At 42.2% G+C, this 43639-nt stretch carries 37 protein-coding genes; 26 read left to right on the top strand and 11 right to left on the bottom strand.

The annotated features are described in order from the left end of the window. Positions 1–270: 270 nt before the first annotated feature. Positions 271–960, bottom strand: coding sequence for a DUF4294 domain-containing protein (locus G564_RS18740; protein ID WP_037373605.1), 690 nt, complete (start codon positions 958–960; stop codon positions 271–273). Positions 961–1063: 103 nt separating this feature from the next. Here G564_RS18740 and G564_RS0106730 point away from each other — a divergent pair, with 103 nt between their 5' ends. After that, positions 1064–2152 carry a M42 family metallopeptidase gene (locus tag G564_RS0106730; protein WP_029036988.1) on the top strand — a complete coding sequence of 363 codons (1089 nt, stop codon included), beginning with the start codon at positions 1064–1066 and terminating at the stop codon, positions 2150–2152. Between the two features lie 118 nt (positions 2153–2270). Then, positions 2271–3362 carry a DNA topoisomerase IB gene (locus tag G564_RS0106725; protein WP_029036987.1) on the top strand — a complete coding sequence of 364 codons (1092 nt, stop codon included), beginning with the start codon at positions 2271–2273 and terminating at the stop codon, positions 3360–3362. 2 nt (positions 3363–3364) lie between these two features. Here G564_RS0106725 and G564_RS0106720 read toward each other — a convergent pair whose 3' ends face one another. The 3 genes from G564_RS0106720 to acs are packed head-to-tail and all read right to left on the bottom strand — an operon-like array spanning position 3365 to position 6711. Then, positions 3365–4021: a hypothetical protein gene (locus G564_RS0106720; protein WP_029036986.1), complete on the bottom strand. Its 657-nt coding sequence runs from the start codon at positions 4019–4021 to the stop codon at positions 3365–3367. A gap of 26 nt (positions 4022–4047) precedes the next feature. Continuing rightward, a complete protein-coding gene (locus tag G564_RS0106715) occupies positions 4048–4758 on the bottom strand; it encodes a hypothetical protein (protein WP_029036985.1) in 711 nt (236 codons plus the stop codon). 45 nt (positions 4759–4803) lie between these two features. Continuing rightward, positions 4804–6711, bottom strand: a complete 1908-nt coding sequence (gene acs, locus G564_RS0106710; protein WP_029036984.1) for an acetate--CoA ligase — start codon at positions 6709–6711, stop codon at positions 4804–4806. A gap of 186 nt (positions 6712–6897) precedes the next feature. Between acs and G564_RS0106705 the strand changes: the two genes are divergently transcribed. Together G564_RS0106705 and G564_RS0106700 are read left to right on the top strand one after the other, a co-directional pair. Then, complete coding sequence (locus G564_RS0106705) at positions 6898–7839, top strand: DnaJ C-terminal domain-containing protein (RefSeq protein ID WP_029036983.1); 942 nt, start codon at positions 6898–6900, stop codon at positions 7837–7839. After that, the gene (locus tag G564_RS0106700) at positions 7832–8122 is read left to right on the top strand and encodes a chaperone modulator CbpM (RefSeq protein WP_029036982.1); all 291 of its coding nucleotides are present in this window, start codon (positions 7832–7834) and stop codon (positions 8120–8122) included. The genes G564_RS0106705 and G564_RS0106700 overlap by 8 nt, the downstream gene beginning before the upstream one ends. A 738-nt stretch (positions 8123–8860) precedes the next feature. On the opposite strand, the gene G564_RS0106690 is transcribed toward G564_RS0106700, so the two are convergent. After that, the gene (locus G564_RS0106690; RefSeq protein WP_029036981.1) at positions 8861–11623 is read right to left on the bottom strand and encodes a TonB-dependent receptor; all 2763 of its coding nucleotides are present in this window, start codon (positions 11621–11623) and stop codon (positions 8861–8863) included. A 173-nt stretch (positions 11624–11796) separates the two neighbouring features. Here G564_RS0106690 and G564_RS0106685 point away from each other — a divergent pair, with 173 nt between their 5' ends. Continuing rightward, positions 11797–12129, top strand: a complete 333-nt coding sequence (locus tag G564_RS0106685; RefSeq protein WP_029036980.1) for a hypothetical protein — start codon at positions 11797–11799, stop codon at positions 12127–12129. Between the two features lie 937 nt (positions 12130–13066). Here the strand turns inward: G564_RS0106685 and G564_RS0106675 are convergent. Together G564_RS0106675 and G564_RS0106670 are read right to left on the bottom strand one after the other, a co-directional pair. After that, positions 13067–14014 carry a phosphoribosylaminoimidazolesuccinocarboxamide synthase gene (locus G564_RS0106675; RefSeq protein WP_029036978.1) on the bottom strand — a complete coding sequence of 316 codons (948 nt, stop codon included), beginning with the start codon at positions 14012–14014 and terminating at the stop codon, positions 13067–13069. A gap of 58 nt (positions 14015–14072) precedes the next feature. Then, entirely contained in the window at positions 14073–15026 is a 954-nt protein-coding gene (locus G564_RS0106670) for a PhoH family protein (RefSeq protein ID WP_029036977.1), read from the bottom strand. A 107-nt stretch (positions 15027–15133) separates the two neighbouring features. On the opposite strand from G564_RS0106670, the gene G564_RS0106665 reads away from it, so the two are divergent. The 6 genes from G564_RS0106665 (at position 15134) to G564_RS0106615 (ending at position 23026) form a co-directional block, all read left to right on the top strand. Further along, positions 15134–15961, top strand: coding sequence for an SAM hydrolase/SAM-dependent halogenase family protein (locus G564_RS0106665; protein WP_029036976.1), 828 nt, complete (start codon positions 15134–15136; stop codon positions 15959–15961). Positions 15962–16651: 690 nt separating this feature from the next. Further along, complete coding sequence (locus G564_RS0106655; protein WP_029036975.1) at positions 16652–16948, top strand: putative quinol monooxygenase; 297 nt, start codon at positions 16652–16654, stop codon at positions 16946–16948. Positions 16949–17838: 890 nt separating this feature from the next. After that, complete coding sequence (gldF, locus tag G564_RS0106640) at positions 17839–18573, top strand: gliding motility-associated ABC transporter permease subunit GldF (RefSeq protein WP_029036973.1); 735 nt, start codon at positions 17839–17841, stop codon at positions 18571–18573. Position 18574: 1 nt separating this feature from the next. Beyond that, a complete protein-coding gene (gene gldG / locus G564_RS0106635; protein ID WP_029036972.1) occupies positions 18575–20251 on the top strand; it encodes a gliding motility-associated ABC transporter substrate-binding protein GldG in 1677 nt (558 codons plus the stop codon). Positions 20252–20446: 195 nt separating this feature from the next. Next, positions 20447–21565 carry a DNA polymerase III subunit beta gene (dnaN, locus tag G564_RS0106625; RefSeq protein ID WP_029036971.1) on the top strand — a complete coding sequence of 373 codons (1119 nt, stop codon included), beginning with the start codon at positions 20447–20449 and terminating at the stop codon, positions 21563–21565. A 1047-nt stretch (positions 21566–22612) separates the two neighbouring features. After that, entirely contained in the window at positions 22613–23026 is a 414-nt protein-coding gene (locus tag G564_RS0106615; RefSeq protein ID WP_029036969.1) for a hypothetical protein, read from the top strand. Between the two features lie 150 nt (positions 23027–23176). Here G564_RS0106615 and G564_RS0106610 read toward each other — a convergent pair whose 3' ends face one another. Beyond that, positions 23177–23515 carry a DUF4870 domain-containing protein gene (locus tag G564_RS0106610; protein WP_029036968.1) on the bottom strand — a complete coding sequence of 113 codons (339 nt, stop codon included), beginning with the start codon at positions 23513–23515 and terminating at the stop codon, positions 23177–23179. Between the two features lie 345 nt (positions 23516–23860). On the opposite strand from G564_RS0106610, the gene mnmE reads away from it, so the two are divergent. The 6 genes from mnmE to G564_RS0106580 all read left to right on the top strand — a co-directional run bounded on the left by mnmE (position 23861) and on the right by G564_RS0106580 (position 28993). Then, the gene (mnmE, locus tag G564_RS0106605) at positions 23861–25273 is read left to right on the top strand and encodes a tRNA uridine-5-carboxymethylaminomethyl(34) synthesis GTPase MnmE (RefSeq protein ID WP_029036967.1); all 1413 of its coding nucleotides are present in this window, start codon (positions 23861–23863) and stop codon (positions 25271–25273) included. Between the two features lie 243 nt (positions 25274–25516). Beyond that, positions 25517–25708, top strand: a complete 192-nt coding sequence (locus G564_RS0106600) for a helix-turn-helix domain-containing protein (RefSeq protein ID WP_245583667.1) — start codon at positions 25517–25519, stop codon at positions 25706–25708. Then, positions 25705–26025, top strand: coding sequence for a HipA N-terminal domain-containing protein (locus G564_RS0106595; RefSeq protein WP_029036965.1), 321 nt, complete (start codon positions 25705–25707; stop codon positions 26023–26025). The genes G564_RS0106600 and G564_RS0106595 overlap by 4 nt, the downstream gene beginning before the upstream one ends. 7 nt (positions 26026–26032) lie before the next feature. Continuing rightward, complete coding sequence (locus G564_RS0106590; protein WP_029036964.1) at positions 26033–27016, top strand: type II toxin-antitoxin system HipA family toxin; 984 nt, start codon at positions 26033–26035, stop codon at positions 27014–27016. A 382-nt stretch (positions 27017–27398) separates the two neighbouring features. Next, positions 27399–27875, top strand: coding sequence for a hypothetical protein (locus G564_RS0106585; protein ID WP_029036963.1), 477 nt, complete (start codon positions 27399–27401; stop codon positions 27873–27875). Continuing rightward, positions 27872–28993, top strand: a complete 1122-nt coding sequence (locus G564_RS0106580; protein WP_029036962.1) for a type I restriction enzyme endonuclease domain-containing protein — start codon at positions 27872–27874, stop codon at positions 28991–28993. The genes G564_RS0106585 and G564_RS0106580 overlap by 4 nt, the downstream gene beginning before the upstream one ends. Before the next feature lie 278 nt (positions 28994–29271). Here the strand turns inward: G564_RS0106580 and G564_RS0106575 are convergent, their stop codons facing one another. After that, positions 29272–30357, bottom strand: coding sequence for a Fic family protein (locus G564_RS0106575; protein WP_029036961.1), 1086 nt, complete (start codon positions 30355–30357; stop codon positions 29272–29274). A 225-nt stretch (positions 30358–30582) separates the two neighbouring features. Between G564_RS0106575 and G564_RS18735 the strand changes: the two genes are divergently transcribed. The 9 genes from G564_RS18735 (at position 30583) to G564_RS0106520 (ending at position 39565) form a co-directional block, all read left to right on the top strand. Next, positions 30583–30738, top strand: a complete 156-nt coding sequence (locus G564_RS18735; protein ID WP_211224616.1) for a hypothetical protein — start codon at positions 30583–30585, stop codon at positions 30736–30738. A gap of 269 nt (positions 30739–31007) precedes the next feature. Then, entirely contained in the window at positions 31008–31328 is a 321-nt protein-coding gene (locus G564_RS0106565) for a helix-turn-helix domain-containing protein (protein WP_037373602.1), read from the top strand. Continuing rightward, positions 31315–32724, top strand: a complete 1410-nt coding sequence (locus G564_RS0106560; RefSeq protein WP_245583666.1) for an ATP-dependent DNA helicase — start codon at positions 31315–31317, stop codon at positions 32722–32724. The genes G564_RS0106565 and G564_RS0106560 overlap by 14 nt, the downstream gene beginning before the upstream one ends. Before the next feature lie 19 nt (positions 32725–32743). Then, entirely contained in the window at positions 32744–33166 is a 423-nt protein-coding gene (locus G564_RS18730) for a hypothetical protein (protein ID WP_051205343.1), read from the top strand. Positions 33167–33328: 162 nt separating this feature from the next. After that, a complete protein-coding gene (locus tag G564_RS0106550; protein ID WP_029036958.1) occupies positions 33329–33697 on the top strand; it encodes a hypothetical protein in 369 nt (122 codons plus the stop codon). Next, on the top strand, positions 33675–33926 hold the full coding sequence (locus G564_RS0106545; RefSeq protein WP_029036957.1) for a hypothetical protein: 252 nt from the start codon (positions 33675–33677) through the stop codon (positions 33924–33926). The genes G564_RS0106550 and G564_RS0106545 overlap by 23 nt, the downstream gene beginning before the upstream one ends. 72 nt (positions 33927–33998) lie before the next feature. Then, positions 33999–35108: an MBL fold metallo-hydrolase gene (locus G564_RS0106540; RefSeq protein WP_029036956.1), complete on the top strand. Its 1110-nt coding sequence runs from the start codon at positions 33999–34001 to the stop codon at positions 35106–35108. A 587-nt stretch (positions 35109–35695) separates the two neighbouring features. Then, positions 35696–37525 (top strand): IPT/TIG domain-containing protein, encoded by a 1830-nt coding sequence (locus tag G564_RS0106525; RefSeq protein WP_084625592.1) that lies wholly within the window; start codon positions 35696–35698, stop codon positions 37523–37525. Next, the gene (locus tag G564_RS0106520) at positions 37526–39565 is read left to right on the top strand and encodes an IPT/TIG domain-containing protein (RefSeq protein ID WP_029036953.1); all 2040 of its coding nucleotides are present in this window, start codon (positions 37526–37528) and stop codon (positions 39563–39565) included. A 134-nt stretch (positions 39566–39699) separates the two neighbouring features. Here the strand turns inward: G564_RS0106520 and G564_RS19850 are convergent, their stop codons facing one another. After that, positions 39700–40404 carry a fibronectin type III domain-containing protein gene (locus tag G564_RS19850; protein ID WP_029036952.1) on the bottom strand — a complete coding sequence of 235 codons (705 nt, stop codon included), beginning with the start codon at positions 40402–40404 and terminating at the stop codon, positions 39700–39702. Then, entirely contained in the window at positions 40401–43442 is a 3042-nt protein-coding gene (locus tag G564_RS0106510; RefSeq protein ID WP_029036951.1) for a T9SS type A sorting domain-containing protein, read from the bottom strand. The genes G564_RS19850 and G564_RS0106510 overlap by 4 nt, the downstream gene beginning before the upstream one ends. Positions 43443–43639 lie beyond the last annotated feature (197 nt).

Raw genomic sequence — 43639 nt, 5'->3', positions numbered from 1 at the left:
CCCCTCTCCTGTCACTCGCTCTCAAAGCGGCTGCAAATATACAACCGAATTCCACTTCCGCAAGCTTCCTCTAAAAATAATTTAAGCTTTTTTTGACATTTTTGAAACTCCGGGAAATAAGGTGCTGAAAATGACATTTTTGAGAAGTTCAACCCTTTCAGGGTTCCAAACCCTGAAAGGGTTAATTTGAAACATTTCCTCAACCGCTGTCAGGGCCTGGAGCCGCTGACAGGGTTATAGTCTCGAAGGAATACATTTAGTATAGTAGACCTAAGACTTCCTGTCACTTTTTTTGGGAGAAGACCACTTATTAGTCAGTTCCAAAAAATTATAATCAAGCGCAGATGGTTGTTTTTCCAGTTGTTTACTTTGAAATGCCCTTTGAAGTATATCTTCTATCAGATAATCTTCCTGATTTTTTGCAGGGTTAAACTCCTCCTTTAAAGAGATATCGAACATACTGGCTGTTGTATTATACCAAAACGCCCGCCAGCCACTCTTCAATTCTCTTACCAGTTCAAAAGTGGTCACTCCTGTTTGACGATGAATCAACTTCACCAGGATCTGGCCTTCTGTACGGGTGAGCTTTTTTAATTCGGCTGAAAACTCATTTTCAATATAATCCTGGACAATCTTCGTATACCGCTTCCTGTCACGTTTGGATTTTATCTGGTCAAGTCTGCTGTTCAACTCCACTAATCTGTCTGATGCCAGCTTTGCATAGGGATAAACCTTTATGGTCTTTCTTCGTAAGATCAGATATTTTCTGCGCTCCAGTTCACTGTCGAACTTCAATCTGCCTAATACCAGCACCTCGTCAAGATCTATATGCTGTCGCGCGACAGTATCTCCCTCTATAATATAGTATTCATAAACAATAGTGTCTTCAACAGGAGATCTTTCCTGCGCAATAACGGGAATCGACACAAATATGAATAAAATTAAAAGTACCCTCTTCAATGTGATGTTTTTTTCTTTACTGCGCTAAAATCATTCCAAATTTACATTATAGGAAATTGTCAGCTCTTTAATTCTTATTAAATTCGTGCAAAAGTTTAATTACATGAGCCAGGAAAAAATCCTCACCGACAAATCAATAAATTTCTTAGAAAAATATTTAAACAACGCGGCCCCCACCGGTTATGAATGGGAGGGACAAAAGCTATGGATGAACTACATGAAGCCGTATGTAGATGAATTCATCACCGATACTTACGGTACTGCTGTAGGCGTGATTAATCCCAAAGCAAAATATAAGGTAGTAATAGAAGGGCATGCCGATGAGATCTCGTGGTACGTGAATTATATCACAGACGACGGACTCATTTATGTGATCCGTAACGGTGGAAGCGACCACCAGATAGCTGCTTCAAAACGGGTAAATATCCATACCCGAAACGGGATCGTAAAAGGTGTTTTTGGATGGCCCGCTATCCATACCCGTGACAAGGAAAAAGAACAAGCTCCCAAGCTTGATAATATCTCTATAGATGTAGGTTGTTCTTCAAGAGAAGAAGTAGAAGCCCTGGGAGTGCATGTAGGTTGCGTGATCACCTATCCAGATGAATTTTTTATTCTGAATAACGACAAATTCGTAAGCCGCGCCCTTGACAACCGGATTGGTGGTTTTATGATCGCCGAAGTAGCCCGCCTGCTGAAGGAAAATAAGAAAAAATTACCTTTCGGATTGTACATTACCAATTCCGTACAGGAAGAAATCGGCCTTAGGGGAGCAGAAATGATCACTCACCGCATTAAGCCTAATGTTGCCATTGTTACAGATGTTACCCATGACACCACTACCCCAATGATCGAGAAGAAGACCAACGGGTACGCTAAAATTGGTAAAGGTCCGGTGATCACGTATGCACCTGCCGTGCAAAATAAGCTTCGCAACCTGTTGATCGACACCGCCGAAGACAAAAAGATCCCGTTCCAACGTGCTGCCTCTTCCAGAATGACAGGAACAGATACAGACGCTTTTGCATACAGTAATGGCGGAGTGGCTTCAGCATTGATCTCCCTTCCCCTGCGCTATATGCATACCACAGTAGAAATGGTACACCGGGATGATGTTGAGAATGTGATAAGACTTATTTATGAAAGCATTCTTCAGCTTAAAGATGGAGATACTTTCAGCTATTTTGAATAGCATCCAAATATGACATTTTTGAGCCTCCTTAATAAGGGAGGCTTTTTTTTGTGAGTTAACTTTCACATTTCTTTAGAACCAGATGCGATTCCCGTAGGTTATATTTAGAAAAAAAATTATGGTGCTCACTTCTGAAGAAGTTACTTCCCTCCTATCCAATCCCGATCTGGCTGCAGAAAAAGCCAATCTTCAGTATGTTTCCGAAGAGGACCTCTGTATTATTCGCAGGAAAAGAGGAAAAGGTTTTCAATATCTTAAAGAAGGAGAACCGGTAAATGGTGAGGCGCTACAGCGCATTAAAAAACTCGTTATTCCCCCGGCCTGGGAGAAAGTGAAGATCTGTCCCTATGATAACGGACACCTCCAGGTAGTAGGAATGGACGCCAAGAACCGGAAACAATATATGTACCATCCCGATTGGACAAAACTGCGAAATCTTACGAAGTTCTATAAAATGACCGCCTTTGGTAAAGTTTTACCTAAAATAAGAGCCCAGGTTGATGAGGATCTTGATAAACGAGGAATGCCGCAGGAAAAAGTTTTGGCTCTGGTCATTCGTTTGATGGAAGAAACGCACATACGTATAGGAAATGAAGCTTATGCAAAAGAAAACAAATCCTACGGTCTTTCAACCCTTAGAAGCCGGCATGTCCAGATTTCCAGGGGAGAGTTAATGATAAATTTCGTCGGAAAAAGAGGAATTGAACACAGTGTTTCTGTGCGCGATAGGAAATTGATCAAACTTGTAAATAAATGTGAGGAAATTCCCGGATGGGAGGTGTTTAAGTATTATGATGATGAAGGTAAAAAACGTGGCATTGACAGCGGAATGGTCAATAGTTATATTCAGAATATTAGTGGCCAATTGTTCTCGGCCAAGGATTTTAGAACCTGGAGTGCTACCAAGATCTTTTTTGAAAAATTAAAGGAAACAGGATTTGTTCCGGAAGAGAAGCAAAATAAAAAAAACATCCTGGAGGCTTATGATACTGCTGCCGAAGCTCTCAATAATACAAGAAGTGTTTGCCGCAGTTACTACGTGCATCCGCATGTGGTTCAATTATATGAAACCGGCGGAATTGTTCCGTATTTTAAAAAAGTAGACAGAAAACGTACCTCAAAACCCAACCTGTCTCAGACTGAGGAAGTACTATTGGAACTACTTAAGGATTTTGAGATCGAGTTGGAAGAAAAGAAATCAGAAAAATGATACTACTCTTCCTCAAGAAATTTCATAAGCCCCGCCAGATCTTCTATATCTTTTATTTTGTTTTTTGAAAGATAATTTTTCGCCTCTGCTGAAGTAAAAAATTTCTTCACGTCCTTATGCTTAAGTTTTATTTCGTGAACATCCTTCTCCTTATCCCGGATATACAGGGAAGAAGTCTTTTTCATTCGGGCAGGTTTATCGTCTGAGTAGCCGGAGTCTGTTCTTACCGCCCGGGTCACCCTTATTTCAGGTTTTTCAAGAAGCTGGAAACGATCTCCTTCATAATGAACTATAAAAAATCCCCAGATCTTTCTGTCGTCATAGTAGAATTGATCTGATATCATCTTTAGCCCATCGAGTTCGTATGTCGCTTTTTCCCGATCGCTGACTTTAAATATCTCTTCCGAAGAAGGATCAGGTCTAACTTCTATGGTTTCATTATAGACATTGTACCTTAAAAGTACAGGCAAAGGAGCCTTATCCTCAAAGAAAATTTTGCCGCTGGTAAAATTCTCGTTCAGATAAGGAGATCCTGTTGCTTTAAAAATATCCGGATTGTCTTTGCCTATTAATTCATATCGGCCATCATCGGTAAAGATCTGGGCGTTCAATTCTGCAAAACCAAGTATGCTGATAAGTGCTAAAAATATTTTTTTCATGCTGTCAAAGCCATCTACCGGGCTTATTAGATGTTAGAACGTTGCTCCTCAAAAGACCTTAGAAGTTTTACTACATCTTCAACGGTCTCAATTTTATGATTTAAAAAATAATCATTGAGGAAGGAAGAAGCCGGGAGTGCTTTTCGAATCTGCTTTTCTTCCAGCTTTATTTCTTTGAAAGGCCCTTCTCCTATTGATAAAAGATAAACGGATTTCACGCTCATATTTGCAGGCTTATAACGATCATATCCTGTACGTGGTAAAACTTCAGGTTGTAAAATCGCAATGGGTTTTGCTAAAAATTTTGCCTCTTCCCCATTGAAATGGCTTATTACAAAACCGCTTATCTCCTTTCCATCCTCTATTTTAAAAGTTTTCCAGATATAGTCATAAGCAGGAGTTCTGTAAGAAATAGTCTTAATAGTCGGAAGTAAACGTGCCTCATTTTCTTCCCTGTTCAGTTTATATTCTACCTGATCCTTTAGAGCGTTGTACCTTAAGAAAACATTCAGCTGCTCTTCCTTTCCCTCTACTACAATAACACCCGGAATAAAATCTTCCTCAAAATAAAAGGATCCGGTATAGTCAGCCGGAACCGGAAGCCCGGGACGGTAGGCTTTGCCATATTCTTCTAAGGGACTCACAGGAAATTCTCCACCCCAGGAATCAATTACAGACTGTGCGTTTGCAGAAAAAATGAAAAGAAATGAAAAGATTGGGAGTAATACTGTTTTCATAATGGGAAGTTTTAAAAATTAACGGTTGTTTTGCAACATCAACAACTATGCCTTAAAATCAGCCATAATTTCATCAACAATTTCTGGATTTAGAAGCGTAGAAGTGTCTCCCAGATTTTCTGTGTCTTTTGAAGCGATCTTCCGAAGAATTCTTCTCATGATCTTTCCGCTGCGCGTCTTAGGTAATCCGCTCACGAACTGGATCTTTTCGGGTTTAGCGATGGGACCAACTGTATTGGCTACTATTTCCCTGATCTCCTTTATAAGCTCTTCTGAAGGTTCGATGTCATTGTACAAAATAACGTATGCGTAGAGGGCATTCCCCTTAACCTCATGAGGATAGCCTACCACAGCACTTTCTACAACAGCTTCATGTTCATCAATAGCATTTTCAATAGCCGCAGTTCCCAGGTTATGTCCCGAAACGATCACTATATCATCTACCCTACCCGTGATCCTGTAATTCCCGGAAGCATCTCTATAGGCCCCGTCACCGGTAAAATATTTACCCTTAAAAGTTGAAAAATAAACCTCTTTATACCTGTCGTGATCACCATAGATGGTCCTTGCAATAGAAGGCCAGGGAAATTTAATAGCAAGTCTTCCTTCGACAGGTTCATTGGTATGTGGAATTTCCTCTCCCTGCTCATCCATGAGCACCGGTTGGACTCCCGGTAGCGGCAAAGTTGCAAAAGTGGGTCGTGTAGGTGTTATCCCGGCAAGAGGTGAGATCATGATCCCCCCAGTTTCCGTTTGCCACCAGGTATCAACAACAGGGCAATTTCCTTTTCCGATGTTGTCGTTATACCAGTGCCAGGCTTCTTCATTAATAGGCTCCCCTACGCTTCCCAGAACTTTGAGCGAAGAGAGGTCATGCCTCTCTACGAACTTCAGGGGTTGTTTGGCCAGGGAGCGAATCGCTGTAGGCGCCGTATAGAAGTGGGTCACTTTAAGTTTTTCACAGATCTCCCAGAATCTGCCATAATCCGGATAGCTGGGAACTCCTTCAAACATGACTGTAGTTGCTCCCGATGCCAGCGGACCATATATAATATAAGAATGGCCGGTGATCCAGCCAATATCTGCCGTACACCAGTACACGTCATCCTTTTCCAGCTGAAAAACATTCTGAAAAGTATAGGTTGTTCCTACCATATATCCACCTACGGTGTGGACCATACCTTTGGGCTTTCCGGTGGAGCCGGAGGTATAGAGAATAAAAAGCATGTCTTCGGCATCCATTTCTTCAGCAGGACAATCTTTTTCAGCTTTTTGAAGCTCATCAAACCAGAACTTGTCCCGGCCATCTTTCATGGCAGTAGGCTCTACAGTCCTGCGGTAAACGATCACAGATTCTATAGAAGGTGTCTCCTCCAGTGCTTTGTCACAGATCTCTTTCAAATTCACCTTTTTGGCACCCCTGTAAACTTCATTGGCGGTGATGAGCATCTTACATTCCGAATCATTGATGCGGCGGGCAATGGCCGCACTGGAAAATCCGGCGAAGACGATGGAATGTACCGCACCTATCCGCGCACATGCCAGCATTGCGATGGCAAGCTCAGGGATCATGGGCATATAAAGACAAACCCTGTCTCCTTTTTTGATGCCATTGTTCTTTAAGACATTCGCAAATCGGGAAACCTTCACGAACAACTGCCGGTATGAAATATACCGGGATTCCTCATCGGGATCATTAGGTTCCCAGATGATCGCAGTTTTATTCCCCAGTTTTTCCAGGTGCCGGTCCAGGCAATTTTCTGTGATATTAAGTTTTCCTCCCTGGAACCACTTTACTTCGGGCTTTTCAAAATCCCACTCCAGGGTTTTATCCCATTTTTTTTGCCAGGTGAAGGTGTCGGCGATCCCTTCCCAAAAAGCTTCAGGATCTTTTGTGCTCTTTTTATAAGCTTTTTTATAATCTGCGAAGGTGCGTAGCTGTAGATTTTCCATATTCTAAAATTAGGAAAAGCCTTTTCAAAAACAAATAATTTAATTTAACTGATTTTCAAAAGGATACTTAAAAATGACATTTTAGAGAAGCATTTTTCCGAAGCAATAAAATGGACAAGGCTTCTATTTATTTTTTCTGAAATATGTATCTTTAAGAAAGCAGAGACTTAAACCTGAGTATAAACTATGGAATTTATCGACTACTATAAGGTTTTGGAACTGGACAAGAACGCTACTAAAAGCGACATCAAGAAGGCTTACCGAAAACTGGCCAGAAAATATCATCCCGATCTTAATCCAAATGATACTGCAGCCCAGAAAAAATTTCAGCAGATCAATGAAGCACACGAGGTCCTCATAGATCCCGAGAAGCGGAAAAAATACGACCAGTATGGAAAGGACTGGCAGCATGCTGAAGAATTTGAAAAGCAAAGAGCCCAACAGCAACAATATCAGCGGCAGTATTCCGGCGGCGGATTTGGAGGCAGGACTGGCGGCTTTGGAGGCGCGGAAGGCTTTAGCGGCGGCGGATTTGAAAGTGGGGATTTTTCAGAATTCTTTGAATCCATGTTTGGAGGTGCCGCCGGTGGCAGGCAAAGAACCACACGGTTTCGCGGACAGGACTACAATGCAGAGCTGCATTTAAATCTTACAGATGTCTACAAAACACAAAAACATACTATAACCGTAGACGGTAAAAATATCAGACTCACCATTCCTGCAGGTGTGGAAGACGGGCAAACGATCAAGATCAAAGGCTACGGTGGGGAAGGCGTGAACGGCGGACCGGCAGGTGACCTTTTTATCACTTTTGCTATTAAGAATAATACACAGTTCAAGCGCGAAGCCGAAAATCTTTATAAGGATGTAGATCTCGACATATTTACTGCCATGCTCGGAGGAGATCTCACCGTGGAGACTTTTAATGGGAAAGTAAAACTCAGCGTAAAACCCGAAACCCAGAACGATACAACTGTAAAGTTAAAAGGAAAAGGATTTCCTGTCTACAAAAAAGAAGGACAGTTTGGAGATCTTTATATTACCTACAAAATAAAGACTCCAACGAATTTAACCGCCCGGGAAAAAGAGCTGATTCAGGAATTAAAAAAATTGAGAAGCAATGGATGATCAGTATATTTCAATAATAGAATTCTGTAAATGTCATCATGTAGACTACTCATTCATCAATTCCCTAAATGAACACGGTCTTATTCAAATTGTTGTCATTGAAGATGATGAATATATTGAGCAGGAAAGGATAAGGGACCTGGAAAGAATGATGCGTCTGCACTACGAACTGGAAATAAATATGCAGGGAATTGATGCAATAAATCATTTACTGGACCGGGTATCACAGCTTCAGGATGAAGTTAGAATGCTTCATAACCGGCTGAGGAGATTTGAAGATTAGTTTGTATCGTTTACTAATAACCAGGACCGCTACCCTACTAGAGCCAGGATTTATTTTTTTTTATAATATTCAAATCCGCTATTTTGACCCTGAAAGGGTCCATTATTTATAGATCCGAAATAACCCGAGAATACGACCCCGTCGGGGTCAAATATTTCCAAACATCAAATTTTCTATAAATATTTAATCCCTTCGGGATAACAGGGTAAGATTTATTAAAAACCAAGATCAGAATTTGACAAGAATAGCCTTTTATTCAAGGACATTTTCCTTTGATCATCAAAGAATCACAGACCTGTAAAATTTTGACACCCTTGTAGGTCTTATCCTATCATGTTCAGGAAAAACCTTACGAGGTTTGATCCTTTCTCTTTTTGAACCTGCATTCTGGAACTGAAAAATTTCTTCAGAAGAATATAGTAAGACATGACTGTTTCGACGCTGAAAGGGTTTCATATTAATAGGCTATACCCATTTTATAAGTACGATCCCATCGGGGTCGAATATTTCCGCTATATGGATTCTGTAATTATGTGATCCCTTAGCGATCTAAGAGGTGATACGTATAAATTTTTCATCCAGTCCCCACAGGAACCAGCAGATAAACAGATTAGAATATTCTGAAAACCGTGAATTTAAATGTCTTAATAGCTGTCAAAATTTTTGTCTTTAAAAGAGAAAATAAAAAAAATAAAAAAAGGGAGCCGAAACTCCCTTTAGTTTTTAGGCGCGTACCTATTAAAATCCCTGAAGTGTTAGAGAAAGATAGTACTGCTGTCCAATATAACCTGTACCATATGCAGTATAATATTCATCACCTCCAATATTAGTTGCCCCGGCCTTTATTAGGGAATTAATAGCCGGTACGGCATAATTCACCTGTGCATCCACAACCGAATAGGCAGGAACTTTTCCATTGGCAAAACTTGCCTCCCAATTAAAAGCATCACTCCATCTATAGTTTACCAGGAATCCAAAGTTGTCAAACAGGTCGGTATTCCCAAAGGAAACCTTTACCTTATGTTCCGGAGTGTTGAAATTTGTTTGAAAATCTGGTGCGCTGGATTGGTCAAAATCTTCTTTAGCATAAGTATAGTTGGCGCCAAAGTCAAAGTCATTAAAGATCTTGGTATTAAGACCTATCGAAGTACCATAGGATTTCACGTCTGCCGGAGAATTAGTATACGTTTGAAAAACCCTGAAATCACCCTGCTGCAGTGCTAGTAAGGATAGTTGGTTATCCCCTACCTGCCCATAGAAAGGTACGATTACGGTTTCTGTTGAAATGAAATCCTTATAAGTATTATAATAGGCATTTAGATCCAGAATAACCCTGCCAAGCTTTCCGCGGTAACCAACTTCATAGGCTGTTACCTGTTCGGGTTTTACCAGCTCGTTCTCTGCCGCTGCCGGGGCACCTGCCTGGACAGATGATACAGAGAATGCATTTTCATAAGCGTTTCTTCCTGAAATCCGGGCTGTAGGACTTCCGGTTACGGCAGCTCCTGTGGTGCTAAGATTGAATGTTCTTACGTACCTGTCCAGATTCTCTTCTGCTGAACCAACCAGAATTGCTCTTCCCACGTCAAGGCCTATAAAAAGATCCTGAGTAGTAGGATATCTGAAACCTGTTTGCACTGATGCCCTGAAGTTATGTTGTCTCATTTCACCCGCAGTATAACCTACGGATAGTCTGGGAGAAAAATTACCTTCAAATAGTTCGGAATCATCGTATCGAATGGAACCGGTTAATTTCAGGCGATCATCAATGAATTTTTTCTGAACCTGGGTATATATCCCATATTCTTTATAGCTGATCGGCTCATCGTAGTCAGTAAAAATAGTTCCCTCGGAATTCAAACGGTATTCCCTGAACGATCCCCCCACCTGGATCTCAGCAATATCTGAAGTAAGATGGGTAAGATTGTAATTCGCATCTACATGCCGAAGTTGAGAGGCATCCCGAAACTGGGAGCCGGTTAACAGATCTGAGTCTGAAGTTACTTCGTCAAAAGCCTGTTGAAATTCGGCTGTACCGGGTTCAAACCTTCCCGCTTCTGCAAACTGCCTTGCAAACATGTGGGCCTGATCTTCGGGGGCACCCTGGCTTCTCGCCTGTACAAAAGCACCGGCGTACTGCCCAAACCACTGCTGATCTGATTTCCACCTTCTGTTGACGTTGATCCCGGTAAACCTGATATCATAGGAATCGCCTGCATCCTCATCGGTAATATAGCCTCTCACGAAGAAGTTGTTGTTTTGAACTTCCAGTTTATGCTGCTGCAGGAAAAAGTCCTTTATTGCATACCGGTTTCCTCCCTGGTAGATGGTACTCCCAAAGCCTGCTTTTCCGAGGTAGCTGATTTCGAAATCATCGGCAAAAGGACGAAAATGAAGGGCAGCATCAAATTTTACACTTTTTGCCTCATAATCGGTAAGATCTTCCTCTGCATAACCTGTTCGGCTTACAGACTCATTAGGTAATAAGGCAACGGCAGCTTCAGGAATAAGTCCGCCAGCGGCCAGTGCCTGCCCCACTACTCTAATGTTGGTGCTTACTTCATCTCCATAAATGTTAAGTCCATCATAGTTATGATGGGCTCTGGTACGCCCGGGATTTAGGACATCTTCTTCATTCACCGCATGCCAGTCAGTCCCTTCCAGATAGGAGAAATTTACCTTTGCAGCCCACTTATCAGAAAATTTATGCGCCAGTCTCACGCCAAAATCATAGAATGGATTTGTGCCTGCAGCATCCTGAGAGGTGAATCCCTGCTTATAATATGCACTTACTCCCGGAAATTCAAACGGATTTTTACTGGTCATAAAAAGGATTCCGTTGAAAGCATTGGCTCCGTAAAGCGCTGAAGAAGCCCCCGGTAAGAGTTCAACGCTGTAGACATCAAGTTCGGTCATTCCCAGAAGGTTCCCCAGAACAAAATTGAGAGCCGGAGAAGAATTGTCCATTCCGTCTACCAGCTGGACAAATCTCGTGTTGTTAAAGGTGGCGAAACCTCTTGTGTTAACAGACTGGAAGGTAAGACTGTTGGTATTTACGTCTACGCCTTTAAGATTTTCGAGTCCTCCATAAAAGGAAGCAGAAGGTGTATTCTGAATTTCCTTCAAACCAAAATGCTCAATGGTAACGGGAGATTCAAAGATCCGCTCCGGCGTACGCGAGGCAGAGACTACAATCTCGTCCAGAGAAGTTCCTTCATTTAAAATAATTTCCAGATCAGTAGTATTATTTCTGGTCACCTGCACTCTTTTTTCTTCGTATCCCATACTGGAAACCGCGAGGGTAAAAGGTGGATCTTGAGTAACTGTAAGAGAAAATCTTCCGTCAAGGTCTGTGGCCGTACCCTGGGTAGTTCCAAAAACAACAATATTCACGCCCGGAATGGGGGAATTTTTTCCGTCAACTACCTTCCCGGAAACTGTGGTCTGGGAGAAAGAGCTAAGGCAGCAAAAAATGAAAAATAATGAAAATAGTGCTTTCATATTTATGAATTAATAAGTTTAGGTACAGTGAATATAGCATAAATATTGATTGTTAACATTTTTTAACATAGATCCGTTAATTTTTTTTCCATTCCTTTATTTTATTGGTGCCAGCTGCCCCTATTTGATCTTTTTCTTTTAGATTTACTGAAATACAACCACAACCATTTATTATGAAAACGCTTATTTCATTCTTTTTCGGCAGTTTTTTAATTCTTTTTACAGCCACCTGTGGTACTGTTACTGAGGAAGACAGATCTGCTTCGGCTGTTATAAATGAAAAATCTATGGAAATTACCGGAACCATTCAGAAACAGGGAATCACCTCCTATCAGTACGGCACCCATACCATAACCACTGCCAACGATGAATTTTATGCACTTAAAAGTGAAACTGTAGATCTGGATGATTATTTAGATGAAGAAGTCACCATTGTAGCCGAAAAGATCGAAGGCTATCCACTCAGCGGCGGACCGGTGTATTTGTTGGTGCATGAGGTTAAATAAGTGGTCAGTGATCAGTGGTCAGTGTCAGTAATTCCTCCGCTGAACAGCGGGATTACCGCGGAATATAGATGTAGAAGATTTTATGCGGACTGGAAAAAAGCCCCGGAGGGGGGAAATATGGGTAGCCCGGTGTTTTAACACCGGGATCAAAAAATGCCCCTGCCACAAAGAGCCCCGGAGGGGCGACACATCTGCGATTGCAATTACATAGTTAATTTTGGTCATATGATAGTGGTCTGTGGTCAGTGATCAGGAAAAAGTAGGCAGTGCGCAGTGCTTAGTAGGCAGTTGCGGGTTGAGAGCTCAAAATTAACCTGCAAGGTCTTTTTTTGACCTTGTAGGTTTTTATAGTTATGATCAGGTATCCCAAACTAATATTTCGACCAAAATTTTCGTCGGAAACGTCCCCTGCTTCGGAGACCCGCCGGCCGGCCAGCAGGGGTGACTGCAAGGCGGGGTGGGCAGTTGGGAAAAAATAGAATCAAGAGCCAGGAAATTAGAGGCAAACTTTTGATCTGAAAAGTAGGCAGTAGGCAGTGTAAAGTAGGCAGTTGTGGGTTCCGGGTTGCGAGGTGAGGGTTGCTGGTTGCGGGTTCTTAAGAGTTCAGTTATATCTGCGCAGATCGGCGAGATCTGCAGGAAACCTTTGATGTCAGAATTCGATGTCTCGCTGAGGCAGCGACGGCTGAAGAATTTATTAGCACCTCAGACCCATCTCTTCCAAAAATTCTTTGTTCAAACCCGGCTTCGACCATATTTTCCCGTCCTCCCGGACGTGAAAACAGCTCAGCCTGATAATTAGTTAAGGTCGCGCAGAAAAGATAAAGTTTGAGGAATCCTGTTACTGGAATATCTCACTACTCAATACTAACTACTCAATACCAACTACTCAATACTAACTACTCAATACTAACTACTCAATACTAACTACTCAATACTACCTCCCAAGAAACTCCAAAACATTCCGCTGGATCCTTTCCTCAATATTGGTAATATCAGCTTTAATAAAAGTTTCTCCTGTGATCTGTTCGTAGAGTTCTATATAACGTTCGGAAACTGAATTGATGTACTCATCTGTCATTTCCGGAATTTGCTGGCCTTCCTTTCCCTGGAATCCGTTTTGGATCAACCACTGTCTCACAAACTCCTTGGAAAGCTGCTTCTGCGGTTCTCCCGATGCCAATCTGTCCAGGTAACCTTCCGCATAAAAATAGCGGGAAGAATCGGGCGTGTGTATTTCGTCTATGAGAACTATTTCCCCTTCCGCAGTTTTTCCGAATTCATATTTGGTATCGACCAGGATGAGTCCGTTTTTCTTTGCCAGTTCGCTGCCGCGGAGGAACAGCTGTCGGGTGTACAGTTCCAGGGTGTTATAATCTTCTTCAGAAACAATTCCTTTTTTCAGGATCTCTTCTCTGGAGATATCCATGTCGTGTTCGCCCGATTCTGCTTTGGTAGTCGGAGTAATGATTGGGGCGGCAAAAGCTTCATTTTCCTTCATGCCTTCGGGCAGGTGTACTCCGCAAAGGCTGCGTTTTCCACCGGCATATTCCCGGGCTGCGTGTCCCACGAGATAGCCGCGAATGACCATCTCCACCTTGAAAGGTTCGCACCTCTGCCCTATTGCCACATTAGGATCGGGAGTTGCTTCCAGCCAGTTAGGCACCAGATCTTCTGTGGCTTTCATCATTTTAGTTGCGAGCTGATTCAGGATCTGGCCTTTATAGGGAATTCCCCTAGGCATCACCACGTCAAATGCTGAAAGTCTGTCTGTCACTATCATCAGCAGCCGGTCGTCTTCAAGGGTATATACATCGCGGACTTTTCCTTTATAAACAGATTTCTGGCCGGGAAATTCAAAATTGGTACTGGTAATCGTATTCATGGAAATGTTTATCTAAAGTAAAAGACCCCACGGCAGTGAGGTCCCAAAAATGTTATTTTTATTCAGCGTTTTCTATGCGTTTATAAGCGGCGATGATCTTCTTAACCAGCTTATGGCGGATTACATCTTTGTCATCCAGATGAATTATTCCAACCCCGTCAACGTCCTGCAAAACGAGGATAGCTTCCTTGAGTCCCGAAATTACCCTTTTTGGAAGGTCGATCTGTCCGGGATCACCCGTCACCATGAATTTTGCACTCTTCCCCATCCGGGTAAGGAACATCTTCATTTGTGCATGAGTGGTATTCTGCGCCTCATCAAGGATCACAAAAGCATGATCAAGGGTTCTACCGCGCATAAATGCAAGAGGAGCGATCTGTATCACTCCTTTCTCGATATAACTTTCCAGCTTTTCGTGAGGGATCATATCCCGCAGCGCATCATATAAGGGCTGCATGTAAGGATCCAGTTTTTCTTTAAGGTCCCCGGGTAAAAATCCTAGGTTCTCCCCTGCTTCCACGGCCGGCCTGGTAAGAATGATCCTTTTTACCTGTTTCTCTTTTAAGGCTTTTACCGCAAGAGCAACCCCGGTATAGGTTTTTCCGGTACCGGCGGGACCAATAGCAAAGACCATATCATTCTTGCGCATCAGCTCCACGAGGCGGCGCTGGTTAGCGGTCTGTGCCTTGATCATCCTGCCGCTTACCCCATGCACAAGCACCTCACCACTTTCGTTTGAGGTGTCGTACTCTTCTTTGCTCTGGCTGGTAAGCACTCGCTCAATTGCATTCTCATCCAGCCGATTGAACTTACCGTAGTGGTCGATCAACATATTGAACCTTTTATCGAATTCTTCCAGCATTTCCTCGTCTCCGTAGATGCGAAGTTTATTGCCTCTTGCCACAATTTTAAGCTTCGGAAAGTACCTTTTCAGCAGCTCAATATGTGAATTCTGTTCTCCAAAAAAATCCCTCGGACTTATTTCGGAAAGTTCAATGATAAGTTCGTTCAAAAGCGCCTGGATTAAATTTAAAAATTGAGTTTATTATAATTAGATTTGCAATACAAACTTAAATAAATAAAGGTTTAAGTTAGGAAAAATATTATTAGAAATTGCCCATGGCCATCATTACGTTAACAACAGATTTTGGGGAAAAAGATCATTTTGCAGGGGCAGTTAAAGGAGCAATTTACACCGAATTACCTACGGCAAAAATCGTAGATATCTCCCACTCCATTGCTCCCTTCCATATTACAGAAGCATCCTACATCATAAAAAACGCCTATAAGAGTTTTCCGGAAGGAAGTATACATATCATAGGTGTGGATTCTGAACTTACTCCGGAAAATAAACATATCGCCTTAAAACTCGACGGACATTATTTCATCTGTGCCAACAACGGAATTCTTTCGCTGATCGCTTCGGAATTTGTTCCTGAAAAGATCGTGGAAATTAATATTCACGACAAGGTGCAAAGCAATTTTCCCGTACTGGATGTATTCGTGAAGGTAGCAGGACATCTCTCCCGCGGCGGCACTCTGGAAGTAATTGGAAAAAGTATTCCGGAAATAAGGCAGATCAAGGAAATGGAGCCGATTATAAATGCAGAAAAGAACCAGATCAAAGGCAGTGTGATCTATATTGACAACTATGGTAATGTGGTCACCAATATTTCAAAAAAATTATTTGATAAGGTGGGTAAAGGCCGAAGCTTTAATATGAGAGCGAGAACAGCTTCCTTTAATGAGATCTATAGCACCTATAGCGAAGCCATTAATTTTGATGCCGAAATGATTAGTCGGGAAGATGGAAAGAAACTGGCTATCTTCAATTCCGGCGGATATATTGAACTGGCAATTTATAAGAGTAATCCGAGTACGGTAGGCAGCGCCTCCACCCTCTTCGGACTCGAATACAGGGATACGGTGACGGTGAATTTTGAATAGATAGTATTGAGTAGTGAGTATTGAGTAGTGAGATTGTTCAGAGTTATGAGTTTGGACCGTTGTCAGTTGTCGGTTGTGAGTTGTCAGTTGTGAGTTGTCAGTTGTGAGTTGTCGGTTGTGAGTTGTCGGTTGTGAGTTGTCGGTTGTGAGTTGTCGGTTGTGAGTTGTCGGTTGTCAGTTGCTATTGGATAATTGGGGATTGGTGAATGGAGATTGGGGATTGGTGATTGGTGATTAGTGATTGGTGAATTGGTGATTGGTGATTGGTGATTGGTGAATTGGTGATTGGTGATTGGTTAATTAAATTGTTTCAATAAATGTGGTGCCTGGGATTTTTGGATAATGAACATTATAATGAATTTTCTGTCCACTCTCCTCTGTCCTCTGTCCACTTTTTGGAATTTGGAGATTGGTGAATTGGAGATTGGGGATTGGGGATTAGTGATTGGACCTCTGTTCTCTGTCCACTTTATAGAATTGGTGAATTGGTGAATTGGTGATTGGTGAATTGGTGATTGGTGAATTGGTGATTGGTGAATTGGTGATTAGTGATTGGTGAATTGGTGAATTGGTGATTGGTGATTGGTGATTGGTGATTGGTGATTGGTGAATTGGTGATTGGTGAAATGGAGATTGGGGATTGGTGATTGGTGATTAGGGATTGGAATTTGGAATTTGGAATTTATTTATATGTTGATACGAATAGTAAAAATGACTTTTGAACCTTCAGAAACTGAAGCTTTTCAGGAGTTGTTTCAAAGAAATAAAGAAAAGATAAGAGGTTTTGAGGGTTGTGAGTTCCTGGAGCTTTACAATGATAAGAACAATAAAAATATATTTTTTACGTACAGTTACTGGCAGGATGAGGAGGCGCTGGAAAATTACCGCACTTCTTCCCTTTTTAAAGAGGTATGGAGCGAGACGAAGCAAATGTTTGCTGGTAAACCTGAAGCCTGGAGTGTGGATAAGGTCTGGAGCAGCGCTTAGCGCTGGTTCAAAGTGTAAAGTTCAAGGTTCAAGGTTAGGAGAATTCAAAATAAAAAATTCAGAATTCAAAATTTTGAGATAAGTGATTGGTGACTGGTGATTGGTAATTTTTGAATTAAATTGTTTCAATAAATGTGTTGCACGGGATTTTTGGATAATGAACATTATAATGAATTTTCTGTCCACTCTCCTCTGTCCTCCGTCCACTTTTTGGAATTTGGAATTTGGAATTTGGTGCTTTTGAAGTTTGTCATTCCGACCGAGCAATTTCATTCGGAGAATGAGGTTGCGACGAGGAATCTTTTTTGTGGTTGTGAGTTAGGAGCTGTTTAATTGGGGATTAGTGATTGGTGATTGGTGATTGGTGAATTGGTGATTGGTGATTGGTGATTGGTGATTGGTGATTGGTGATTGGTTAATTAAATTGTTTCAATAAATGTGGTGCCTGGGATTTTTGGATAATGAACATTATAATGAATTTTCTGTCCTCTGTCCTCTGTCCTCTGTCCACTTTTTGGAATTTGGAATTTGGTGCTTTTGAAATTTGTCATTCCGACAGAGCAATTTCATTCGGAGAATGAGGTTGCGACGAGGAATCTTTTTGGTGGTTGTGAGTTAGGAGCTGGTTAATTGGGGATTGGTGATTGGTGATTGGTGATTGGTGATTGGTGATTGGTGATTGGTGAGTTAAAATTTTGTATTTGCTTCTGAGTAAGCCATTATACAATATTCAATATACATTATACAATGACAGAGGGAGCCGGAAAAATGTATGGATTGGAATTTGGAATTTGGCCCACCTCCGCTAGAAGCTTCGGCGGGTAAAAATTGGAATTTACGTGTAAGTAAGCCATATACAATAATCAATATTAAATAATCAATATTCAATTTTGATCGCAGTTTTAAAGAAAGAAATTAATTCATTTTTTGCCTCGCCTATAGGCTATCTGGTGATCGGGTTGTTCCTGGTGATCAACGGCTTGTTCCTTTGGGTCTTTAAGGGAGAATACAACATCCTGGACAGCGGCTTTGCAAGCCTGGAACCTTTTTTCATGCTGGCGCCATGGATCTTTCTTTTTCTGATTCCCGCCATTACCATGAAAAGCTTTTCTGAAGAAATAAGGCAGGGAACGCTGGAGCTGTTGCTTACCAAACCTCTTACCACCATTCAGCTGGTGTTAGGAAAATACTTTGGAGCGCTGCTCCTTGTCGTGCTCGCATTAATTCCGACGCTACTTTATGTGGTAGCCATATGGAATTTAGGAAATCCTGAAGGTAATCTGGACGGCGGAGTGATCATCGGCTCCTATTTCGGACTCCTGTTCCTGGGAGCCTGCTATACCGCAATTGGAATTTTTGCTTCCATACTTTCTCCCAACCAGATCGTCTCTTTTATCCTGGCTATCTTCCTTTGCTTCATCGCATATTTCGCCTTTGAAGCCCTTGCCATATTGAACCTGTTTAGCAGCGGCGCATTCGGAATAGAAGAGCTGGGAATTCACGCTCATTACGAAAGCATCAGCCGGGGCGTGATCGATACCCGCGATATCATCTACTTCCTCAGCTTTATTACTTTTTTCCTGGCGCTTACCAATCTAAGTCTCATCAATAAAAAGTTAATTTAGGATGAGGCTTCAAAAATCACATTTTACGCAGGTATTAATTTTACTGGTGGCCCTCATCATCATCAACGTTCTGGCCCATTTTTTCTACGGAAGATTTGACCTGACAGCCGATAAACGTTATACGCTCTCCCCTGCTTCGGAAAATATTGTTGAACTTGCCGAAGCTCCCCTGATCATAGATGTCTTCCTGGAAGGAGAATTTCCGCCCGAATTCCGGAAGCTACAGACGGAAACGCGGCAGTTACTTGAAGAGTTTGCAGCAGTGAATCCGCAGATCACCTACAGGTTTACAGATCCCCTGGAAGACGGTGGCAATGCAAATGAGATTGCGACCCAATTCTACGAAATGGGAATGACTCCTGCACGGATCAATGTTGTGGAGAATGGCCGTACCAGCGAAGCGATCATATTTCCATGGGCAATGGCAAATTACGGCAACAGGTCGGTCGCCATTCCGTTGCTGAAGAATCAGCTGGGAGCAACCACCGAGGATCGGGTTGCCGCATCTGTACAACAGCTGGAATATGCGTTTGCAGATGCCTTTAGTAAGCTGCTTCAGCCAAAGCGAAAGAAGGTCGCTGTCATGCGCGGCAACGGCGAACTGGAAGACAGATATATTGCCGATTTTGTAAGGAGCATTCAGGAGTATTATTTTATCGCTCCTTTCACGCTCGATTCCGTAGCAGTAGATCCCCAAGGCACCCTGGAGCAGCTTAAGGAATACGATCTTGTTATCGAGGCAAAACCCACCCAGCCTTATACTGAAGCTGAAAAACTGGTTTTGGACCAACACCTGATGCATGGCGGCAAACAATTGTGGCTGGTAGAACACGCGGCCATGGAAACCGACAGCCTGTTCACCCCCGCAGGAAGTGCCTTTGCCCTTCCCCGCGACCTGAACCTGGGAGACTATTTCTTTAAATACGGCCTAAGGATCAACCCGGCACTGGCAAAAGATCTTTATTCGGCTCCCATCATCCTTGCCAGCGGCAGTGGAAACAACACAGAGTTTAATCCCTATCCCTGGTTCTATTATCCGCTGTCTTCCTCGCCTTCAGATCATCCTGTGGTGAATAATCTGGAGGCAGTAAAATTTCAATATGCAAGCCCGATCGATACTCTAAAAAATGGCATAAACAAAACAGTCTTACTGGCTACTTCCCCACGTTCAGCCGTGGAAGGGCTTCCGCGGGAAATTAGCCTGGAACAGATCACTTCACAGCCAGATCCTGCCGAATTCACTTCAGGCGAATTGGCGTTGGCAGTAATGCTGGAAGGAGAATTCAGTTCGGTATATGAGAACAGACTTCTGCCTTTTGACCTGAAAGACTTCCGAAGCAAAGCTGAAGAAACCAAAATGCTGGTGATAAGTGACGGGGACGTGGTAAAGAATCAGCTGCAACGGGGAGAGCCGCTATCACTGGGTTTTGACCGATTTACAGGCACCACTTACGGCAACCGCGAATTCATGCTCAATGCAGTAAATTACCTGCTCGATGATACCGGTTTGATCAACATTAGAAGCAAGGAAGTGAAGATCGCCTTTTTGGATATTGAAAAAGCAGAAGCACAAAGAGGCTTATGGCAGGTGATGAATATACTGCTTCCGCTGTTGGTGCTCGGGGTTTTTGCAGTAGTTTTCCGCGTTTACAGAAAAAGAAAATATATCAGAAAATAACTGGAAGGCTTTTCCGAAGAAAAAGGAATATGCCGTTTATTAACAATTCCGAAGTAATAAAAACATAAGGTGCTGAAAATGACATTTTTGAAGACCTTTTCAGCGAATTTGATGTTAATAAAAATCATGAAGCTCCTCCTTACTTTTTAAAGGATTAGGATATATTTGTATCAAGATTAACTTATTACGAAGCCAATGAAATTTATTGTATCAAGCACTTATTTGCTGAAACAGCTACAAATACTCGGGGGAGTGATCAACAACAATAACACACTGCCCATCCTGGATAACTTCCTTTTCGAATTAAATCAAGATCAACTTACCGTTTCTGCTTCAGATTTGGAGACAACCATGTCTGCAAAACTTACCGTGGAATCTGATTCTGAAGGTAAGATCGCAGTTCCTGCCCGTCTTTTACTGGAAACATTAAAAACTTTTCCCGAGCAGCCGCTAACTTTTGTTGTTGAGGACAATAATACCATTGAACTTAGCTCAAATCACGGAAAATATGCCCTGGCTTATGCGAGTGGCGAGGAATTCCCTAAGGCTGTAAGTCTTGAAGAGCCAAGCAGCACTACCATACAGGGAGATGTCCTGGCAACTGCAATAAGTAAGACGATCTTTGCTTCAGGAAATGATGATCTTAGGCCGGTAATGAGCGGGGTGTTCTTCCAGTTCACTCCGGACCATCTGACTTTTGTGGCTACAGATGCACATAAACTGGTAAAATATTCCAGAAATGATATTTCGGCTTCACAATCGGCAGAATTTATCATGCCTAAAAAACCTTTGAATCTTTTGAAAGGTATCCTTTCGGGATCAGATTCTGAAGTGCTTATCGAATACAATGACTCCAACGCCCGCTTCACTTTTGAAGATACTACGCTGGTTTGCCGACTTATTGACGGAAAATATCCGAACTATGAGGCGGTAATTCCGAAGGAGAATCCGAATAAACTGGTAATCGACCGCGGACAGTTTCTAAGCTCTGTAAAAAGGGTTTCGATCTTCTCAAACAAGACCACACACCAGGTACGTTTGAAGATCGCCGGAGCAGAACTCAACATTTCTGCCGAAGATGTGGATTACAGCAATAAGGCCGAAGAGCGTCTTACCTGTTCATACCAGGGCGACGATATGCAGATTGGTTTCAACTCGCGTTTCCTTACCGAAATGCTTTCCAACCTGAACGCGAATGAAGTGCAGCTGGAAATGAGCCTGCCAAACCGCGCCGGAATCCTTACTCCCGTTGACGGACTCGACGAAGGAGAAAAGGTAACGATGCTGGTGATGCCGGTAATGCTGAACAACTAAAGCTGCGCTTTAGTTGTAGACCGCTGGCGCTGCCAGATCGCTTCGCTGTTAGATATTAGACCGTCACCTGCGGTGGCTGTTAGACTAAAAAACAAGAGACCCTTCAAAAATGTAATTTTTGGAGGGTCTTTTGTTTCTAAAAATACTGCCTACTGAGCACTGAACACTGAACACTTATTTTACCCCCTAAATCCCCCTGAAGGGGGACTTTTGGCTGTAAACCTCCCCTCCTCCGGAGGGGTGGCCGCAGGCCGGGGTTGGTTGTTTCTAAAAAAACCTACAAGGTCAGGAAAAAGACCTTGCAGGTTTGTTTTGTTTAAGCTCTTCCATAGGAAAGTAAGCTTTTTCGTGACAGTATATTCGTAAGTCGAACTTTCGTAAATCTAATTTCCCTCAACTGCCTACTCTGCACTGCGCACTGCCTACTTTTCTTCTAACTTCTAACTTCGTAAATCTAATTTCCATTTCATACCCCCTAAAAATCCCCCTGAAGGGGACTTTTGCTTTTCGTTTCCTCCTACGGACGGTGGCCCCGGAAAACTGGGTGGGCTGTCTCAAACCCGGGATTGCATCCCGGGTTACCAATATGTAGCCCCTAAGGGGCTGAAGGTTGACAAAAAAACCTACAAGGTCTGGAAAAAGACCTTGCAGGTTTGGCTTTTTAAACAACTGCAACCTGAAAAAAAATAACAGGTAACACAGGCAACAGCTACCTAAGTACTTTTCACTGCCCACTGCTTAATCCATTCGTATTCCGTATCAGTCCCTACTCCTGAGGGAACTTGTATATGATGGACATAGCTTTAAAGTGCTGTGTTTAACATGTTTTTTTAAAACTTTTGTAATCCAGTTATAAACTCTGTTAATCTGCTGATATTCTCTCCCCATTTTCTTATTTTCCTATTATTGGTTTCAGGCTTTAATTTTCACCGGCTAATTACCGGTTCTATTTCTATTATTCAACATAGAAAAAAACAGAAGCAATTCCCCTATCTGTTAAAGCTTAGAAATCGGGAACTGAATTTTCGAATTTAAAAATCTATTATTATGAAAAAGAAAAGCATTTTTATTCTATTCTTAAGCACCCTACTGTTTATTGCCTGTTCAGATGATGATGAACAGGATTGTATCAATTATGAAGAACTGGCTAACGTGACAAACGTTGAGGCACCCGAAACCGCTACCGTGAATGAAGCTGTCGATCTAACAGTAACTTTTCAGGTACAGAACGCCTGTGGAGAATTTGCCAGATTTGACGAGAGCATGACTGGTACTACCAGAACAATTGCTGTTGAAGCGATATATGACGGTTGTGCCTGTGCCCAGGTAATTACCTCCAGGACTGTTACCTATACCTTCACTCCTCAAACAGTGGGAGAGCATGTTTTGGTATTTTATACTGCTCCCGATGAATTTGTTGAAGTTACCATCACAGTAGAAGAGCAAACTGTTGAGGAATAATAAGGGAGGCTCACAACCTTCAAAAAAGAGAAAAATCAGCCGTCTCCAGCGAGATTAGCGGCTGATTTTTTTTGTTGACCTGGAACAGGTGCGATTATTTTTTTTCCGGATCCTAAGGCAAATCACCTGATGACTTAAACGGATATCTACTTATTTGATAATATTCAGTGACAGTGGGTATGATGGAATTTCCCCATTATTCACTTTGATCGCATTCAGGATCGGGAAAACGATGGCAATGATTCCAATAAGGATCAACATTATGATTCCGAGACCGAATAAGAGGATCAACGGAATGGAAAGGATGGAATAGATAAAGAGCGATATCTGAAAATTCAGGATCATTTTTCCGTGGGCATCCATTCCCAGCACCTTATCTTTCTGGGTTAACCAGATCACCAGCGGTACAATGAATCCGCCGATCCCTGTAACCAGGTCAAGTAGCTGACTTAAATGCGTCAGCATTAGTAATTGTCTGTCTTCTCTCATGATGGTAGTGTTTGAATAGTTCATTTTGATTTGATTGATGATTGATTGTTTATTGTTTGTTGTTTGTTGTTTGTTGTTTATGCTATTGCATTACTTTGTATTGCAAGGTACTAAAAAGACGAGTATAATTCATCATTGTTACAGTAATTTATGCTTTTTTTGAAGAGAATTTTCTCACGTACGTCTTTGCGAAGGAGCCTTTTTGCGACTGAAACAATCTGCTGATGGTTTTTACTGCTTTTCTTTTTTTATTCGGAGGAGCAGCCATGATCTTAAGAATGTGATTACCGCGGTCCGGCTATGCCTTCCCTCGCAAAGACGTAAGGGATTTATTATCTTCGCAAAATGAAATTAAACGACAACATCGTAGCTCTTGCAACGCCTTCGGGTGCGGGGGCTATTGCGGTGATACGGGTATCGGGTCCCGATGCGGTGAAGCTGGTAGCGCCGGTTTTTAAAGCGAAGAGCAAAAAAGGCCTTTTGGAGCAGCCTTCTCATACGCTGCACCTGGGGAATATTATCGATGGAGAACGCATCCTGGACGAGGTGCTGGTCTCTGTTTTCCACGGACCCAAATCCTATACCGGCGAAAACACTATTGAAATTTCCTGTCACGGGAGTCCGTATATTCAGCAGGAGATTATTCAGTTGCTCATTCGTAAAGGTTGTCGTTCTGCCGAAGCGGGAGAATTTACCCTGCGTGCATTCCTTAACGGAAAGATGGATCTTAGTCAGGCAGAAGCAGTGGCCGACCTTATCTCTTCCGAGAATCAGGCGAGCCACCAGATGGCCATGCAGCAAATGCGCGGCGGATTCTCCAATGAGATTCAGAAGCTGCGACAGGAACTGCTGAACTTCGCTTCGCTTATCGAGCTGGAACTGGACTTTGCTGAAGAAGATGTAGAGTTCGCCAACCGGGATGAATTCCAAAACCTGGTCAGCCGAATACAAAATGTCCTTAAGAGGCTTATCGATTCCTTTGCTGTGGGTAATGTGCTGAAAAACGGAATTCCGGTGGCTATTGTCGGGGAACCTAACGTGGGAAAATCAACATTACTGAATGCTCTTTTAAACGAGGAACGCGCCATAGTCTCAGAGATAGCGGGAACAACCAGGGACACTATTGAAGATGAGATCTCCATTGGAGGGATAGGCTTCAGGTTTATTGACACCGCCGGGATCCGGGAAACAGAAGATGTGGTGGAAAGCATCGGGATCAAACGGACCTTTGAAAAGATCAGTCAGGCGCAGGTTGTGGTCTTTCTGCTTGACGCAGAAAAGTTCGAGGTTCAAGATTCAAAGTTCAAGGTCGAAATTGAAAAAATTAAAAATCAGTTCCCGCAAAAGCCTTTAATTATTGTAGCCAACAAAGTTGATCGATTATCAGACGCTCAAATTGAGGAACTAAACGTCAGCCTGAGCTCCGTCGAAGGCTCTTCTTACCTGCCTATCTCCGCCAAGAGCGGCGAAGGCGTCGAAGAACTCCAGCAAAAACTGCTGCAATTCGTGAACACCGGTGAACTCCGGAACAATAACACCATCGTCACCAACAGCCGACATTACAACGCGCTGCTCAGCGCTTTGGAAGAGATCAACAAGGTACAGGATGGATTGAACAATAATCTTTCCGGCGACCTGCTGGCTATCGATATCCGCGAAGCATTGCACTACTTTGGGGAGATCACAGGGGAAATTACCAATGACGATCTGCTGGGGAATATCTTTGCGAATTTTTGTATTGGGAGTAGAATTTGTTAATTCGTAAAATCTGAAAACGGTTAATAACCTTCTAAACAGTAAACTTGCAGTGAAAACCACATTATATTGTGTATTTACCTGTACTTTTTTAACAAGCAGGTATTAATACTCAAAATTTCACATTTAAGTGTGGATTTTAATGTACTTTTGCCCTTATTCATAAATTTGCTTCTTTATTCCACAACAGAATGTGGATTTAGAGCTAAAGATTATTAAATGGAAGCGATAGAGAAAATAGGCCAAATGATTCAACAGCGCCGGGATCATTTGCGCATTACCCAAAGACAATTAGCCGATATGGCTGATATTGGGATCAATACTTTATATAAGATAGAAACCGGGCAGGCTAACCCTACCCTCCAATCATTACAAAAAATTTCGGAAATCCTGGGACTGGAAATCACCTTACAAATTAAAAATGCAAGTTCTGAATGAGGCAAGCTAATATATTCTATAAAGGAGAGGAAGCAGGTATATTAGAACAGCATGACGACGGAAGCTTTACCTTCCGATATCTGAAAGCATGGCTGGCAGATCCGGCAAATCCATCTATTAGTCTTACCCTACCCCGATCCCAACCGGAATATCACGCTGAATACCTATTCCCTTTTTTTTACAATATGCTTCCGGAAGGAACCAATCGACTAAGTGTATGTAAGGCAAATCGACTGGACACCGATGACTACTTTGGGATTCTTATGGCTACGGCCCGATATGACACGGTAGGAGCTGTTACAGTTAAAAAAAAATAAAATTTAAATGAAAGTAAATCATTGTCCAGGAACATTGGCAGAAGGATTCAGTACATATAGCAGAACCTGCTTAAAACATGTTTTTGATGGTCGTAAGGTTTCTCATGTGTTACCATATGAAGCACCGAACTCCAACCAACAAACAGATAAACTTTTTGAAGACAATCAACAGCGTATTTCAATATCCGGAGTACAGGAAAAATTCTCAGTACTTCTGGAAAAAAACAAGCTACGTCTCATCAAAGAAGGAGAGCAAGGCACTCATATATTGAAACCTATTCCACATTTTGGTAGGAAACGCGATCAAATGCCCGCTAATGAGCATTTAACCATGCAGATTGCCCGCCAAATATTCAATATTGAAACTGCAGAAAATGCACTCATCTTTTTCCAAAATGAAGCTCCCGCCTACATTACCAAACGGTTTGATGTAAAACCAGATGGCTCGAAAAAAGCCAAAGAAGATTTTGCCACCCTTGCCGGTAAAACGCCTCAAACCCATGGCGAACATTATAAATATGAAGGAAATTACCTCGAATTATTTGAACTGATGAAAAAGTTCCTTCCGGCTTATCGTATCGAAACGCCCAAATTATTTAAACTTTTGGTGTTTAATTATCTGTTTTCCAACGGTGACGCTCATTTAAAAAATTTCGCTATTCTTGAAACACCTATGGGGGATCACCGGTTAAGCCCAGCTTATGATTTACTCAATACCCGAATTCATGTAGATGATAGCAATTTCGCCCTGGAGGAGGGCTTGTTGCCCAAACACATGGCACAAACCACTATTGCCGGACAATTTAAAATTTTGGCAGAACAGGTGGAAATCAAACCAAAGCAGTTTAATCAAATTATGGCGAGCATGCTGGAAAGTTCGGAAGAAATCGTCGAGTTGAGCAATGCTTCCTTTTTGGAGAAATCTACCCAGCGAAATTATATCCAGGATTACCATTATCGTTTGAAGCAACTGCAAAAAATTAATTCGTAAATCAATCTGTTAATTGGTGGCCACAAATTGCTTGTTCTTCTTCCTTCTAAATAGTTCAAGGCTTCACCTGGAGCGATAAAAAAAACCTTAAAGCAGAAAAAAAATTTAACCAGTATGATGGGAGAGAATTAGCGAGAATACCATGAAATTTTTGGCGATTTTAAAACATGAATTCCCCTGTCAGTTTTATGTACCTTCTTGTACCTTCGTTTGTCACACCGCATGTATAGGGAAAAGTCAAATAATGTATTGGGGAAGTAGTCATTAGTGATAGACGGTAGATGGTACGTTCCGCCCGGAAAATACAATTATCGTCTTGGAAGAGTGATTTTAAAAGTGGTGCCTTCTTCTTCAGTGCTGCCATAGTTGTTTTTACAGTGCTATGAACTTTTTTATTATCGCAGGCATCAGCCAGGGCTTCATCTTGTCGTTATTGCTATTCTACAAGTCGGGAAGCAAGAAGAATAACGCATGGCTTATTGGAATGTTTGTCCTCCTGGTGTCCATAATAATTTCAGGAACCTTCATCAATGAACTGCTTGGAGAACCTATTGGCTCTTTTTTAGTGGATCCTCTGTTATTACTGCTTGGACCTACGCTTTACCTTTACATCCGGAGCTTTTTACGGCGTCTGAATTTCAGGGATTTCTTTAGACATTACAGTGCATTCTTTTTATATATTCCCATCTTCACCGTCTTTTATTACTATAGCTTTAACGGCACTTCCGGAACCATAGATCTGCAGGAAATTTATGGATCCCTGTTTGCAATTTTATTGGGAATATTTAAATTCTGCCACCTCGGTTTCTACGCGGTCATCTCATTTAAAGCGCTCAAAAAACACCGGATAAGATCATGAAAGGCCATAACCTGATGCAGGCCATTGCAAGAGTGAACCGGGTTTTCAAGGACAAACCCAATGGACTCGTAATGGATTTTATAGGCATTTCCGGCTTCCTTGCCGAAGCCACCAAAAAATACACCGCCAGAGGCGGAGAAGGCAAACCCACTTTGGATCTTGAAGCCGCTGTGAAAATTTGCCTGGAGCAATTTGAGAAAGTGAAAGATATGATTGGTGATTTTGATGCGGAAACAGTCAATTCAATGACCGAAATGGACAGATTGAAATGGTGCAACAGTAAAGTGAACAGCCTTTTAAAGTCTGATGTCGTTACCGATGCTTTTTTGCTCGAAGAGCGGAAGCTGGCCGAACTGGTTGCGATGACTAGTTCAGATCCGCGAATCTGGGAGATTCAGGAAGAGCTGGCGATCATCCAGAAGATCAGGCAGCTCATAAGAAAGATCAAATTCCCTCCCGGTCCGCGCAGGGAAAAGAACGACAAGATAAAAGACCTGATCAGCAAATCACTGGAATCACAGGAAATTGTGGACCTGGCAAAAATGTACAACCTGGATAAGATCGATATATCCATCGTAGACGATCGCTTCCAGGCCATTGTAAAGGAAAAAGGCGACGAGAACATCAAAGTCGAATTGCTGCGCAGGATCATCAATGACGAGATAAGGGTGCGAATGCCAAAGAACATCCGCCGAATGCGCAAGCTGAAAGACGAGCTGGAAAAAGTGCTGAGCAACTACCACCGGAATTCCCTGGATTCCATTGCCGCCATCAAGCATTTGCTGGATATCGCTAATGAATTTCAGCAGGATGACATCAGGACCAGACAACTCGGTTTAACCGAAGACGAACTGGCTTTTTACGACCTGTTTAGTGCCAACGAAAAGCTCCTCAATCAAAGCGGTCCCATCCAGGACCTGGTGCATACGGTAGTAGACTCCGTCAAGAAAAACCTCCAGCTCGACTGGACCAAAAAAGAAGACGCCCGCGCCGCCATTCGGCTGGCGGTGAAAAAAGAATTACGGGGTAAAGTACCATTTTCTGAGCTGGATAATTTGTTGAAGGAGGTGATTGAGCAGGCCGAGGGGCAGTATAGGGATTGGCCTTTGGAGGCGTGAGGATTCAAAATTCAAAATTTAAGATTCAAAATTGAGGGTTAAAAAGCGGAAAGAGGAAAGTGGAAAGAGGAATGTCAGCACGCAGGAATCCGTTGGCGCGGATTTGCAATCCGTGACGACGACCACTGCACGTCAGTTCGAGCCTGCCTGCCGGCAGGCAGGTGTTTTTTTCTGGAGCGATAGCGGAAAGAAAAAAAATATCGAGAACAGGTTAGGAAGACACAACTCCCTCGTGTGTTCTCGATACAATTCCTTATCGCCCCCCTTCAAAGCTATATTCAGGATTTCTCCAATATTTCCATCAACTTGTAATTAAGATACAGTTTTTCTTTCCCAACTTTTTCAGAGGTTAAGAATCCGGCCTTCTCCAATTCATTCAAATAATTTCCTACAGTTTTTGGGGTTCCTAAACCAGCATCGATTAAGTACTGACGTTTTGTATAGGGTAGTTTGAAAAGTATTTCTATTAAATCTTTAGAATATACCTTTGGTAGCGTCTCCTTTACTTCATCGGTAAAAGTTTGCATCAACCCATTCACTTGATTTAAAAGTTTCAATCCTTTATTTGCCGTATAAGAGATCATTTCAAGCATATACAAAATCCATTCTTCCCAGTCATCATTTTCGGTTACCTGGCGTAATTTCGAATAGTAATCTGATTTGTTTTTAATAATATATTCACTGAGATATAATGCCGGAATATCTAAAAGTTTTTCGATTTTTAAATAGAGTAATAGCAAAATACGTCCTGTTCGACCATTTCCGTCAGTAAATGGGTGAATCGCTTCGAATTGGTAGTGCATTATTGCCATCTTAATCAAGGGGTCGAGGGTATCTTTTTCGTTTAAAAACCTTTCAAGATTGGCTAATTTATCTCGTAACACCAATTCTCCGGAGGGTGGGGTATATATAATTTCTCCTTGCGGATTTTTAAGACTGGTGCCAGGAGTGGTCCTTATTCCTGCCGTATTTTTCTTTATAATTTGAACAATCTCAACGCACAAATTGGTAGTTATAAAAGGTTTGTTGTCAATAGTTTTTAAGCCTTGCCATAATGCTTCTTTGTAACTGATTACTTCCCTGGTTGAAGGCTTGTCAAATGTTTTATCTGCCACAATAGCCTTATACAAATCGTCATTTGTCGTGATGATGTTTTCAATTTCAGAACTGGCTTTAGCTTCCTGTAAATGAATAGTGTCCAGGAATAAAGTGGGATTGGGTAAATTCATGAGCATTCCATTTAATTTTGCCAATGCCCTGCTGGCTTCTATCGTTTTGCGCAGTACCGATGTTGTTTCTAATGAAGCTTTTGGTGGCAACAAGGGCAAATTATTGTAAGGCTCATTTCTGTTAAAATCTTTCATAGATACAGAGGTAAAAATTACTGTTGTTATTCCAACAAGAGTAAATATAGCTAATATTTACCTTCGTATCTTTTTTGAGAGTAATATTTACTTCCGTCGCCATACACGAAAGATGAGTGAAGCCAATCGCAAAAGATCCTCTGCATGCTTTCAAAAAAGATAACTCTGATAAAACTTCTGGACGAATTAAAATCCCATTCCTTTAAATGAATTAAAACCAAAGGAGTGGGATATCCAAACTTCTATTGGCAGGATGGATATGAGGCATTTTCGGTAAACCCTTCTGAAATTGACAGAGTTTTTGCATACCACGCTAATCAGTATGAGCATCATCGCAAGAAAACATTTCAGGAAGAATACCAGACTTATTTGAAAAATTAGTATGTCGAATATGACGAGAAGTATGTTTGCGAATAAATATTGTGAATGACTGAATATCACGCCCTTTTAGGGTTTCTTGACAGTTTCCTTCTTGATTCATCCCGCTTCACGGGATTTGCACTTATTACGCCCCTGCAGGACTGTTTCAACAACCTGTTACTATAATGACCCTTCAGACTGTTTTCAAAAGGTGGAAAATTTAAAATAAACTCACAGCTTAATTTTACTGAAATAGTTATAAATTTAGTAGTAGTGAAACAGCTAAAAAGATGAACAAGAAGGAAGAAGCCATAGAAAAACTCCAGTCAATTGTAAAGCCGGATCCGGGAGCCTGGAAAAAAGAGGTCCAATGGAGAAATGAAAATAAAACCTGGATAAGAAAGTCTCAGAAGATCGCTTTCAGGATCCTTCGTGCCCTAAGGGAACAAAAGAAAACCCAGAAGGAATTGGCAGCAATGATGAAGGTTTCTCCGCAGCAGGTGAATAAATGGGTAAAAGGAAAAGAAAATTTTACTCTTGAGACTTTGAGCAGGATTGAAGAGGCACTTGAAATAGATCTTCTTGCGATTGAAATACATGAAGAAAATTGAGGAGAATCAATACACAGAAATTATGGATACTCAGCCCCTTCCCAAAAAGACCACAGCAAAATCCATATTAAATTTCCTGGAGTTCCAATCCCCTACTTCCGAGCAGGAAACCGCCCTCCTGGCCATGGCAGAACTGGTGGATTCTACCAATATGCAGGATTTCCTCATCCTGAGCGGTGCCGCCGGGACAGGAAAGACTTCCATCACCACAGCATTGATCAAGTACCTGAATTCCGTAGACATCAAATACAAAATTGCCGCTCCCACAGGAAGGGCTGCGAGGATACTTGGAAAAAAATCAGGAGCCACGAGTTCCACTATACATTCTTTGATCTACAATTCTGTGGCGAGTCCGCAGACAGGGGAAGTAGTGTTCAAATTAAAACCCAATCCCATTAAGGATTACACTATTTACCTTCTTGATGAAGCTTCCATGATCTCGACCATTGTTACAAATGATGAAGCCAGTCTGTTTGTGAGTACTAATTCCCTTTTAAACGATCTGGTTAAATTTGTAAAAGACGGCAATCCCCTGAATAAAATGATCTTGTTGGGTGATCGCAATCAGCTTCCTCCTATTCATGAGGATTTCTCAAAAGCCTTATCAAGAGAATATCTTGTGGAGAAGTATAATCTGGAGGGAACCGCCTATCAACTTACAGAAGTAAAACGACAACAGAAGGATAGCTACATCCTCAAAAATGCAGTTACACTTCGGGAATCAATAGACAATGAAATGCCTGCGGAAGAGCTGACCGATATTGACCGGCAACCCATGAGAACTGCTGCGCTCAATTATATTTCTGAATTTAATAAGCACGGCTACGAACACAGCATCTCCATAGCTGCAAGTCATAACATGAACCGGGTTTTTAATGAAATGGTGCGGACTTATCGCTTCGGAAGGAAAGTGCCCCTGGTTATCAATGAAGATCTTTTGCTGGTTACCCAGACCTGGCGCCGCGGTCAAAAGGAGTTATACAGCGGAGATCATGTGGTGATCCTGGACGTAGATCTTGATAAGATAGAATTAGTCTCAGGCCTCAGCTTTGCTCCCGTGAAACTGAAGTATAAAAATCTTAAGGATGAGGACGAGATCATTGACGACGTCCTCCTGCTGGAATGTATCACTCATCCAAAAGGATTGAAAGCGGAACAGGAACGCCGGCTGCGTTCTGAAAGGTTCAGAGCTAACAAAAGGTATCAGAAATCGGGTGCTCCGTGGGATGATAAATATGTAGGGGCGATCAGGGCCACCTATGGTTATTCTATCACCTGTCATAAGGCACAGGGTGGCGAATGGAACAAGGTTTATATCAATGAATTCTATATGCCGACGCTGCGATACCAATATACAGCGATTACGAGAGCGAAGGAAGAACTTATTTTATATTAAAAACTAATCGACCACCATCATGACCGCCCAGGCAAGAGAGATTATCTACATCAACGGCAAAGAGGAACAAATGGCAACAGAACCTTTAGAGCTGTTTCTGAAGAAAAATCCACACCTAAGATTTGAACCTTTTCACACCGCCTGCTGGCGGGGCTATTTTGGCACCTGGCAATTGAAAGATGAAAAACTGTACCTCATTGACTTCAACGGCAATTTCGAAGGTTTGGAGGGAGAGACCATGCCCATGGATCTAAAGGATCTGTTCCCGGATCAAAAAAAGGTATTTGCCGACTGGTTTACGGGTATTATTAAGATCGAAAAAGGAGAACTGCTGGAGTATGTACATTTGGAATATGAAAGTCTATATGAAAAGGATCATTTTTTGGTCTTTGAAGAGGGCAAAAAAATAGATGAATACCTGATTGATAATAAAAAGACCTAAGACCGCTTGCAGGAATCTAGAGTCAAGACAGCTTTCGATGAAACTAAAAACCATATGAATTAAAATATTAATTGGAAAAAAAGAAACCCAGTTTTTAACCTGTAAACCACATAAAATATCTGATTAATTTAATCGGACAACACTGATGGAGAATATCGCACAATGAGTACATCCACCGTTCATCCCCACCGCAACCTGTATCTGCGAGAAATAGAAGAAGCCTTCGAGCTTTTTGAAAGTTTAAAAAAGGACGGTTTTTATAACGTCCCAAAGATCACGTGGTGGATCCTTAAGTATGAAGAGCTTTACGAGTACAGCCATGATCACCGGCATGTGGGCTCCTGTATAGACGGCATGGGTTGTGAATGTTGCTGGGATGCGCCGGAAAGCAGGCTTAGCTCCTTATATTCCAGTCTGGAGGACGTGGTAGAGCTCTATGAACATGAAAAATATTTCAAAGAGGAAAATGCCATTTTTGAGCAGGTAAAAGATGATCCCCCCGGCCCTGATGCAGTGGCTAAAAAAGAATGAAAATTTAGGCAGTGAAAAATTCCTGTTGTTCTGGCTGGAGTGGTACAGGGAAAAGGAAGACCTCGTTATTCCCTACATCATGAGCTGGCCAGATCACGATATACGATTCAAGGCTGAAGAGTGGGAACACACAATCAAATTCTGCAAAACCTTTAATGAGATCTACTGGACGTCGGATGCTTGTCCGCCGATTGAGGAAATGGGAAAAGGTTATTTGGGGATTCCTTAATTCGGGATTCTTTATTGTTTATTGTACATTGGTAATTGACTATTGTTTATTGCACAAAAATTATATCTCAAATTGAAGAGAAAATATATTATAAGCTTTTTAGCTATAGTAATGCTCCTCCTGTTTGGCGGAACCGCTTACACTCTAAATAGCCAGATCGGCAGAATTGATTCTGTTGACGTGCGGCAAGGGGAATATTCCAAACATTCCTATTATTCCCCCGTAAAAGATGAATTCATAAGTCCGCAGGAGATCATTTCCAATCCTGAACAAACCACCGGAGGCGATCCCGGGTTTCGAAGGTTCTTCGGAACATCGCCTAATGCCCCCGACTTTGAACTGCCTAAGTACGATCTTACAAAGAAGGACTTTTCGGAAAAACCTTCTGCCTATGCTGCTTACTGGTTAGGACATTCCTCCGCGATCATTGAGCTTGACGGGTACAGAATTCTAATCGATCCCGTGTTCGATAATGCCGGTCCTTTACCTGTTATTGCCAAACGTATGAGTGTATCTCCTTTGCAGCGGGAAGAAATGCCTGATATTGACATCGTGTTGATCACCCATGATCATTATGACCACCTCGAAAAAGAAACCATAGCTTTTTTGGCAGATAAAGACATTCAGTTCATTGCACCCTTAGCCGTAGGAGCCAGAATGAAGGGCTGGGGTGTTCCAAAGGATAAGATCACAGAGCTGGGCTGGGATGAAATTGCAACCCATGGCACCCTGAGCATAACCGCTGCACCAACTGTACATTATTCAGGAAGAAGTTATAACGACAGAAATAAAACTTTGTGGGCATCCTACGTTATAAAAGGAAAAAATAAGAATTTGTATTGGAGTGGAGATACAGGTTATAGCGAACATTTTAAGGAAATAGGCCGCAAGTACGGTCCCTTTGATCTGGCGTTTATTGAGATAGATGGATGGAATAAAGGATGGCCAAACACTCACCTCTTTCCGGAGGAGGTAATCGATGCCTGTCGTGATCTGAATACCAGGCTTCTGTTCCCTATTCATTTCTCGACCTTTGATCTGGCGCTACATCCCTGGGATGAATCTATTGCTATTGTGGCAGACCTGGCCGCAGAAAATAATTTAGAAATTATCACACCTGTTATGGGGGAAAAGGTGATCCCGGGAATAACTCCCACAACAAGATGGTGGATATCACCATAAAGGTATTGTTTTTGGTTTCATGTTAATTTCCTCCAACAGGTAAAACCCAGGTGCCTTATCACTGCTCCAAAAAGTTGAAGCTTTCTTCTCTGTTGTGGTGATTGGTGATTGGTAATTGGTGAATGGTGATTGGTGATTGGTGATTAGTGATTAGTGATTAGTGATGGTGATCAGTGAATGGAAATTTTTCCCTTCAAGACTCCTTAAAATTTTCTTAAAATACTGAGCAAAATCCTTTCTCTTTCTCAGACAAATGAGTAATATTGGAGCTTTGCTTCAGTACGATTCTACCCTACAAGAATTATCTGAAAATTAATTCCGGTCGATTTCTTTAATGAATTGTTCCGGCAAGGGTATTAGGTAATGAATTTAACATTTTTTCCTCCGGACTTTCCTGAACATATATGTTCCGGAGAAATTTCTGCGCCTCCTGAAGGTATTGCAGTCACAGGGTTATTTATAACCCTTGCTGTCTACCATTCCGATTATCTCTACCATCACAATAATAAATATCATTTGTTTCATTTCCGCCCCTTAAGTACGGAGATGACTGCTCCGTCACCAACAATCACTACCCTTCCTAACCTATGAAAAAATACATTTTATTCCTGTCTTTTTGTTTTGCCTTCTTCTCCTGTGAACCGGAAGATTCCCCCGCTCCTCCCACCACTCCTCCACCCACAGAACCTGTAGTTACACCTGAGCCGGAAGCAGAACCAATGGTGGTAACAGAAGTATTTCCTGCCATGAACGATATTGGGGACACCATCACCATTAAAGGCAAAAATTTCACAAGGGACCTTTCTGTGTTGCTACCGAATAAACTGGTAATGCCCCTTCTTCTAAATGATAGTGTGATTAAATTCAAGATCCCATTTGCTTCTTATGATCCTGCCGACTTTCAGCTGAAACTTAAAAATAAGAATGAAGAGAAGATCCTTATAAATCCGTATGAACTCTATGCCCCTGTCATTGATTCCATTCCCGGCATGTTCGCCTTTAATGACACTATAGTGCTTTATGGCAAGCACCTGCTTATTTTTCCTTATCAGAATAATAATATCCTTTATCTGAATGAGCAGGATGTTCCTGTAATAAGTCACAGCCGCGATTCTATAGTTTTTAAGCTTCCCTATCAATTCAGTGAATATGAATATGATGTGCTCGTAAAAGCGCAACAACAGCAGGCAAAGATGGATGCCGGCTTAAAGATCCAGCCTCCTTCAGTTTCAGGCTTTTCCAAAACTTCAGTAGAGATAGGCGAAGTGATAAGTATTTATGGCTCCTATTTTTATCCGGGGAGAGCAAACCTTCATGAAGTGCATATACAGGGGCTTAAAGCAGAGGTTGTAGAAGCTTACCGGGACTCCCTACAGGTTCGCATCCCGTTGGGACCCTACAAATCGCGTAAAATTGATGAGCTGAAAATTAAACTTTTCGAAAAGGAAATAATTCCACCTGTTGATCTTGATATAACAAGCACCTGGTATATGTATAGTTTTAAAAAGGATCGGGAGATCACGGGAGGATCGGCATCTGTTGGTACCATCACCCGCTGGAGTTTTAAAGCTAATGATGCTTTTTATTTCAATGTTTTCAGAGACAATGGGAACTACTCCCCTATTAATAACATTTTATATAAATATACACCGGACACAGATCACTGGGAAGAGATCGATCTTCCAATTCCTTCGGAATTAATGGAATTCGGCGAGGTACTCGAATTTTATCCTCAGGAAGGAACCAATAATGTATTTATCTATATCCAACGGAAGACAGAGAATTTCTTCAAATTCAATCTGCAAACAGGAGAACTGGTGGCGATGAAAGATTTCCCGGCTGACAGGGTGCTGCATTACGGAACAGGTTTCCATCTCAACGGAAACTTTTATTACGGTCTGGGATTTTTTCAGGATCCAGATCAGATTATAAACAAAGCTCTCTGGAGATATGAACCGGGAGCAGATACCTGGACTGAAATAGATCCAATGCCCGACGTTGATAATATGAATCCAAGATTTGGAGCCAGCGTTTTTCGGAAAGCAAATTCAGTAGTTATTGCTAATGGTTATGAATATGCATATGATGTCTGGGAATTTTCATCAAATGAAACCTGGACCAGGAAAAATGATCTGCCAAATCCTGCCACCGATGCTATTAACGTGCAAACAGGTGGCAAAGGATACTTTTTCAATTACTTAGGCAATGATTTCTGGGAATATGATATTCCTTCAGATCATTGGACAAGAAGAGAGGATCTAAAGCTCAAAACCTATGGTACAGGTCATGAAACCATGTTCATCCATGGCGATTATGTCTATTTTGTGGGGTATCTGAACAACTATGCACCTGATGGTGCTCCTTTCTTAAGATATGACCACGCCATTCTGCGTACCGAACTTTCTAATTTTAAATAAATGAATAAGTTAAAATTCATCCTGCTCCTCAGCATAATATTTTTATCGGCATGCGAAGCAGATAGTCCGGCTGAAGTTGTCGAAGAAAAAGAAGTCCTGGAACTTACTGATCTCGAGGTGAAAGAAACCGGAGGTGTAAAACTCGAAGCCACCTACACGGGAAGTTCAAAACTAGGCGTGTATGAAAAAGGATTTCTTGTTTCTCGATATGGGATCCCTTCAGAACAAAATTCACAGAAAATAACCGGAACCATATCCGGGAGCCGAATGCTTGGAGAATCTGAATCTGGTTTTATTTACAATGCCGAATATCAGGTTAGAGCTTATGTGAAATTCAGCGAAGACAAAATATTGTTCAGTGAAACTGAAAGTTTCGTGTCCCTTGGAAGCAGGGCACCCGAAGTTAGCGCAATGAACAGGTCACTCATCATGGATACCGTCACCATAAGCGGGAAATATTTTTCAGAGAATCTACAATATACAAAGGTGTACTTCGGAAATGCATCGGGCAGAGTAATATTTTCCAATGACACACTTATCAAAAGTATAGTTCCGGAAACTCTTGAGAGCCACCATCCACCCGTGGCTGTTGAAATCTATGGTAAAAAAGTCTATTACAATGACTTCTCCCTGTTGCCGCCTTCCATAGAAAAGGTCTCACAAAACTCCCTCGCGATGGGCGATACTCTTACAGTTTACGGACAGAATTTCGATTTTGACAACAAACGAAATAAAGTATTACTGGACAACAAAGAAGCGAAGATCCTTAGTTCCTCCAGAGATTCCATTAGTTTTGTCATTCCTGAAGGATTAACCAAATCCACTTTGGACCTGAAACTTCAGACCCAGCTACAGGAAGCCTTTCTTCCGGAAGCATTGACCATTAAAAAACCTGAAATGACAGGTTTCCCTTCGGGCCCGCGGGCTTATGAAACTATTGAGATCACGGGGCAGAACTTCAGCAGCATAAAGGAAGATATCAGGATATTTTTCGACAATCTCCCGGCTGAAGTTCTGGAAGCTTCCCGCACAAAACTGAAAGTGCAGATTCCAATTGGGCCCTATGAGGACAGAAATGTCGAAGTCCGCATAGAACTTATGGATTACAATATTGTTTACCAGGGAGATTTTATCCTTAGCGATAAATGGTTGTTGAAGAGCAGCATCAACTCAGGCAGTGTATTCCGTGGTCATAAACACTTTGTACATAACAACAAAGCCTATCTCTTTGAACCCGATAATGAATATACCAGGTGGAAGGTGCATATAATGGATCCCACTACAGAAACCTGGACGAGTAGCTACGTAGCTTATCCAAAACCTGAAGTCAAGAACTATGACTACAACATAATCTTAAATCGGGAAAGTGGCAGGATCTTCTTTCATTTTTCTGTGGATTCCCATGATTTCTACGAGTTCTTTCCCGCTACCGAAAGCTTCATTGAAAGAGAAGATTTCCCGGGTGTAAAAAGAGGATTACCTGCAATCTTTTCTATTAAAGACAGGCTTTATATGGGACTGGGCCGATTTATGGAATCAGGTTACCAGGACAGGGAACCTATATCCCACTTTTGGAGTTATGATATAAACCTGGATCAATGGGAGCAGATTGCGAGCTTTCCGCAGTATGGAGAACGATCAGATCTTTCAGTTTTCGTTATTGACGGAGAAGCTTATCTGGGGAATGGAGCTTCCACTACCGGAGATGAAGATTTCTGGAAATATTCTCCCGCTACCAATACCTGGAAAAGACTGGCCGATTTCCCCGGAGCCCGTACCTGGATATCTTACTTCGAGTACGGTGGTAAGGCTTATGTATATTATGGAGGCGGACTAACAGGTGACCCCGACCAGGTGGCGTTCGAATACGATCCAGCCACAAATGCCTGGAACATCATAGATCCTGTAAATGAATTCTACTATACCTATTTTATTTATCCTGAAGGAACTTACGCTTTGAGGTTTGAAAATGCGGTATATCTCGGAATTACAATGTATCCAAAAATAGAATTTTTCAAGGCAGATCTTGACAGACTTTAATGAGTTGCGGGCTTTTAAAGGAATAAGGTTTATTGTTTAAGGTATAACAGGTTTGAAGGAATTTTTAAATTCAATAAAACCTTGAACTTTGAACCTTGAACCTTGAATCTTGAATCTTAAACCTTGAACCTTTTTCACAAAGTCGTGAAGGTCCACACCTGCCCTACTGCTTCGGCTCCGGAATTGTCTTTGGCCACTATCTTCCAAAAGTATTGGGTTTCGGGCTCAATGTTTATTTCCAGAAGGTTTTCAGTGAGCTCGGTCTTAAACAGTTGTGGCGGATCTTCGGAGCCAAGATAGAGGTCATACCTCAGGTTATCTCCATCGGGATCTACTGCGCTCCATTCCAGCAATACCACAGATGTTTCTACTGAAGCACCATTCCCGGGACTTATTTGTTCCGGTTGAAAAGGAACACTGTTATAAGAAAGATTGGGTTCAGTGTAAAAGGTGCGGACAGGTGAAAAATCACTTTTTCCGGCATTGTCCTCTGCCTGAATTCTCCAGTAGTAAAGTACCCCTCTTTCCAGCCCTACTCTCTCCTGTAAAGCTGAAGTTGATCTATTGTGAGCCATTATGCTAAAGTTGGAATACTTGCTGATCTGTAACAGGTATTGAACAGCATCTCCCTCCGGATCTACAGCTGCTTCCCAACGCAGCTCGAGATCACGGGCACTGCAGTTGGACTTGTCCTCAGGAAATACCTGCACCGGGACAGCGGGTGGCATATTCACCTGTTTCGGCGGACCGGGTTGGGGTTCAGATCCTGTTTCTTCCTTGCTACAGCCCGCAAGGATCAACAAAGCTGAAAGATTTAGCAGGTACCATTTGATCTTCATGACTTAATCATTTTAATATTTTTGATCTCCTTCAGGTGGAGCCTTATATAGTATATTCCGGGTTCAAGATCTTCAGCGGGAACACTGATCTTTCTGAAGCCTGCTTCCTGCCAACCGGATTTTACACGCTGCCCTGCAGCATTATATATTTCAAGCAGAAAATCTCCCGCAGGAACTTCAGGAAAAATGATCTCACCTTCAGCCATAACAGGATTAGGATAAAAAAGGATCTCTTCCCCCGCATCTATGGTCACTTTAAAGTCTCCCTCACAAGCTACCGCAGAGATCACTTCCACCTCGTCTCCCGAATTTACCTGCAGTCCAAAAACAGGATTAGAAAAAGTTCCCACATTAAGGCCGTTTATCCTTACCTGAAAAGGAGCAGTACCTTCAATAATATTTATTTCCAGCTCCTTTTTCCCGGAGATATCTTTTTGAGTGGATACCGCCTGTACCTGTTGTCCTCCTTCAATAGTGAAATTGAAACACTGTCTCGTCTGCTCTTCCCCTTCCATCCAGACACAAACCTCATAGGGACCGGGAGCCAGTCTTTCCATAGACATACCTGTAGTAAAACGGTAGGTCTCCTCACCTGTTTCCATGAGATAACTACCTTCTTCTTTTGCGGTTATTTCAAGACGGCCATTATTCTTTCCGGGACAGGTTTCATTCCGCACCTTCAGTGTAAAATGATCTGCATCCAATTTTAAAACTGTACATCCATTTTCATCAACTTCTGTACCCCGGGGTGTATCCGGACATTGATCCAGAAAATCCGAAATTCCGTCGCCGTCACTATCCCCGTTGCTGTTTTCCAGGTAAGGCTTTATATTTTCATAGCGGCTAATAGCTCCACGATACCACTGGTGCCCGTGAGCCAGGTATATCCCTGTTCCTACATTATGATGAACAATGAGGGCATCTGTTTCATCAAAGAAGGTATTGCTGCCGTACAGTTGTCCCTGCAGGTTGAATTCAGCTTCCACATTTCCATACTGGTCCAGGATCATTACCAGGTCGCGATAGACGGTATTAAGAAGTATCTTGTTGTTCTTTTCCATTAAGTATGCATAGGTATCCTTATGAAGATCGAGACCTTTAGCGCTTATTAGTTTTAGTTCAGGCGAATACACGGCTACTTTTATTTCGTCCCCCTGCGTATAAGTGAAGATCCAGTTATTACTTAGCACTACATATTCGGTAATGTATGCTCCAAACACAGAAGCAGTATATTCATTTTGGGGAGTAAGCTTGTGAACCGTGCTACCGTAGGTGTGCCAGTTGGTAACGAATACCATATTGTTCTCCTTATCCAGAATGCCACTAAAGATCACCTCATTAGACCTCAACTCTAAACTGCGCGTCCATTGAAGCGCCCCGTCCAGATAAAATTCAACAGACTGCTTGTCTTCAGAAATGAAATAGGAATTGAGCTTTCCGTTGCTATCGGTAAATTCAGTTTTTGGCTCCGACCATATATTGGTATCTTCTACAAGTTTCTCCTCCAGGAGTTCCAGTTGAGGACTATATTTCCTGATCTTCTTTTCTTTAGGAGGCCTTGACCCACCCAGGGAAATATTACTTGGACCCAGGAATTCTTCATAGGCAACAACTATATTCCCTGCTTCGTCCTTTGTCATTGCGTGGGGCATCACTTTAGAAGTACCTTCCCCGTTATATCCCAACGCAGCAGCAAGCCCGCTGTGGTCAAATTTTCTTATTAGGATGTTTTGTTCAGAGAAATAGTCGGAAGTCGGATATCTTTTGTCTGCAGTGAATCCGGTGAGCACGGGATCTCCTCCCATAAGATGAAGTTCCTGTGGCTCAAAAATGATATTTAGAGGCTCGGGTGCATATTCGGTAATCAAATTGAGCTGGTGATCATAAACCTGGATCTTTCCGTAGAGCGTACGCAGCAGGATGCGATCTTCAGTAAAACTGGCCATATTCCCCACAGCATTTTCACTTATACGGGAATAGAGGAGCTCGCCCTCTTCAGAAAATATTTCCAGGGTAAGCAGGGGTTCTTCATCTTCGACGCTTATTGGCTGCGAATTGGTAAGAAGCAGCAGATTATTGTCTGAAGTTATAGTAAAGCCCAACAGGTACTTATCCGTGTCGGGATCCTGATCTACAGCGTAGTTCACTTCTCCTGAAGGATCTAAGGAAAGAATTACCACACTTTTGTGCAGGTATCCGGTACTGTCGTGGAAATCCCCCTCCTTTACCACGAGCAGATTTCCTTTTTTGTCGGTCGTGCTGCTTCCCTCTCCATAGCGGACGGCCGATAATCCGGTCTCAAAATGAGTGGAGAGGTCCAGGAGGTATTTTTCCTTGTTTTGGGCATCGATCCTTACATAAGAAATTTCTTCCGCGGGATCATAAACGTAGTGCAAACCATGAAAGGCAGAGCCGTTGTTGGACAGGTAGAGCAGCGAAGGCGGATATCCCAGCAGGTCATCATTGGCAACCTCTCCGGTGGGAGAAATGCGGAATAATGCGGGCATCATGCCATCGTACACCGTCCCCTTTTCATATATAAAATTTAAAAAGCCGGCCTCATCGAAGAAAAAATGATTTTCATTTAAAACCAGGGCTCCACTTTCCACAAGTTCGGGAGATTTGTATTCCCAGAGCTTTGTACCCGATGGATTATACTTTGTGATGACAAAGTGGACGTAGTGATTGAACAGGTTCTTAGACACCACCCAGACGTTATCTTCCAGGTCAATTAAAACCTCCACGGGATAGTCATATGAAATCCCGTCCCAGCTGAGTCTGTCACTCCACATGACATTCAGGTCACTATCAAGAGCCATCAGCAGTACATCTGTAAAGGTGAAATCGCGTTCGGTGTAGCCGGCAATGATCAATTCACCCCTGGAGTTCATTTTGGAATGGAAGATGCCGTCCCGGCTGGTATGCTGTCTATCCCCATAGGTCACCTGTTGTGTAGGCTGGAGGTATTCCGGCTCCTGGGCGTGACTAAAAGCAATTATAGCAAGAAAGCTTACGAGGCAGTGTAAAGCTTTGTTCATGAAGAAGAAGTTTGAGTAAAAATAGAAAATTCTCAGGATTTTCTAAATTTTTCTTAATAAGGAGGAGGTGATTGGGGATTGGGGATTGGGGATTGGAGATTGGGGATTGGAGAGGTCGAGAGTCGAGACTCGGGAATCGGGAATAGTTAACTGGTTAATTAGGGATTGGTTTATTAGGGATTGGTGAATTGGGATTG

It is taken from the genome of Salinimicrobium xinjiangense DSM 19287, assembly GCF_000423585.1.
GTDB classification, from domain to species: Bacteria; Bacteroidota; Bacteroidia; order Flavobacteriales; family Flavobacteriaceae; genus Salinimicrobium; species Salinimicrobium xinjiangense.
The sequence above is the reverse complement of the archived record's forward strand: the minus strand, read 5'-3'. Positions and strand labels throughout refer to the sequence as shown.

Excerpts from the sequence above, each read along its gene's own strand:
- acs (WP_029036984.1), bottom strand. The coding sequence starts at position 6,711 with ATGGAAAATCTACAGCTACGCACCTTCGCAGATTATAAAAAAGCTTAT.
- G564_RS0106730 (WP_029036988.1), top strand. The coding sequence starts at position 1,064 with ATGAGCCAGGAAAAAATCCTCACCGACAAATCAATAAATTTCTTAGAA.
- G564_RS0106655 (WP_029036975.1), top strand. The coding sequence starts at position 16,652 with ATGTTGATACGAATAGTAAAAATGACTTTTGAACCTTCAGAAACTGAA.
- G564_RS0106595 (WP_029036965.1), top strand. The coding sequence starts at position 25,705 with ATGAGGCAAGCTAATATATTCTATAAAGGAGAGGAAGCAGGTATATTA.
- G564_RS0106580 (WP_029036962.1), top strand. The coding sequence starts at position 27,872 with ATGAAAGGCCATAACCTGATGCAGGCCATTGCAAGAGTGAACCGGGTT.
- G564_RS0106690 (WP_029036981.1), bottom strand. The coding sequence starts at position 11,623 with ATGAAAGCACTATTTTCATTATTTTTCATTTTTTGCTGCCTTAGCTCT.
- G564_RS18730 (WP_051205343.1), top strand. The coding sequence starts at position 32,744 with ATGACCGCCCAGGCAAGAGAGATTATCTACATCAACGGCAAAGAGGAA.
- G564_RS0106575 (WP_029036961.1), bottom strand. The coding sequence starts at position 30,357 with ATGAAAGATTTTAACAGAAATGAGCCTTACAATAATTTGCCCTTGTTG.
- G564_RS0106700 (WP_029036982.1), top strand. The coding sequence starts at position 7,832 with ATGGATGATCAGTATATTTCAATAATAGAATTCTGTAAATGTCATCAT.
- G564_RS0106525 (WP_084625592.1), top strand. The coding sequence starts at position 35,696 with ATGAAAAAATACATTTTATTCCTGTCTTTTTGTTTTGCCTTCTTCTCC.
- G564_RS0106565 (WP_037373602.1), top strand. The coding sequence starts at position 31,008 with ATGAACAAGAAGGAAGAAGCCATAGAAAAACTCCAGTCAATTGTAAAG.
- G564_RS0106725 (WP_029036987.1), top strand. The coding sequence starts at position 2,271 with ATGGTGCTCACTTCTGAAGAAGTTACTTCCCTCCTATCCAATCCCGAT.
- G564_RS0106510 (WP_029036951.1), bottom strand. The coding sequence starts at position 43,442 with ATGAACAAAGCTTTACACTGCCTCGTAAGCTTTCTTGCTATAATTGCT.
- G564_RS0106560 (WP_245583666.1), top strand. The coding sequence starts at position 31,315 with ATGAAGAAAATTGAGGAGAATCAATACACAGAAATTATGGATACTCAG.
- gldG (WP_029036972.1), top strand. The coding sequence starts at position 18,575 with ATGAGGCTTCAAAAATCACATTTTACGCAGGTATTAATTTTACTGGTG.
- G564_RS0106665 (WP_029036976.1), top strand. The coding sequence starts at position 15,134 with ATGGCCATCATTACGTTAACAACAGATTTTGGGGAAAAAGATCATTTT.
- G564_RS0106520 (WP_029036953.1), top strand. The coding sequence starts at position 37,526 with ATGAATAAGTTAAAATTCATCCTGCTCCTCAGCATAATATTTTTATCG.
- G564_RS0106610 (WP_029036968.1), bottom strand. The coding sequence starts at position 23,515 with ATGAGAGAAGACAGACAATTACTAATGCTGACGCATTTAAGTCAGCTA.
- G564_RS0106585 (WP_029036963.1), top strand. The coding sequence starts at position 27,399 with ATGAACTTTTTTATTATCGCAGGCATCAGCCAGGGCTTCATCTTGTCG.
- dnaN (WP_029036971.1), top strand. The coding sequence starts at position 20,447 with ATGAAATTTATTGTATCAAGCACTTATTTGCTGAAACAGCTACAAATA.
- G564_RS0106600 (WP_245583667.1), top strand. The coding sequence starts at position 25,517 with ATGATTCAACAGCGCCGGGATCATTTGCGCATTACCCAAAGACAATTA.
- G564_RS19850 (WP_029036952.1), bottom strand. The coding sequence starts at position 40,404 with ATGAAGATCAAATGGTACCTGCTAAATCTTTCAGCTTTGTTGATCCTT.
- G564_RS0106550 (WP_029036958.1), top strand. The coding sequence starts at position 33,329 with ATGAGTACATCCACCGTTCATCCCCACCGCAACCTGTATCTGCGAGAA.
- mnmE (WP_029036967.1), top strand. The coding sequence starts at position 23,861 with ATGAAATTAAACGACAACATCGTAGCTCTTGCAACGCCTTCGGGTGCG.
- G564_RS0106545 (WP_029036957.1), top strand. The coding sequence starts at position 33,675 with ATGCAGTGGCTAAAAAAGAATGAAAATTTAGGCAGTGAAAAATTCCTG.
- G564_RS0106615 (WP_029036969.1), top strand. The coding sequence starts at position 22,613 with ATGAAAAAGAAAAGCATTTTTATTCTATTCTTAAGCACCCTACTGTTT.
- G564_RS0106675 (WP_029036978.1), bottom strand. The coding sequence starts at position 14,014 with ATGAATACGATTACCAGTACCAATTTTGAATTTCCCGGCCAGAAATCT.
- G564_RS0106715 (WP_029036985.1), bottom strand. The coding sequence starts at position 4,758 with ATGAAAACAGTATTACTCCCAATCTTTTCATTTCTTTTCATTTTTTCT.
- G564_RS0106720 (WP_029036986.1), bottom strand. The coding sequence starts at position 4,021 with ATGAAAAAAATATTTTTAGCACTTATCAGCATACTTGGTTTTGCAGAA.
- G564_RS0106685 (WP_029036980.1), top strand. The coding sequence starts at position 11,797 with ATGAAAACGCTTATTTCATTCTTTTTCGGCAGTTTTTTAATTCTTTTT.
- G564_RS0106590 (WP_029036964.1), top strand. The coding sequence starts at position 26,033 with ATGAAAGTAAATCATTGTCCAGGAACATTGGCAGAAGGATTCAGTACA.
- G564_RS0106705 (WP_029036983.1), top strand. The coding sequence starts at position 6,898 with ATGGAATTTATCGACTACTATAAGGTTTTGGAACTGGACAAGAACGCT.